Annotated in this window: 42 protein-coding genes and 8 pseudogenes (2 of these 50 cut by a window edge); 44 read left to right on the forward strand and 6 right to left on the reverse strand. The window is 37.1% G+C overall.

Features of this window, described 5'->3' with window-relative positions; translation table 11 throughout:
- The 3 genes from HMPREF9182_RS00325 to sdbB form a co-directional block, all read left to right on the forward strand.
- Positions 1 to 701, forward strand: the final stretch of a protein-coding gene (locus HMPREF9182_RS00325) for a cache domain-containing sensor histidine kinase (RefSeq protein WP_009443578.1). Its footprint begins 1,003 nt before the window's first position; the window shows 701 of its 1,704 coding nt (coding positions 1,004-1,704); its start codon lies beyond the left edge, outside the window; it ends in the stop codon at positions 699 to 701.
- Positions 702 to 965: 264 nt separating this feature from the next.
- Complete coding sequence (gene ccdA2 / locus HMPREF9182_RS00330) at positions 966 to 1,676, forward strand: thiol-disulfide oxidoreductase-associated membrane protein CcdA2 (protein WP_037602409.1); 711 nt, start codon at positions 966 to 968, stop codon at positions 1,674 to 1,676.
- A gap of 65 nt (positions 1,677 to 1,741) precedes the next feature.
- On the forward strand, positions 1,742 to 2,299 hold the full coding sequence (gene sdbB / locus HMPREF9182_RS00335) for a thiol-disulfide oxidoreductase-associated lipoprotein SdbB (protein ID WP_009754479.1): 558 nt from the start codon (positions 1,742 to 1,744) through the stop codon (positions 2,297 to 2,299).
- A gap of 111 nt (positions 2,300 to 2,410) precedes the next feature.
- Here sdbB and HMPREF9182_RS00340 read toward each other — a convergent pair whose 3' ends face one another.
- From HMPREF9182_RS00340 to HMPREF9182_RS00350, 3 genes are read right to left on the reverse strand one after another with little or no spacing between them, the layout of a single operon-like run.
- Positions 2,411 to 3,658, reverse strand: coding sequence for an NAD(P)H-dependent oxidoreductase (locus HMPREF9182_RS00340; RefSeq protein WP_009754712.1), 1,248 nt, complete (start codon positions 3,656 to 3,658; stop codon positions 2,411 to 2,413).
- Between the two features lie 17 nt (positions 3,659 to 3,675).
- Entirely contained in the window at positions 3,676 to 4,281 is a 606-nt protein-coding gene (locus tag HMPREF9182_RS00345; protein WP_009443594.1) for an NADPH-dependent FMN reductase, read from the reverse strand.
- A gap of 19 nt (positions 4,282 to 4,300) precedes the next feature.
- Positions 4,301 to 5,230 (reverse strand): FAD:protein FMN transferase, encoded by a 930-nt coding sequence (locus HMPREF9182_RS00350; RefSeq protein WP_218015420.1) that lies wholly within the window; start codon positions 5,228 to 5,230, stop codon positions 4,301 to 4,303.
- A gap of 253 nt (positions 5,231 to 5,483) precedes the next feature.
- On the opposite strand from HMPREF9182_RS00350, the pseudogene nox reads away from it, so the two are divergent.
- Positions 5,484 to 6,859: pseudogene (gene nox / locus HMPREF9182_RS00355) on the forward strand (H2O-forming NADH oxidase).
- A 50-nt stretch (positions 6,860 to 6,909) separates the two neighbouring features.
- On the opposite strand, the pseudogene HMPREF9182_RS10190 reads toward nox, so the two are convergent.
- A pseudogene (locus tag HMPREF9182_RS10190) lies at positions 6,910 to 8,256 on the reverse strand (IS3 family transposase).
- Positions 8,257 to 8,403: 147 nt separating this feature from the next.
- Here HMPREF9182_RS10190 and HMPREF9182_RS00370 point away from each other — a divergent pair.
- The 19 genes and pseudogenes from HMPREF9182_RS00370 to HMPREF9182_RS00460 all read left to right on the forward strand — a co-directional run bounded on the left by HMPREF9182_RS00370 (position 8,404) and on the right by HMPREF9182_RS00460 (position 33,003).
- Positions 8,404 to 9,330 carry a glycosyltransferase family 2 protein gene (locus HMPREF9182_RS00370; RefSeq protein WP_009443487.1) on the forward strand — a complete coding sequence of 309 codons (927 nt, stop codon included), beginning with the start codon at positions 8,404 to 8,406 and terminating at the stop codon, positions 9,328 to 9,330.
- 311 nt (positions 9,331 to 9,641) lie between these two features.
- Positions 9,642 to 10,634, forward strand: coding sequence for a DUF2142 domain-containing protein (locus tag HMPREF9182_RS00375; RefSeq protein WP_255263254.1), 993 nt, complete (start codon positions 9,642 to 9,644; stop codon positions 10,632 to 10,634).
- A 67-nt stretch (positions 10,635 to 10,701) separates the two neighbouring features.
- Positions 10,702 to 11,556: a dTDP-4-dehydrorhamnose reductase gene (rfbD, locus tag HMPREF9182_RS00380; RefSeq protein WP_009754397.1), complete on the forward strand. Its 855-nt coding sequence runs from the start codon at positions 10,702 to 10,704 to the stop codon at positions 11,554 to 11,556.
- A 114-nt stretch (positions 11,557 to 11,670) separates the two neighbouring features.
- Positions 11,671 to 12,948, forward strand: coding sequence for a lipopolysaccharide biosynthesis protein (locus HMPREF9182_RS11050; protein WP_009754377.1), 1,278 nt, complete (start codon positions 11,671 to 11,673; stop codon positions 12,946 to 12,948).
- 6 nt (positions 12,949 to 12,954) lie between these two features.
- Positions 12,955 to 13,983 (forward strand): glycosyltransferase family 8 protein, encoded by a 1,029-nt coding sequence (locus tag HMPREF9182_RS00390; RefSeq protein ID WP_009443150.1) that lies wholly within the window; start codon positions 12,955 to 12,957, stop codon positions 13,981 to 13,983.
- Positions 13,983 to 14,699: a glycosyltransferase family 2 protein gene (locus HMPREF9182_RS00395; protein WP_009754655.1), complete on the forward strand. Its 717-nt coding sequence runs from the start codon at positions 13,983 to 13,985 to the stop codon at positions 14,697 to 14,699. The genes HMPREF9182_RS00390 and HMPREF9182_RS00395 overlap by 1 nt, the downstream gene beginning before the upstream one ends.
- On the forward strand, positions 14,699 to 15,058 hold the full coding sequence (locus HMPREF9182_RS00400) for a DUF2304 domain-containing protein (protein ID WP_009754839.1): 360 nt from the start codon (positions 14,699 to 14,701) through the stop codon (positions 15,056 to 15,058). Before HMPREF9182_RS00395 ends, HMPREF9182_RS00400 begins: the two co-directional genes overlap by 1 nt.
- On the forward strand, positions 15,048 to 15,827 hold the full coding sequence (locus HMPREF9182_RS00405; protein ID WP_037602416.1) for a glycosyltransferase family 2 protein: 780 nt from the start codon (positions 15,048 to 15,050) through the stop codon (positions 15,825 to 15,827). Before HMPREF9182_RS00400 ends, HMPREF9182_RS00405 begins: the two co-directional genes overlap by 11 nt.
- A 25-nt stretch (positions 15,828 to 15,852) precedes the next feature.
- A pseudogene (locus HMPREF9182_RS00410) lies at positions 15,853 to 18,816 on the forward strand (rhamnan synthesis F family protein).
- 50 nt (positions 18,817 to 18,866) lie between these two features.
- Entirely contained in the window at positions 18,867 to 20,102 is a 1,236-nt protein-coding gene (locus HMPREF9182_RS00415; protein WP_083819063.1) for a DUF2142 domain-containing protein, read from the forward strand.
- Between the two features lie 3 nt (positions 20,103 to 20,105).
- A pseudogene (locus tag HMPREF9182_RS00420) lies at positions 20,106 to 21,340 on the forward strand (glycosyltransferase family 4 protein).
- A 112-nt stretch (positions 21,341 to 21,452) separates the two neighbouring features.
- The gene (gene cps2T, locus HMPREF9182_RS00425) at positions 21,453 to 22,601 is read left to right on the forward strand and encodes a beta 1-4 rhamnosyltransferase Cps2T (protein ID WP_009754603.1); all 1,149 of its coding nucleotides are present in this window, start codon (positions 21,453 to 21,455) and stop codon (positions 22,599 to 22,601) included.
- On the forward strand, positions 22,598 to 23,539 hold the full coding sequence (locus HMPREF9182_RS00430) for a glycosyltransferase family 2 protein (protein ID WP_009755114.1): 942 nt from the start codon (positions 22,598 to 22,600) through the stop codon (positions 23,537 to 23,539). Before cps2T ends, HMPREF9182_RS00430 begins: the two co-directional genes overlap by 4 nt.
- On the forward strand, positions 23,539 to 24,345 hold the full coding sequence (locus tag HMPREF9182_RS00435; RefSeq protein WP_009443926.1) for an ABC transporter permease: 807 nt from the start codon (positions 23,539 to 23,541) through the stop codon (positions 24,343 to 24,345). The genes HMPREF9182_RS00430 and HMPREF9182_RS00435 overlap by 1 nt, the downstream gene beginning before the upstream one ends.
- On the forward strand, positions 24,345 to 25,547 hold the full coding sequence (locus tag HMPREF9182_RS00440) for an ABC transporter ATP-binding protein (protein ID WP_009443533.1): 1,203 nt from the start codon (positions 24,345 to 24,347) through the stop codon (positions 25,545 to 25,547). Before HMPREF9182_RS00435 ends, HMPREF9182_RS00440 begins: the two co-directional genes overlap by 1 nt.
- 17 nt (positions 25,548 to 25,564) lie before the next feature.
- Positions 25,565 to 27,223, forward strand: a complete 1,659-nt coding sequence (locus HMPREF9182_RS00445; protein WP_009754441.1) for a glycosyltransferase family 4 protein — start codon at positions 25,565 to 25,567, stop codon at positions 27,221 to 27,223.
- A gap of 1 nt (position 27,224) precedes the next feature.
- Positions 27,225 to 28,970 (forward strand): rhamnan synthesis F family protein, encoded by a 1,746-nt coding sequence (locus HMPREF9182_RS00450; protein ID WP_009443873.1) that lies wholly within the window; start codon positions 27,225 to 27,227, stop codon positions 28,968 to 28,970.
- A 10-nt stretch (positions 28,971 to 28,980) separates the two neighbouring features.
- The gene (locus HMPREF9182_RS00455; protein WP_009754648.1) at positions 28,981 to 30,468 is read left to right on the forward strand and encodes a DUF2142 domain-containing protein; all 1,488 of its coding nucleotides are present in this window, start codon (positions 28,981 to 28,983) and stop codon (positions 30,466 to 30,468) included.
- Positions 30,469 to 30,490: 22 nt separating this feature from the next.
- Positions 30,491 to 33,003 (forward strand): annotated as a pseudogene (locus tag HMPREF9182_RS00460) (LTA synthase family protein).
- Between the two features lie 66 nt (positions 33,004 to 33,069).
- Here HMPREF9182_RS00460 and HMPREF9182_RS10840 read toward each other — a convergent pair.
- A pseudogene (locus HMPREF9182_RS10840) lies at positions 33,070 to 33,275 on the reverse strand (transposase); the annotation flags it as partial.
- Between the two features lie 244 nt (positions 33,276 to 33,519).
- On the opposite strand from HMPREF9182_RS10840, the gene HMPREF9182_RS00465 reads away from it, so the two are divergent.
- The 13 genes and pseudogenes from HMPREF9182_RS00465 to HMPREF9182_RS00535 all read left to right on the forward strand — a co-directional run bounded on the left by HMPREF9182_RS00465 (position 33,520) and on the right by HMPREF9182_RS00535 (position 46,955).
- Positions 33,520 to 35,076, forward strand: coding sequence for a ClC family H(+)/Cl(-) exchange transporter (locus HMPREF9182_RS00465; protein WP_009755091.1), 1,557 nt, complete (start codon positions 33,520 to 33,522; stop codon positions 35,074 to 35,076).
- 143 nt (positions 35,077 to 35,219) lie between these two features.
- Positions 35,220 to 36,095 (forward strand): iron uptake system protein EfeO, encoded by an 876-nt coding sequence (gene efeO / locus HMPREF9182_RS00470; RefSeq protein ID WP_009754284.1) that lies wholly within the window; start codon positions 35,220 to 35,222, stop codon positions 36,093 to 36,095.
- Between the two features lie 4 nt (positions 36,096 to 36,099).
- Complete coding sequence (gene efeB, locus HMPREF9182_RS00475; protein ID WP_009754901.1) at positions 36,100 to 37,308, forward strand: iron uptake transporter deferrochelatase/peroxidase subunit; 1,209 nt, start codon at positions 36,100 to 36,102, stop codon at positions 37,306 to 37,308.
- A complete protein-coding gene (locus tag HMPREF9182_RS00480) occupies positions 37,286 to 38,980 on the forward strand; it encodes an FTR1 family iron permease (RefSeq protein ID WP_037602428.1) in 1,695 nt (564 codons plus the stop codon). The genes efeB and HMPREF9182_RS00480 overlap by 23 nt, the downstream gene beginning before the upstream one ends.
- Positions 38,970 to 39,686, forward strand: a complete 717-nt coding sequence (gene tatC / locus HMPREF9182_RS00485; protein WP_009443406.1) for a twin-arginine translocase subunit TatC — start codon at positions 38,970 to 38,972, stop codon at positions 39,684 to 39,686. Before HMPREF9182_RS00480 ends, tatC begins: the two co-directional genes overlap by 11 nt.
- Entirely contained in the window at positions 39,686 to 39,883 is a 198-nt protein-coding gene (locus tag HMPREF9182_RS00490; protein ID WP_009754866.1) for a twin-arginine translocase TatA/TatE family subunit, read from the forward strand. Before tatC ends, HMPREF9182_RS00490 begins: the two co-directional genes overlap by 1 nt.
- Positions 39,884 to 39,941: 58 nt before the next feature.
- A complete protein-coding gene (locus tag HMPREF9182_RS00495; RefSeq protein WP_009443053.1) occupies positions 39,942 to 41,282 on the forward strand; it encodes an MATE family efflux transporter in 1,341 nt (446 codons plus the stop codon).
- Positions 41,283 to 41,657: 375 nt separating this feature from the next.
- A pseudogene (locus HMPREF9182_RS09765) lies at positions 41,658 to 41,726 on the forward strand (argininosuccinate lyase); the annotation flags it as partial.
- An 815-nt stretch (positions 41,727 to 42,541) separates the two neighbouring features.
- Positions 42,542 to 43,201, forward strand: a complete 660-nt coding sequence (locus HMPREF9182_RS00515) for a hypothetical protein (RefSeq protein ID WP_009754247.1) — start codon at positions 42,542 to 42,544, stop codon at positions 43,199 to 43,201.
- Between the two features lie 58 nt (positions 43,202 to 43,259).
- A complete protein-coding gene (locus tag HMPREF9182_RS00520; RefSeq protein WP_009754436.1) occupies positions 43,260 to 43,472 on the forward strand; it encodes a hypothetical protein in 213 nt (70 codons plus the stop codon).
- A gap of 461 nt (positions 43,473 to 43,933) precedes the next feature.
- Complete coding sequence (gene guaC, locus HMPREF9182_RS00525) at positions 43,934 to 44,917, forward strand: GMP reductase (RefSeq protein WP_009443640.1); 984 nt, start codon at positions 43,934 to 43,936, stop codon at positions 44,915 to 44,917.
- 189 nt (positions 44,918 to 45,106) lie between these two features.
- Positions 45,107 to 45,688, forward strand: coding sequence for a xanthine phosphoribosyltransferase (locus tag HMPREF9182_RS00530; protein ID WP_009754231.1), 582 nt, complete (start codon positions 45,107 to 45,109; stop codon positions 45,686 to 45,688).
- Position 45,689: 1 nt separating this feature from the next.
- Complete coding sequence (locus HMPREF9182_RS00535) at positions 45,690 to 46,955, forward strand: nucleobase:cation symporter-2 family protein (RefSeq protein ID WP_037602906.1); 1,266 nt, start codon at positions 45,690 to 45,692, stop codon at positions 46,953 to 46,955.
- Between the two features lie 128 nt (positions 46,956 to 47,083).
- On the opposite strand, the gene HMPREF9182_RS00540 is transcribed toward HMPREF9182_RS00535, so the two are convergent.
- The gene (locus HMPREF9182_RS00540) at positions 47,084 to 47,308 is read right to left on the reverse strand and encodes a 4-oxalocrotonate tautomerase (RefSeq protein ID WP_303659934.1); all 225 of its coding nucleotides are present in this window, start codon (positions 47,306 to 47,308) and stop codon (positions 47,084 to 47,086) included.
- Between the two features lie 77 nt (positions 47,309 to 47,385).
- Between HMPREF9182_RS00540 and HMPREF9182_RS00545 the strand changes: the two genes are divergently transcribed.
- From HMPREF9182_RS00545 to HMPREF9182_RS00585, 8 genes and pseudogenes are all read left to right on the forward strand, one after another.
- Entirely contained in the window at positions 47,386 to 47,958 is a 573-nt protein-coding gene (locus HMPREF9182_RS00545) for a thymidine kinase (RefSeq protein ID WP_009443215.1), read from the forward strand.
- Positions 47,959 to 47,987: 29 nt separating this feature from the next.
- Complete coding sequence (prfA, locus tag HMPREF9182_RS00550; protein WP_009443651.1) at positions 47,988 to 49,067, forward strand: peptide chain release factor 1; 1,080 nt, start codon at positions 47,988 to 47,990, stop codon at positions 49,065 to 49,067.
- Positions 49,067 to 49,897, forward strand: coding sequence for a peptide chain release factor N(5)-glutamine methyltransferase (prmC, locus tag HMPREF9182_RS00555; RefSeq protein ID WP_009754471.1), 831 nt, complete (start codon positions 49,067 to 49,069; stop codon positions 49,895 to 49,897). Before prfA ends, prmC begins: the two co-directional genes overlap by 1 nt.
- On the forward strand, positions 49,890 to 50,480 hold the full coding sequence (locus HMPREF9182_RS00560) for an L-threonylcarbamoyladenylate synthase (RefSeq protein WP_009443179.1): 591 nt from the start codon (positions 49,890 to 49,892) through the stop codon (positions 50,478 to 50,480). The genes prmC and HMPREF9182_RS00560 overlap by 8 nt, the downstream gene beginning before the upstream one ends.
- Positions 50,481 to 50,528: 48 nt before the next feature.
- On the forward strand, positions 50,529 to 51,791 hold the full coding sequence (glyA, locus tag HMPREF9182_RS00565; protein WP_009443921.1) for a serine hydroxymethyltransferase: 1,263 nt from the start codon (positions 50,529 to 50,531) through the stop codon (positions 51,789 to 51,791).
- A 1-nt stretch (position 51,792) separates the two neighbouring features.
- The gene (locus tag HMPREF9182_RS00570) at positions 51,793 to 52,767 is read left to right on the forward strand and encodes a nucleoid-associated protein (RefSeq protein ID WP_009443915.1); all 975 of its coding nucleotides are present in this window, start codon (positions 51,793 to 51,795) and stop codon (positions 52,765 to 52,767) included.
- A complete protein-coding gene (locus tag HMPREF9182_RS00575) occupies positions 52,767 to 53,369 on the forward strand; it encodes a lysozyme family protein (protein WP_009754894.1) in 603 nt (200 codons plus the stop codon). The genes HMPREF9182_RS00570 and HMPREF9182_RS00575 overlap by 1 nt, the downstream gene beginning before the upstream one ends.
- A 190-nt stretch (positions 53,370 to 53,559) precedes the next feature.
- Positions 53,560 to 57,671 (forward strand): annotated as a pseudogene (locus tag HMPREF9182_RS00585) (CshA/CshB family fibrillar adhesin-related protein) (its annotated part continues 2,184 nt past the right edge of the window); the annotation flags it as partial.

Consider the following 57,671-nt stretch of genomic DNA (forward strand, 5'->3'; position numbering starts at 1 on the left):
CAGAGTTAGTTGATTTAGCTCAGCAGTTCAATAAAATGCTGGAGCAAATCAAACAACTAATGGAAGCTGTCAAGACAGAAGAACAAAACGTTCGTCGTTATGAGCTCCGAGCTCTCTCAGCTCAAATTAATCCCCATTTCCTTTATAATACCTTAGATACGATTGTCTGGATGGCTGAGTTTAATGATAGCAAGCGTGTTGTTGAGGTAACAAAATCACTCGCCCAGTATTTCCGCTTGGCGCTCAATCAAGGACATGAACAAATTTCTCTTAGAGATGAGATTGATCACGTTCGTCAGTATCTTTTTATCCAGAAGCAACGCTATGGTGACAAGCTCCAGTATGCGATTGAAGAGGATGAATCTCTAGCTGATTATAAATTGCCTAAGCTGGTGCTACAGCCTTTGGTTGAAAATGCCATCTACCATGGTATCAAGGAAATTGACCGACAAGGCATGATTCGAGTGACATCGGCAGTAGAAGAGGGGCAGCTGATATTATCTATCTATGATAACGGCCGTGGCATTGAACTTCAAAAATCAGTGGATAAGACTCTCCTTCGCTTAGGTGGTGTTGGTCTGAAAAATGTCAATCAACGTTTGAAACTGCAGTTTGGAGAAGACTATCATATGGAAATCCAGTCGAAGCAAGATATCTTTACTCTGATCAAAATATATTTGCCACTATCCTATGATAAATAGTAGTTAATTGAATAAAATAACTTATAGCCGGAGAGAGTTTTTCCGGCTTTTTCTGTTTAATACTTTCTAATTAAAATTCATCATTTTGTTAGTACGAAAATGATAACAAAAAATACCGTAGCAAATTTGTGAAAAATAATCCGCTTTCATTTATAATGGTTTATAGGATTAGTAGAACTCCGTTCAGAAGAAAACGAATAGAGTTATTGTGAAAACCATTTTTCACCTCTGATATGTATGATAAATAAAAAAGAAGGATTGAATATGCAAACATTTCTTTTCTCAGTTTCAGTATTTTTAGCAGGAGTACTTTCATTTTTCTCTCCCTGTATTTTTCCCCTACTTCCGGTTTACATCGGAATCTTATTAGATTCAGAGGATAAACCCAGAACAGTTCGATTTTTGGGTAGAGAAATTGCCTGGTATGGACTTGTTAAGACTCTCTGTTTTATTGCGGGAATATCATGTGTTTTCTTCATTTTAGGATTTGGGGCGGGTTTTTTAGGAGCAATTATTCATTCATCTTGGTTCCGCTATGTTATGGGAATCATCATTATCCTACTTGGTGTCCACCAAATGGAACTAATCAATATTAAACCCTTGCAAATGCAAAAAAATGTCGCTTTTAAAAAAGATAGTAAACGCAACGAGTTTCTCTCGGCATTTGTATTGGGAATTACTTTTAGTTTTGGTTGGACTCCATGTATTGGTCCTATTCTAAGTTCTGTCTTAGCACTGGCTGCTTCAGGAGGGAATGGTGCTTTTCAAGGCGCAATTCTGACCTTGGTTTACACTTTAGGAATGGCCCTACCTTTTCTAATTTTAGCATTGGCATCTAGCTTTGTGATGCAGTATTTTAATAAAATTAAACCTTATATGGGGCTTCTGAAAAAAATCGGTGGTGCTATTATTATTCTGATGGGGATCTTGCTCATGCTTGGACAGTTGAACGCCTTGTCTGGTTTATTTGGATAAGTGGAAATATCCTAAATGTTTTAGATGTTTTTAGGAATGATAGTTTCTAATAAAAGGAGAAAGTGATGAAAAAATATTTAACTTTTGGTGTTGGTTTGTTAGCTGCAGTGTTTTTAACTGCTTGTTCTGATCAGATGGGAATGGACACAAAAAGCGGTAGTAATCAAGCTACTCAGAATACTGTTGGTCAGATAGCAGTTGGACAGGAAGCTCCTGACTTTACATTGAAATCAATGGATGGAAAAACAGTCAAATTGTCTGATTATAAAGGGAAAAAAGTTTATTTGAAATTCTGGGCATCTTGGTGTGGACCGTGTAAGAAAAGTATGCCCGAACTGATAGAATTGGCTGGGAAAAAAGATCGTGATTTCGAAATTTTAAGTGTCATTGCCCCAGGAATCCAGGGTGAAAAGTCCGAAACAGACTTCCCAAAATGGTACGAACAACAAGGCTATAAAGATGTCCCGGTATTATATGATAGCCAAGCAACTACCTTCCAGGCCTATCAAATCAGAAGTATTCCAACAGAAATTCTCATTGATAGTCAAGGAAAAATTGGTAAAATTCAATTTGGAGCTATCAGCAATGAAGATGCTGAAGCAGCCTTTAAGGAAATGAGGTAAATAAATATAAAAGTATTGATAAAATGCCTATAAGATGTCAAAAGACATCATAGGGGGCGACTCTTTTGTAAAAAAAATCGAGCCTGAGATAAAATCTCAAACTCGTTTTTTTTATGCACTTGCACCTGATGATGCGTCAGCATCTCCACTGTGACCAGCATCTCCATGACCTCCAGCATCTGAAGCGCCAGAAGTAGCATCTGCGTCTCCATGACCTCCAGCAGGAGCAAATGGTCCGCTGCCTCCAACCAAACGTTGACCAGTTTCTTTTAAGTACCAGTCGAGCCATGGTTGGAAGTTAAAGACGATTTCGTTGATACCTGCGTATGATCCGTCAGGATAGTACATAGCTTGGTAGTTGTGAGTGTTGATGACACCAGCAGGAGAACCTGGAACAATGGTACGTACATATTCTTGGTTTCCATTGCGTAGCGTTCCGATAACCCACTCTACATTCTTCATACGTGCTGGTGGAAGAGAACCATGAACAGTTGACATACGGTTACCTGATTGAGGTGGCACACGTTTAGCAAACATAGTATCTGGATCTTGATGAGCATTGTTATAGTAGAGGAATTGGTTGTTGTCGTCAGCGTATGTCAATTCAAATGGCATAGCCTTCAAGAACATATCAATCTGGTTAACAGTTAGTATACCATGGTCAAGTTTGACATAGGTATCACCAGAAACAGCGCCAGTGATTTCAGCAACTTTTTCTACCCATTCTGGATCATCCGGATCAACTTCTGTAATGGTTGTAGCGATTGGTTTTCCGCAATCTAAGTCTTCAGGTTCAATTGGTTTTGGTTTTTTCAATTTTGAAACCACCTCTACATATTTGATAAAGTTATCTAAGCATGATTCAAGGAATTTAACAGTACCTTCGTTAGTGATATTACCATTGTTGTCAAAGGCTTCTTTTGCTTTTCCAAGAAGGAATTCATTACCAGGCAATGTATAGGCATTGACACCTGGAGCGTCTAAGATTTTACGCAAGTGAACTTGAGCACGGGAAGTTCCTTGGTCGTAGTATGATGCACCCACAATCATGACAGGCTTGTTTTCAAATGGATGAACCTCGTAAGAGAGCCATTCTAAGACACTCTTCAAAGGAGCGCTGATAGTATGGTTATGCTCAGGTGTTGCGATGATGACTCCGTCTGCACGTGTGATTTTGTTATACAAATAACGCAATTGGAAGCTTTCATCCCATTTTTCATCCTGGTTAAACATTGGGACTTCATCGATTTCTAAGACTTCCAATTCAAATTTAAGTTTGAACTGGCGACGGATGAATTCCAATAATTTTCGGTTATATGATTGTTCGTAGTTTGATCCTACAATTCCAACAAATTTCATTCTTTCAGTCTCCTATCTTACAATTTTTCCCAGTCAAATTCTTCAGCATCTTTGCGAAGCAATTCTTGAGCGTTGCGCAATTTGTCAGTGATTTTGACAAAGATACGGAAGTCATCAAAGATAGCATCCAATTTTTTGACAACATCAAGATCCACCAAATCTCCGCTTGGGTCAAAAGCTTGAAGAGAATGTGAAAGCAGGAACTCGTCTGGAAGTACATTTGCCTTTATTTCTGGAGCGTTCAAAATTTGACGGAGCTGCAACTGGGCGCGAGAGGAACCAAGCGTACCATAAGAAGCACCAGTAATCATGACCGGCTTGTTCAGCAAGGGATAGATGCCATAAGAAAGCCAAGCTAGAGCATTCATGAGTACAGCTGGAATAGAGTGGTCGTACTCAGGTGTTCCAATGAGTACACCGTCTGCTGCATCGATTTTCTCGGCAATTTCTGATACTAACTCAGGCACGCTTCTATCTGCAGGTTTATTAAACATTGGGATATCTTTAATCTCTATCAGCTCGATTTCAGCCTTGTCAGCAAAGTGCTTAGACATATATTGAAGAAGTTGCCGGTTTGTGGAACGTTTAGAATTTGTTCCAACAATTGCGATAAGTTTTAACATAGTAGGTTCCTTTCTGGATTTAAGGTAAGATTTCTGGCGTGAGACCAGATGAATAAAAAAATTGATTATCTTCTGTAATAATGAAGGCTTCAATGTCATTTTCCTTTTCGACTTTTTCTAAGATAGAAGCTGGAGTCATCCCAAATAAACGAGTTGTCCATATCTCTCCATCGACTGATTTATCAGATACAATAGTTAGACTAGCTAGCTGATTATCGATTGGATAGCCTGTGTGTTGATCGAAAATATGGTGATAAACTCTGTCTTTAGTTTGAAGTTTTCTTTCATATATTCCTGATGTAACAACGGACTTATCCTGTAATGATAGTAAAGCCAGATTGTTTTCCCGAGGCAACTTCGGATTTTGGATACCGATGCGCCAGAATCGGTTGTTTACTTCATTCAAACCAATTGTTAGGATGTTTCCACCGAGATTAATGAGTGCAGAAGTCACTCCATGCTCTTTCAAAAATGTAGAAATTTTATCAGCGATGTAGCCTTTTGCAAGAGCACCTAAATCTATTTTCATGCCTGTCTGTTTCAAAAAGACACTAGATTTCTTTTTGTTTAATTCAATAAAATTAGGATTTGTTTTTGCTAAAGCTTGTTTAATCTCTTCAGATGTAGGTACTTTGGCATCTTCAAATCCGATTCGCCATGTTTGGACTAATGGGCCCAAGGCGATATTGAGATAACTATTTGGCGCGAGGCTATGTTTTTTTCCCAATTCAATCAATTCAAATAAATCAGGATGGACAATAACTGGCTGGATTCCAGCAGCGTGGTTAACTTTCATCAACTCGGAGTGTTCATCATTAGCACTAAAACGTTTCTCATATAATCTCAGAAGAGAAAAGGCTTGGTCTAAAAGATAATCAGCTTGTTTATGTAGAATCGAAATAGTGATAGTTGCTCCCATTAAGCGAATGGACCTAGAAGTGAGATCCACTTTTATCACAACCTTTCATATTTAATCTTTTATTCTTCTTTATTAGTATAACAAAAAGACAACGTTTTCACAAATGAAATTTTATATATTTTCAGAAAAAATGAACAATTTCGTTTTTATTCTATTTTCACAGTGGAACAAATTTGAAAAGCTTTTCAAATTTTTTTTAAATTTTGAGCATAATTCTTGTAAACGCTAACAGATGAATGTTATAATACACAAGTAAATTAAAAATAAAAGGTGGATTTATTCTATGAGTAAAATCGTTGTAGTTGGTGCAAACCATGCTGGTACTGCTTGTATCAATACTATGTTAGATAACTATGGTTCAGAAAATGAAATTGTTGTTTTTGACCAAAACTCAAATATCTCTTTCCTTGGCTGTGGTATGGCTCTTTGGATTGGAAAGCAAATTGATGGACCAGAAGGTTTATTCTACTCAGATAAGGAAAAACTAGAAGCAAAAGGTGCTAAAGTTTATATGAATGCTCCTGTTCTTTCTATTGATTATGATAAAAAGAAGTAACCGCTTTAGTAGATGGAAAAGAGCATGTAGAATCATACGAAAAGTTAATTTTTGCGACTGGATCTACTCCAATTATTCCGCCAATCAAAGGCGTTGAGCTTGTTGAGGGAAATAGAGAATTCAAGGCAACACTTGAAAATCTTCAGTTTGTAAAATTGTATCAAAATGCTGAAGAAGTTATCGAAAAACTACAAGATAAGAGCAAACACATTGAACGTGTAGCTGTTGTCGGTGGTGGCTATATTGGTGTTGAATTAGCTGAAGCTTTTGAACGTCTTGGAAAAGAAGTTGTATTAGTAGATATTGTAGATACTGTTTTAAATGGATACTACGATAAAGATTTTACAGAGATGATGGCTAAAAACCTTGAAGAGCACAATATCCGTCTTGCTCTTGAACAAACTGTTCAAGCGGTTGAAGGCGATGGCAAGGTTGAACGTTTGGTAACTGATAAAGAAACATTTGACGTTGATATGGTTGTACTTGCAGTTGGCTTCCGTCCAAACACATCTTTAGGAGCTGGCAAGATTGAATTATTCCGCAACGGTGCTTTCTTAGTAGATAAGAAGCAAGAAACTTCAATTCCTGGAGTCTTTGCGGTTGGTGATTGTGCAACTATCTATGATAATGCTCGTCAAGACACAAGCTACATCGCACTCGCTTCAAATGCTGTTCGTTCTGGTATTGTAGGTGCACATAATGCTTGTGGGCATGAATTAGAAGGAATCGGTGTACAAGGTTCTAATGGTATTTCAATCTATGGCCTTCATATGGTATCAACTGGTTTAACCCTCGAAAAAGCAAAGCAAGCTGGTTATAATGCTGTAGAAACAGGATTTAATGACCTTCAAAAACCAGAATTTATCAAACATGATAATCAAGAAGTTGCTATAAAAATTGTTTTTGATAAAGATACACGTGTGATTCTTGGTGCCCAAATGGTATCTCGCGATATTTCTATTTCTATGGGAATCCATATGTTCTCTTTAGCTATTCAAGAGCATGTAACGATCGATAAATTGGCATTGACAGATCTATTCTTCTTGCCACACTTTAACAAGCCATATAACTACATTACAATGGCAGCTCTATCAGCTGAATAAAATACAATATCAAAAGCTTATACTGCACGCCAAAAAGTTAGACAAATAATTTAAGTAAAGGATTTAGTTCTGTATTGCACAGGACTAAGTCCTTTTAGTTTGACCATAATTCGTTTATTGTTGTAATAGTCAATATAGTCTACAATAGTTTGTTTCAATTAATCAAGCGATTTAAACTTCTTCTCATAGCATAAAACATTTCGGATTTCAAAATACCAAAGAAGGACTCCATCATGCCATTATCTGGACTATTCCCCTTGCGTGACATGGATGGTTGAATTTATTTATCCTCTAAAAAATGATGATAAAAACCGTGTTGGTATTGCCATCCTTGATCGTTATGGAGAATTGCATTCTCGCAGTGTTTCTCTGTGAAGGCTTGTTTCAACATCATTTTTACTTGTGATAAGTTCGGTGATGTAGAAAGATTATAGGCGATAATTTCGCTATTATAGCCATCTAAAATTGGCAATAAATAGAGTTTTTGACTGCTTGCTGGGATGGCAAATTCTGTCACATCGGTGTAGCACTTTTCCATTTGCTTTGATGCTTCGAACTGGCGTTAAATGATGTTATTAGCTTTCTTGCCAATCTATCCTTGGTACAAAGAATACTTCCGTTTACGACGAATTCTAGCCGTTAAACCAAGGACTTTCATTAGACATTGAACCCTTTTATGATTGACCAAATAACCACGATTCCTTAATTCTAAAGGGATTTGACGATAGCCGTAATTCCCTTTATGCTCAGTAAAAATAGCTTGAATTTCAGATTTAATGTCATGATTTTTATCGCTTTTCTCTAGCTACTTCGGGTGGTAATAATAGGTTGAACGAGCTAGCTTAATAATCTTTAGAAGAATATCTAAAGCAAACTCTGTTACCAATCCTCAGACAATTTCCGTTTTTCTTCTTGCTCCTTTTCGTCCCTCAATCGGAGTTCTCTCAACTTTTTAGGATAGCATTCTCCGCTCTCAAGTACTCATTTTCTGCTTAAAGACGCTCTAGTTCTGCCATTTCTTCCCAAGTTTTCTTCCGTTTACGTCCCATTTTAGCTGGTCTCCCTCTTGTTTTCTCAACAGTAGTATAGCCGTTTTTCTTGTATAGTGCTAGCCAATTAGGAAGAATCTCACAATTTGGGAGAGCATATTCGAGAGAAACTCTATCTTAAGAACGACCTTCAATCGAGGCCTTATTAATGATTTCTTGTTTTAATTCTGGAGAGTAATAATGGTTTATCTCTTTTTTGACACTTTCTATTCCGTAGCGATCAATCAATCGGATTAAGTACTTAAGATTTGAAAGGTTAATCCCATATTTATCAGAAAGACGCTTGAAGCTGATTCCTTGTTTTCTTAGTCCATAGATTCGAACTTTATCCTCATAAGTTAATTTCATAATAAAACACCCCAAAAGTTAGATTTTTTCTGTCTAACTTTTGGGGCAGTACAATCGCTTATGAAAATTTTGTATTCGTTTTGAAACTAGATTTTTAGATAGTTGTCTGATATAATGTAAAATATAGAAAGGTGGTAGACAATCTAAATGATTATCTCGGTAATTGTTCCATGTTTCAATGAAGAAGAGTCTATCCCTTTGTTCTTTGAGGCAATGGAAGCAGTGAGGGATCAAATCTGTGACCGATTTGAATATATTTTTATAAATGATGGATCTACAGATCATACTTTGCCCATATTACGTAAATTTAGTAATAACTATACGAATGTACATTATATATCTTTTTCTCGTAATTTTGGAAAAGAAGCAGCTTTATATGCTGGCCTACAATGGGCAAGTGGGGATTTTGTGACTGTTATGGATGCTGACTTACAAGATCCACCAAAGCTACTAATTGAGATGAAAGCCATGCTGGACATGAATCCTGAATTGGACTGTATAGGTACCCGACGTACGACTCGTGAGGGCGAACCACCTATTCGGAGTTTTTTTGCTAATTTATTTTATAAACTGATTAATAAAATTAGTCAGGTGGAAATGGTAGATGGCGCACGTGATTTTCGCCTTATGCGTCGTCAAATGGTAGAAGCTGTTTTGGAAATATCAGAGTATAATCGTTTTTCCAAGGGTATTTTTGCTTGGGTAGGTTTTAACACGGAATATTTGGAATACAAAAATGTCGAGCGGGTGGCTGGCAAAACATCTTGGAATTTTTGGACTCTCTTCAACTATTCTTTAGAAGGGATTGTTAATTTCTCTGATGCACCACTCAATATTGCTTTTTTAGGTGGTATTCTGTCTTGGTGTTTAGCTTTTATCCTGATGGCTGTAATTATAGCTCGAACCTTGGTATTTGGTGATCCAACCTCTGGTTGGCCGTCACTCATGACTATCATTCTTCTTATTGGTGGTTTCCAACTGTTGACTATCGGCATCCTTGGTAAGTATATAGGTAAGATTTTTATGGAAACTAAGCATCGGCCTATTTATATTATAAAAGAGAAGAGTAAATAGATAATGAAAAAAACAACTTGGTTTTTACTTTTGGACTATTTTCATTTTTGGTATAATGTCTTTATTCTGTGTATATCCTCTAGCCAACGGTGATGAAGGATACCATTTATCAAAAAGTTACTTGATGTTTTCTTCAAGCAAACCAGTAACAATGTCGGAATCTCATCTTCGAGAAATAGAACTTACGGCTATTACTAGACTTAAGGATATATCGGTTCTTCAGTTTTACAAGGAGAAATTGGTGGATGTTGAAAAGGATGGAATTAGATTTCGTTTATTAACTGATCAAAATTTTACTCTATGGGATTGATTTGGGACATATAGTACCTGCTTTAGGTGCTTTATTGGGTCGTTTTATTTATCCAAGCTATGGAATTATGTTGATTTTTGCAAGGTTATTCAATTTACTTTTTTTTATATGTGGAATGACTTGGATTTTGAAACGTAGTAAAAATAATTTTTATACTTATTTTATGATTTTTGCTGTTCCTTTTATGCAAAAAATCGCCAGTCCGTCCTATGATGTTTTTGCATTTTTAACAATTGCAGCATTCGGGACTAATTTTTTATACTTAAGCCAATTTAGGAGGTTTTCTGAACTAAGCAAAAAAGACTATAGTTATAGTATTTTTACAATTTTATTACTATTTTTGACTAAACGGAACTATATTTTTGCTATGCCTGCATTACTGGGTTTACCTATGATTTATGGTTGTTTGCTAAATTTTTTCAGAAGAAGAAGTGTACAAAGTAAGCGAATCATGTTAATCAGTTCCTTTTTAGTAATATTTTTTTGTTTATTTATTGTTCATAGATTCTTTAACCTAAAGATTTTGTTACATGTTTTCTTTGATAATTACTTTAATGTAGCTACTATGGGTGGAAGAGGATTAACTTCATTTTCAGTCGTTCAAGATAATTTGCCAGATCTAGTAAATATTTTCTGGATTGTTTGTTTATGCCTATTGATGTTGGCAGAGGATAGTACTACTTATGAATTAGGAACTGTTTTAGGAGGGGTTATTGCCTATTTTCTTAATTGGTTCGGAATTTTTCTAGGTTTTTACATTGGTTATCCAGAGCATCTTCCTTTTGATGATTTAACAGGCCGTTATCTTCATGCATTTCTTGTTTTACTTGTTCCTTTCATGGCTTGGTTAGGGCAAAAGATAAAGGTTAAAATTTCTGAAAAATCTTTTTCCCAAATTGCTTTATCTGCTACAATAAGTGTGCTTATTCTTTACCTGTTGATAACTGTTTACAGAGGGTTTGTTTTGGGAGTGACTCCTGCTTGGAAAAATTAAAAATATAAATTATAAAAATTCTGTTTAATATGATATAATAGTTTATGAAGGAGAAAAGGAGAACGTGATGATTTTGATTACTGGTTCAAATGGCCAACTTGGGACAGAACTGCGCCACCTTTTAGATGAACGAAACGAAGACTATGTAGCGGTTGATGTAGCTGAAATGGATATCACCAATGCTGAGATGGTAAATAAAGTCTTTGCTGAAGCTAAGCCTACCCTAGTTTATCACTGTGCGGCTTATACAGCAGTTGATGCAGCAGAGGATGAAGGGAAAGAACTAAACTATGCCATCAACGTAACTGGTACAGAAAATGTAGCCAAAGCGGCTGAAGCACACGGGGCGACATTAGTTTATATTTCTACTGATTATGTCTTTAATGGTCAAAAACCTGTCGGTGAAGAATGGGAAGTAGATGATCGTCCAGATCCTCAAACAGAATACGGTCGTACAAAACGTATGGGAGAGGAATTAGTCGAAAAATATTCTAGTCAATATTATATTATTCGTACGGCTTGGGTATTTGGTAACTATGGCAAAAATTTTGTCTTTACCATGCAAAATCTAGCTAAGAACCATCCTACTCTGACTGTTGTTAATGACCAACACGGTCGTCCAACTTGGACTCGTACTTTGGCTGAATTTATGACTTATCTGGCTGAAAATCAAAAGGAATTTGGTTATTACCATCTGTCTAATGATGCATCAGAGGACACAACTTGGTATGACTTTGCAGTGGAAATTCTCAAAGATACGGATGTGGAAGTCCAGCCAGTGGATTCTAGCAAGTTCCCAGCTAAGGCTAAACGGCCTTTCAACTCAACTATGAGTCTGGCCAAGGCTAAGGCTACAGGCTTTGTCATTCCAACTTGGCAGGATGCTTTGAAAGAGTTTTACAAGCAGGATAAAAAATGCTGATATCTATCAAAAAGGACCTTTAAGTCCTTTTTTGATGGCTACTTAACAGTGGCTTTTCACATTTCATGGAAAGTATAGTATAATAAGAACTAGAACATAATTGGAGAAGATAGAATGTCCCAGAAATCAAAAATTTCACTACCGTCAGTTAAGAGTAATTATATATGGAACATGCTGGGGACAGCCTCATCCTCATTGATATCAGTTGTCTTGCTTCTACTAGCTTCTAGATTTCTAGATTCAAGAGATTCTGATATTTTTAGTATTGCTTATGCTCTTGGTCAGCAGTTCTTTGTTCTAGGTTATTTTCAAGTTAGAAATCTGCAATCTACGGATATAAAAGAAAGATACCAATTTGCTTCTTATCATAACACGAGACTTTTTACGGTCTTTTTGATGATTTTTACATCGTTTATCTATACTCTATGGCAAGGGTATGATGTTTACAAATCTAGTATTATTTTATTGCTTGTTCTTTATCGGGCTATAGATGCGTATTCAGATGTTTTTCAAGGATTATTTCAGCAAAAAAATAGATCAGACTTAGCCGGAAAGGTGCAATTCTATAGGAGCTGGATTTGCATGTTAATATTTGCAATAGTCCTGTTGCTTACAAAATCATTGATGGCAGCTAGTCTTGTTATTTGCTGTGCGAATTTCATTCTGACCTTCCCCTTAGATTTCAGAAACTGTAGATTACATTTTTCTCAGGAAATGTTTTCTCCTAAACTCTATGACGACAGAAAAAATGTGTATTCTATTTTGAAAAATAGTTTTCCCTTGTTTTTAAATGGATTTTTGATAACGTATATCTATAACGAGCCAAAAATTGATATTGATTACCTTTTGACAAGTGGCTATTTTTCATCTGGGGTTCAAAGAGACTTTAATGTTCTATTCATGCCTGTCTTTGTCTTATCCCTTTTATTCTTCGTCTTGAGACCGTTGACTACACAGCTTTCTATTTATTGGACTGAGAAGAAATTTACACTATTTTTCAAACAGGTCAGTACCCTAAATCTAGTAATGACTGTTTTAGGACTTGTTATTGTTATTTTGGGCTATCTGATTGGTACAGAAGTACTTAGTGCTGTCTATGGTATCCAATTACAGGAGTATAAGCTTCCTTTTACTATATTACTTATAGGCGGTATTTTGAATGTTTTTGCTCTAGTAGTTGATATCATTATGACTATCTTTAGAAAACAGCATTATCTGATGATAGCCTATTTATTGACATTTGCTGTTTCAAAATTTATTACGTTACCATTTATCCGCAATCAAAAATTGCTAGGAGCTGCTAATTCCTTTTTAATCTCTATGTGCGTTTTTTATGCAACAAGTCTGATTATTTATGGCGTTGCTAAAAATCAGGAAAAAAGAAAGAAGTAGGATTCTATGAATATCTTATTTACATTAAATGATTCGTTTGTACCTCAAGTTGCAACCTGTATGTGTTCTATATTTGAGAATAATAAATCTGCTAAGAATATTACAGTATATTTAATTGGCGAGAGGATAAGCCAAGAGAATCAAAATAAATTAAAAGGATTCGCTAAAAGTTACGATAGAAAAGTTTGTATTATTTCTATAAATAATATCGAAGACTATATTGACTTTGATTTTGATACAAACGGTTGGTCTTCAATTATTTTGGCACGTCTTTTTTTAGATAAGCTTCTTCCACAAGAAGTTGATAGGATCTTATATCTCGATGGAGATACACTAGTTCTAGAAGATTTAGGTTCATTGTTTTATATCGACTTAGGAGATAAGGTAATAGGTATGTGTCCCGAACCAACTGTGGATAAGTCAAGAAAGGAATTTCTAGCTTTGAAAGAGTACCCCTATCATAATTCGGGTGTCCTATTGATCGATCTAAAAAAATGGCGTAGTGAAGAGATTGGTAAACAGGTCATAGAATTTTATCAGTTTCATGAAGGAAAGCTATTCGCACCAGACCAAGATGCCTTAAATGGAGCTTTGAAAGAGCAAATTTTCACCTTGCCAATTTCCTTTAATTATTTTAATATTTATGATGTCTATCCTTATAAAACGTTGAGTGAATTAAGCCAGCCAACTAAGTTTATATCACAGGAAGATTTTAATCATTTTCGGAAAGCACCTACAATTATTCACTATCTTGGTGAAGAGAGACCTTGGCGGAAGGGGAATACACATAGGTTTAAAAAGGAGTACCTCTATTATCTCCACAAAACTCCATGGAAGGATACACCAATGGAAGAAGGTTGGCAGCTGTATTTTGTTTGTTTTAGAATCTTTAATATTGTTATGAAGCCTTTTCCAATGCTAAGATATAAGATTATCAATTCCCTAATACCGAGCTTTATGAAATATAGAAAAAAACAGTTACAGAAAAACAAAAATAATGTGATGACATGTTATAGAAAGAATAGATTAAATTAATGAAAGTTTTAATGATAATTCCTGCTTATAATGAGGAAGAAAGTATTTTAAATACGGTTATGAGCATTGTAGAATATCGGAAGAAAGTTGATTTTGACTTAGACTACGTAGTTATCAATGATGGGTCAGTTGACAGAACTAAGGAGATTTTGGACAGCCATCATCTGAATGCGATCCATTTGGTGATGAATCTGGGGATTGGTGGAGCTGTTCAGACGGGCTATAAGTATGCTCTTGAGAAGAATTATGATGTGGCCGTACAGTTTGATGGAGATGGCCAGCATGATATTGAGTCGCTGGATGCTTTGCTGGAGCCTATTCGTCGTCAGCAGGCTGATTTGGTTGTTGGTTCTCGTTTTATCGGTGACAAGTCTTCGGAATTTCAGACGACTTTTATGCGGCGTTTTGGCATTACCATTATTTCAGCTTTTATTAAATTAACAACAGGCAAAAGGATTCTGGATACCACATCAGGCTATCGTTTGGCTAATCGAGACATTATTCGACAATTCGCTGCGCGCTATCCTATAAAATATCCTGAGCCAGAATCAATCGTCCATATCTTGAAGCGGAAATATAAAGTGGTGGAAGCACCAGCCAATATGTTTGAACGTGCAGGAGGAGTCTCTTCGATTACTCCTATTAAGTCCATTCGCTATATGATTGAAGTTTGCTCTTCGATCTTGATTGCTACTTTTATGAAAGAGAGTGAATAATGTCCATTTTGTCTATTGTTATGCTAGTGGCTTCAGTTTTATTCCTGTATTTTGTCTTTCGGAATATCAATCAAAACAATATTTTATTTGAGCAAGCCTTTATGTGGATTATTATTGGCTTTGTACTCATTGTTATTTCTGTTTTTGATTGGATTCCCGTTTCGATTGCCAAATTGCTGGGCTTTGAGCTGACATCAAACTTTTTAATGTCTTTAGCTATTTTCTTCTTGCTTATTATCGCGTTTTTGCATACCATTGTTATCTCTAAGCAAAAGGAACAAACCAAACTGCTGGTGCAAGAATTGTCCATGATGAAGAAAAAAATTTCCAAGTTAGAGAGTGAAAAAGATGAAAAATAACCATACCTGGGTGATTTGTGCCTATGGCAAAAGTGAATTTTTAGAAGCTTGTATCCTGTCTTTGCAAGCTCAAACCTTGCAATCAAAGATAATCTGCTATAGCTCAACACCGCTGGATTCAATCAAGCAGCTGTGCCAGATGTATAGTGTTCCTTTTTACACGAAAGAAGGAGGAGGTATTGGTAAGGACTGGAACAATGCCCTTTCCTTTGTTGAGACTTCTTATGCTACCATTGCTCATCAAGATGACTACTATGAGCCAGCTTATCTAGAAGCAGTGATGCAGAAGATAGAGCAGTCTAAAGACATTCTCATTGTCTATACAGATTATTTTGAAGAGAAAAATGGAGTCAAAATTCTGGCTAATACTAATCTGAAAATCAAGACTCTCATGCTAAAAACCATGAATCTGATGCCGGCCAGCCGTTTTTGGAGAAATCGGGTCCTAGCTTTTGGCAATCCCATTTCCTGTCCGGCGGTGACTTACAACTTAGAGGCATTAAGGGATTTTCGATTTGATGAGAAAATGCGTGTGAGTCTGGATTGGTATGCTTGGTACACGATTAGCGCCTATAAGGGTCGCTTTGCTTATATTTCTGAGAAGCTTATGTGCCACCGGATTCATGGAGAGTCCGAAACAACCAAGACTATTTCTGATAATACGCGAACCAAAGAGGACTTGTTCATGTATCAGCTTTTCTGGCCCAAGTGGATGGCTAATCTGATAAATAAAGCATATATGAAGAGTCAGAATTCTAACTCGAATTAATATAGGAATTTTACAAGGAAAGCATATGAATGATTTAATATCTGTGGTTGTAACTTGTTACAACCATGAAGACTATATAGAACAATGTCTGCGCAGTATTTTTGGACAGACTTATCGGAATATTGAGTTGATAGTCATAGACGATGGTTCTTCTGACCATTCTGCTGGGATCATAAAGACACTGTCTTAACAGACTCACCTTTTCCAACGCATTTTGAAAGACATGAAAATATGGGATTAGTAAAAAGCAGAAACAAAGGGCTATCTTTGATAAAAGGCGAGTTTTTTTTATTTGTTGATAGCGATAATTTTTTAGATATAGATTTTATTGAAAAATGTTATCAAAAGCTCCAATTATGCCAAGCAGATATTGCTTACAGTGATTTATATGATCCAGATCATAATACAATGTTTTTGAAATCTAAGACATACCAACTCTCCACTTTTTTAGAAAGAAGCTATATAGATAGTTGCTCATTAGTTCGAAACTCTGTTCGTAAAAATGCGTTATATGATATAAACTTGAATAATAAGAAGATGGAAGATTATGATTTTTGGTTAAATTTGATTATCAACAATAATGCGAAACCAGTTTATGTAGAGAATACAAAATTGAACTATCGCGTGATCGAAAATTCTATGTCTAAGAGAGATTCCACCAAATATTACTTTGAGATTTATTTACAGATTTTATCTAAATACCAAATAAGCTTCCTAATGAAATTTATCATGCCCTGAGTAAGAATATATTTACACTAGAAAGACGCTTGGATGAGCTGATAAAGCATATGGATGGGGTGACAGACTATGTACTTGAGTTACAGGAGGAGCAGGAGCAATCACAGAAAAGTTTGGCTTCCATGAAGGAACGCTTAAGAACTATGAAAGATAAGCGAGATGAGGCGATTCAAGAGCAGTTCCATATTCGTCGCTCAATTTCCTATCGGGTCTGGTTACACCGCTGAAATATCTGGGGCAGATTGTCAAAAATCCTTGTCGTATCAAGAGTGTTCTGATTCAGATTAAGCACCAGTTGATTAGCTTAAAACGGAAAGCAAAATCTCCCAAAGTATATTATTATCAATGGCTACGTGATTTTCAGCGGAAAAAGGCCATGAATGCAAATGGCGAAAAGGTCTTGGTTTATGTTATTTTTGAATCTGAACCACGCTTGCAGCAGTATAAGATTATTTTCTTAGAAAAATTAGCAACTTTAGCTGACAAAACTCTCATTATCGTAAACGGTGGTTTAGTTGCAGAAGATTTAGAAATCTTGGAGTCGTTTGGGCAAGTTTTGGTACGAGAGAACACTGGATATGATACAGCGGCTTTTCGCAAAGGCATACTTACTCTTGGAAAGGAAAAACTGCGACATTGTAGCCAGCTCATACTTGTTAATGATACCAATATTGGCCCTATGAGAGATTTAGCAGGCGTCTTTCAGACTATGGCTGTTAAAAATATTGATTTTTGGGGAATCTCCTACGGTGAGATTCAGGAGGATATCATAGGTTTTAATCGTTATGGCTATATTCCAAATCATCTACAGTCTTATTTTTTGGTGATTGAACCTTTGCTGCTTCAGTCCGAAGAATTCTACGACTATTGGCAAATGCTGACTGACACGGATTCACGGGAAGAAGCAATCGGAAAGCATGAAACGACTTTTACTAAGTACTTTGCTGACTTGGGCTATCGTTACGATGCCTTGGTTCATGAAAATCGGGATTCGGCTATGTATATTCATCCGTTGAAGATGCTAAAAGCAGGCAGTCCTCTGATTAAATATAGTTCTTTGAAGAATTACGATGATCAACAGTTTTTATGGCAAGGTCTGGAAAGAGAGTCAGAGGTTCCTGATGTATTGGGCTATGTTCGGGAGAGGACAGATTATCCAGTAGAAATTCTTGAGAATATCGTTCAAAAATTTAAAGCGGTGCCTCGTGATCAATATATTCTCATCATTGACGGTGTAGAGAACATCATTCCGCAGTGTACGCGCTACCGTGTGTTCAATAAGGCAGAGCAGCTTAGAAAGAATGGCTTTGCTGTGAAAGTGGTTAATGCGTCTGAGTTTAGTCTGGCTCAGGCTCAGTATGCCAGCCACATTATCATCTATCAAGCACCTTGGTCTGTTCATCTCCAACTTTTGTGTGATTTAGCACATAAAGAACAGAAGCCGGTTTATTATGATATTGATGATCTGGTCTTTGATACCTTTTATACAAATCAACTTAGCTATACACAAAGTTTAACCGAAAAAGAGAAAGAAAACTATGATGCTATGGTGCAGAATTATGGGGAAATGCTGGCATCTTGTGATGGTGCTATTACCTCCACAAATCAGCTAAAAGAGGAATTGCTCAAATACAAGGACTCCGTCCTGCTGAATCGTAATCTGGCGTCCAGCGAATTGATTGCGGTTAGCTCGCAGTTCTTGAAGGAAGACTTTGGTGTAGACGATAGAATCAAAATCGGTTATTTCTCTGGTTCCATCAGCCACAATGAAAACTTTGAACTAATCAAGCCGACTATCAAAGAAGTGCTAGACAACTACCCATCCGTGGAGCTTCATATTGTAGGGCACTTGGATATCCCGCAGGATATGAAACAATATTCGCAGCGTATTATCGTCCATGAGTATGTGGACTGGAAGTTCTTGCCTCAGTTGATTAGTCAAGTTGATATTAATCTAGCCCCGCTTGTTGACTCAGTCTTTAATCGAGCCAAATCAGAAATCAAGTGGTTAGAAGCAGCATTAGTCAAGGTTCCGACAGTGTCTAGTCATATTGGTGCCTTTACAGATATGGTAATTGATGGTCAGACAGGCTTGCTGGCTAGAGATGATGAGTGGAAAGAAAAGTTGGAAAGTTTGATTCTTTCTGTAGAACTTCGCAGAGAATTGGCAGAAAATGCTTATGCTTTTGTGTTAGAAAATTGCAGTATAGATAAAAAAGATGAAATGGTGACTTATTTTGAAAAGAAATAAAAGTCGAGAACATTTTCTTGTTACTAGCAAGCGTGTTTGTCCTAGCTTTTATGATTGTGCAACCGATTAATAGGGTGCCTGATGAGAGCAACCATGCTCGTATGACATGGGAAATTTTCCATAAGTCAACTAATCGAAGTTTTAAATGGATGGATGAGCTGCCATCCGCACCAGATGTGACATTTAAAGAGTATCAGAGACTCTTTTCGGAGAAGATTGATCTGTCGCAGGAAGAGTTTGCCTTTGGATTTAATCTCAAGACCATCTTTTTCCTGCCACAGTTGATAGGAATGTCTTTAGGGAGCTTCATTTATCCGTCTGTTGGTTTGATTGTGATGATGGGACGACTTTTTAATACCTTAGCTTACATTTTCGGTGTTTACTTCCTGATAAAATACTTCAAGTATGGCAAAAAAGCCCTGCTTTTCCTGTCTCTCCTACCCATTATGGTACAGCAGGCGGCCTCTCTGTCTTATGATGTCATGAACTATCTAGAGATTATGCTGGCGATTGGCTTTCTGACTAACATTGCCTACTCTAAACAATTCAGCAACAGGAATGTGCTGGAACTCTTGGTGATTTCTATCGGTCTTTTTGTTACCAAACCAAACAATGTTCTTTTGCTGGGTTTGCTGCCTTTCGTTGAGTTTGAGTTTGAAGGATTTCTTGCGGTCCTGAATAAGCCGTTTGTTGCAACCAAAGCTTTTGTAGCTTGTTATCTCCCTATCTTCTATGTACTTGGCTTTGCGACTTTCTTTCTTGTCTTGCATTTGGCTTTTCGTAATCAGGGCGGGCTCGTGCACTATGGACAAGTTTTGTTGAATACGCTCTTTAAGCAAAGTGTTAATGGCGACTTGAATACGATTTTGACAATTGGTATGTTTGGCTTTTTGGGGAATTTTACTATCCAGCTGCTACTTTGGTTGATTTTTATTGATGTAGCTGTTTTGGCACTCCTCTTTTTGCAGTCGCAAAAAGATTTTATGACCAAGGGGTATACAGTCACGTCATGTTACCTATTTGTTGTTCAGGTGATTGCTATCATATCTATTATGTATTTGCAGTGGACACCGATTGTTCTTGGGAAGGGTGCAATGATCTCGGTTGGTGCTCAAGGGCGTTACTTTACACCTTTTCTAATCCTGTTCTTGCCAGCTGTGGCCAATCTAGGAATATTGGAGATTAAAGAAAAAGTAGTAAATCGGATGATGATTGGAACACTAGTAGCCAACTTCTTGATTGCACTCTACTTGATGTTGCCTTTTTATTGGAATTTATTAGGATAAGCTATGAAAAAAACGATATTATTCATTTCACCGACTGGAACGCTTGATAATGGAGCTGAAATATCCATTGTCAATTTGATGGAATACTTGGACCAGACAGGCCATCAGGTTATCAATGCGATTCCGGATTATCATGTAGCTACTCAGCAGAACTATATTTCTCATTTGACAGCAATTGGCATTGAAACTCTATCCCTGTCTTCTATCAATGGTGGTGGGAGGATGCGCCGGGTGGTTTGCCAGGCAGTCCGACATCTATAGTGTACTCTTATCAAGAGAACACCTCTGTACTCAGAAAAATTCTGATAGAGCGGAAGATTGATCTAGTGATAACCAATACGGTCAATATGTTTCAAGGAGCAGTAGCTGCGGCTTGTGAGAATATTCCGAATTATTGGCTGATTCATGAATTTCCTGACGGGGAATTTGGCTACTATAAGGAGAAACTGGACTTTATCAGCGATTATTCCCAAGAGATATTCGCGGTGAGAGGAGCTTTGCAGAGACAACTGCAAGAACTATTATCAGAAAGAAAGGTATTACCTTTTGTTCCCTATACGAAAATAAGTCCTACTGAGACTGGAGATAAGGATCAAGCAGAGAGACGTATAGTATCTGTCGGTCGTCTGACAGAGCGGAAAAATCAATTAGAATTGATAAAAGCCTACGCCAAATTGCCTCAGCCAAGGCCAGCACTGGTCTTTATCGGTGCTTGGGATGAGGACTACAAGAAAAAATGTGATGCCTGCATCTCAGAATATCAGTTGGGTAATATCAGTTTTTTAGGCTACAAGGACAGTCCTTGGGCAGAGGTGACAGCAGCAGATTTGGTAGTCTTTCCATCTGCGATGGAGACCTTCGGTTTGGTCTATATTGAGGCGATAGTGAATGGCTTGCCAACCATTCTCTCCGATAACCCAGAACATCTGTCTGCTTATGAGATTCTTGAAGAAGGCTGGCTTTATAATTCTGGTGATATTGAGCAGTTGGCAGAGAAGATTAGCAAGGCCTTGGTAGACTTTGAGTCCTTCAAAGATCAACTGGTAGCTAATTTAGGTAAGATTCAGGAGCATTATACGCTTCAGAACGCCTATCAAGAATTATTGGAAAAAGAGCAAGTCAGAGCTAATTCCATACGCCATATCAGTTGCTTATTGGATACTGATATACTGCCTCAACGACCCAACTCTTTTCTTAAAGGAGTAAAGAGGAAGCTTCTTTCTATAATAAGGGGTTAATTAAGAAGGACGAGTATAGTTGCGGCTATTCTCCGTCTTTTTTGTATTATACAAATGCATTAGAAAATGGTATAATAATCTAGATTGCAATAAATTTGAATCGGAGAAGAATATGCAACATATCTTTATCATTGGAAGTCGTGGTCTTCCTGCAAAATACGGAGGCTTTGAAACCTTTGTAGAAAAATTAGTTGAACATCAAGTATCTTCTCAGTTGCAATATCATGTTGCCTGTTTGTCAGACCAAGAAACAGGACAGCATACCATGAATAAAGGTGTGGATTGTTTTAGTATTAAAGCGCCTAAACTAGGGCCAGCTAGAGTGATTGCCTATGATATGCTGGCTATTCGCTATGCTTTAAAAATGGTCAAAGAACAAAACATTGAATCACCTATTTTCTACATTTTAGGAAATACGATTGGTGCCTTTATTGCACCTTTTGCCAAAAGGATTCATCAAGCAGGCGGGACATTTTTTATCAATCCAGATGGTCTTGAATGGAAGCGGGCTAAGTGGCCTAAACCCGTTCAGTCTTATCTTAAGTACTCAGAAAAGCTGATGACCAAGCATGCTGATTTGGTTATATGCGATAATCAAGGTATTGAATCCTATATCCAGAATGCCTATCCTTGGTCTAAAACGACTTTTATTGCTTATGGTACAGATCTTAAACTTTCTAGCTTGACTGATCAAGATGAGAAAGTTCGGAATTTCTTCGGAAAATGGCAGAGCAAAGAGAAGGAGTATTATCTGATTGTTGGTCGTTTTGTGCCGGAGAATAACTATGAGACCATAATCCGAGAGTTTATGATTTCAAATACCAAGCGGGATTTACTAATCATCTGCAATCATGAAGGAAATGCCTATTTTGAAGAATTGCGACAGAAAACGAACTTTGATCGAGATAAGAGGATCAAATTTGTAGGGACGGTCTATGACCAAGATTTATTGAAATATGTGCGCAATCATGCTTTTGCTTATCTTCATGGCCATGAAGTTGGAGGGACCAATCCAGGTTTACTTGAGGCTCTGGCTCAAACTGATCTCAACTTAGTTTTAGGTGTGGATTTTAACCGAAAAGTAGCAAAAGAAACGGCTCTCTACTGGAAAAAAGAGCAGAATAGTTTAACTGACTTGATAGACCAAGTGGACAGTCAAAAAGACTTTTCTAATCTAGGCCAAATAGCCAAGCAAAATATGAAAGATAATTATACTTGGGAAAAGATTGTCGGCGAATATGAGGAGTTATTCTTATCATGAAAGTAAATATCTTGTTGTCCACCTACAATGGTGAGCAATACCTGAAAGAGCAGGTTGAAAGTATCCAGCAACAAACCTATCAAAATTGGCAACTTTTTATCCGAGACGATGGCTCATCGGATGGAACTGTTGCAGTTATTCAAGGATTGGTAGCTCAGGATCCACGTATTCACTTTATCAATGAAAATCAGATTGAAAATTTTGGAGTCATAAAGAGTTTTCACACTCTCTTAAAATATGAGAAAGCAGACCTTTACTGCTTTAGTGACCAAGATGATGTCTGGCTCCCTGATAAGATTGCGCTTCAAGTGGCAGAAGCAGAGAAATATCTTCAAGATAAGCCGTTACTGCTTTATACGGATTTAAAAGTAGTGGATGAAAACCTGACTGTTCAGCACGAAAGTATGATTCGTACTCAGTCAGATCATGCAAATACAGAACTGGTACAAGAGTTGACAGAAAACACTGTAACAGGTGGAGTAGCCATGATCAATCACGCCTTGGCTGAATTATGGACAGGGCAAGAAGCCCATGACCTTATTATGCATGACTGGTATTTAGCCTTGCTGGCTTCTGCCTTTGGAAAACTTGTCTATATTGATAAGCCAACTGAGCTTTATCGTCAGCATAGCAGTAACGTTTTGGGGGCACGTACTCTTAGAAAAAGGGTGAAAAACTGGGTTCGGCCCCATGTGCTTTTTGCTAAGTATTGGCAACTTATCAAGGCTAGTCAAGAGCAAGCAAAAAATTTATTAGATCTGTCTTTGAGCCCTGAAAATAAAGAATTAATTGAAAACTTTGTGACTATCATGGACGTGTCGTTTAGGGAACGATTAGCACGTATACGCAAATATGGCTACCGTAAGAATCGTGCTTTTCACACTTGTGTTTTTACAACCTTGATATTGACAAAGTTTGCATATAGAGGTAAAAAATAATGTTTGACGTTTTTAGTCAGAAAAATCGAATTTTATTACGAGAGTTAATTAAAACGGACTTTAAATTACGCTATCAAGGATCAGCAATAGGCTATCTTTGGTCTATTTTGAAGCCCTTGATGACCTTTAGTATTATGTATATCGTCTTCATCCGTTTCTTGCGCTTAGGTGGAGACGTTCCTCATTTCCCAGTTGCTTTGTTATTAGCCAATGTTATTTGGGGATTTTTCTCAGAAGCAACTTCTATGGGGATGGTATCGGTTGTTAGTCGTGGTGATCTTTTGCGTAAGCTAAACTTTTCAAAGCATATTATTGTCTTGTCAGCTATTTCAGGTGCAGCCATTAATTTCGCTATCAATTTAGTCGTGGTCTTGATTTTCTCGCTCTTTAATGGAGTGACCTTCAGCTGGTCGGCTTTGATGGTAATCCCTCTCTTTTTTGAATTGTTTTTGATGGCAACAGGGTGTGCTCTGATCTTATCAACTTTCTTTGTCCGCTTCCGTGATTTATCTCAAATATGGGAAGTAGTGCTACAAGCCGGCTTATATGCGACACCAATTATTTATCCCATTACATTTATTGCGGACCGAAATCTATGGGCTGCCAAATTAGTTATGATGAATCCTCTGGCTCAGATTATCCAAGACATGCGTTATTTCTTGATTGATAAGGCCAATACACCTGTCTGGCTTTTGGTTGAAAATAAGCTTTTGGTTCTTGTTCCTTATGTATTGCCAATTCTTATTTTCCTAGCTGGCTTTGCTTACTTTAACAAACATGCTAAGAAATTTGCGGAGATTCTCTAATGACAGATAAACAAATTGCAGTAAAAGTAGACCATGTCAGCAAGTTCTTTAAGTTACCTACGGAGGCAACCAACAGTCTTCGTACTGCTATGGTCAATCGCTTTAAAGGAATTAAAGGTTATAAAGAACAGCACGTCCTTAATGATATTTCCTTTGAAGTGGAAAAAGGAGACTTTTTCGGAATCTTGGGTAGAAATGGTTCTGGGAAATCGACCCTCTTAAAAATCATTTCTGAAATTTACGTACCTGAAAAAGGTTCCGTCACAATCGATGGAAAGTTAGTTTCTTTCATTGAGCTTGGAGTCGGTTTTAATCCTGAACTAACAGGTCGTGAAAATATTTATATGAATGGTGCAATGCTGGGCTTCTCAACAGCTGAAATTAACGCCATGTATGATGATATTGTGGACTTTGCTGAGTTGCATGATTTTATGAACCAAAAGCTCAAGAATTATTCTTCTGGAATGCAGGTTCGTCTTGCTTTCTCAGTTGCCATTAAAGCGCAAGGTGATATCTTGATTTTGGATGAGGTTCTTGCAGTTGGAGATGAGGCTTTTCAGCGTAAATGTAATGATTACTTCCAAGAACGGAAGAAATCAGGGAAAACGACCATTCTTGTTACCCATGATATGGGAGCTGTCAAGAAGTATTGCAATAAGGCTGTTTTGATTGAAAATGGTTTGGTTAAGGCAATTGGTGATCCCTTTGACGTTTCTGATCAATATAGTTTTGATAATTTGGAATCGAGCTCCCATCATAATGGAAATGAAGATGAGGGCTTGGTCACAACGGAAGTTGAAGATTTTACAGCTAGATTGCTTTCTCCTAAGAAAGTAACTCCTGATGATGAGGTTGTTATTGAGTTTTCATTTAATTTATTAGATGATTCTGTTAATCCACATATAGCCTTTTCACTTGTTGATATTTCTAATGGGAATGGGCTTTATAACGATAATTCCATGGATGTTCCATTATCTGGCATTGGTCCAAAAAAAATCACCTATAAATGTAAGCTCCCATATTTTAATCATGTAAAGTTAAGATTAGTAGCGTTTTTAAGAGACGAAAATCAAGAAAACTTAGCGATATTATCGACAACGAACCCTCCAGTCTTTTCAATTGATCGGGTAGTAGATCGAACTAATCGTTCAGAATTGGATTCTTCAACTGGTTTGTTGATCCGTCAAGGCAAGTGGGAATAATTCCTTTGGTGTAGACTATGAAAATTTTATTTGTTTCTCCTGTTGGAGCAATGTTTAGTGGAGCAGAAGTATCGATTGTGAACCTGATGAAATTGTTGGTTCAGCAAGGTCACGAAGTTTATAATGTGATATCGGATAATGCTCCACATATCGATAAAGACTACCTCCGCCATATGGATACAACTGGAATTAAACTATTTCAGTTAAAAACGAATCAGTGGTGGTGGCCTGAGTCTAAAACGCTGAACATTTCAGATTTAGAAATCCAAGCTTCTCAACAAAAAAATATTGATGAAGTAAGAGAAATCATTCAGAACGAACAGATCGAACTGGTTATTTCGAATACAGTAAATGTGTTTCAAGGAGCTATGGCAGCTGCATGTGAAAAAGTGAGACATATTTATATTATTCATGAATTTCCTTTTGGTGAGTTTGGCTATTATAAGAAATTAATTCCCTTAATTGATGATTTATCTGATAAAATTTTTGTAGTCGAAGGGGAATTGTACCACACTCTAACGAATTATTTTCAGACTGATAAATTGATTCCGTTCATCCCTTATACAGAGGTTCAAGAACGTTCTCTCAAGAATTCTACTATTTCTCGTTTTGTATCAATCGGTGGGATTAACGAACGGAAAAATCAGTTAGAGTTGCTCGGGGCTTATAATCAATTAAATCGTAAAGAGATTGAACTAGTTTTCATTGGGGGATGGGATGAACATTATAAAAAGTTGATGGATGACTATATTGAGGAACATCATCTAGATCATGTATCCTTTATTGGTTTTCATTCTGATCCATGGTCCTTGGTGACAGATAAGGATATTCTCGTCTTACCTGCTAAATTAGAGACATTTTCTCTCGTATTTGTGGAATCAGTCTTAAATGGTGTTCCCGCAATCATTTCCGATAATTTAGGTCATTTATCTTCGAGTAAATTTTTAGAATCTGGAAATTTGTATTCACTAGGTGATAGAGATGTGCTGAGTAAAAAAATGGCTACTTTGATTGAGAATTTTGATACCTATAAAGAAAAACAATTACTTGATCAGCAATTCGCTCGAAAGAAGTATACTCTCGAGACAATCTATGCTGTTTTTAAAGACTACATTGAATTAAAATTCCCAATTGTTAACCAAAAGCTATCCTACAAGTATGATCGTTTTTTGGGAATGAAATTCAAAAATCGTGATATTGAGGTGATTAGTAAATCTCAAGTAGTGATCTCGGGATCTAACGATGGCCTATACTCAGCATACCATGAAATAACAAAAGAAAGAATGGAAAATGAGAGCTCCATTATTTTTCGGCTTGAAAATGAAAAGAGTCTAAAAATATTACTTTCAGAATTTCCAGGTTCCTATAAAAAATTATCATTAGTTTCATTGGAGGATCAGAGAGAAATTTCCCTTGCGACTTCAAATGGAATTGCATTAGATGAAGTGATGGTTTTCTTGAATACGCACCCACATATTCTTTTTGATCTTTCAAATGTTTCTGGTAATCACTTTTTTTTCTCCTATGAAAAAGAAAGTGACGAAGAATTTAGCAGACACCTATTCAACTTATATGAGAATCATAAAAAATTATCCCATGACTACAATACAATCATCCATTCTCGCCGTTGGACCATTCCAACAAAAATCTTGAAATTCTTAAAAATAAGGAAATAATATGCAACGTTTACTTTTATATGTTCACTTCAATAAGTTAAACTTTATCAGTGGACATGTACTCTACCAATTAGAAAAAATTCGTCCCTTGTATTCATGGGTGGTTTTCATCTCTAATAGTCAGTTACCAGAAGATGTGAAGGTTCATTTATCTTCGCAACATTTGGTTGATGATATTTTAGAACGTCAAAATAGTGGCTTTGACTTCGCTGCTTGGCGGGATGGAATGAAGACAGTAGGGTTTGATCAACTAGCTCACTTTGATTCTGTTACCCTCATGAATGATACTTGCTTTGGACCTCTTTGGGAATTAGAACCAATCTATCAGCAGTTTGAAAATGACCAAGAGGTAGACTTCTGGGGAATGACCAATTACCGGAAAGACAAGGATTTTAACGAGCATATTCAGAGTTATTATCTTAGTTTTAAAAAACAGGTACTGTCATCAAGCGTTTTCCAGGATTTTTGGCAAGGCGTTCAAGATTTTACCAATGTTCAAGATGTCATCGATAACTACGAGACCAAGGTGACAACGAATTTCTTGGATGCTGGTTTCCACTATAAAACCGTCTTTGATACCATCCATGAAGACACGGCAGGAATGCTCTATCCAGACTTTTCTTACTACAATCCCACAGCGATTCTCAATCATAAGGTTCCTTTCATCAAAGTCAAAACGATTGCTAACAACGAAGGAATCATGCCTTATATTTTTGATGAATTGGAGAGTGTATCGGATTATCCATTAGATTTGATTCTCAATCACATGTCTATGATTGATCGTCCGGACTATCCTTATCTCCTATCCCGTAAGTATTTGAAGGATCAGGAGCTAGAGGGAACTTTTGATAAAAAGGTTGCAGTTCATCTCCATGTCTTTTATGTGGACCTATTGGAAGAATTTCTAGATGCTTTCCAAGCTTTTCATTTTGCTTATGACTTATGGATCACGACAGATGTAGAAGAGAAAAAGCAGGATATTGAACAATTTCTTTCTAATCGTGCCCAAGATGCTACGGTTGTGGTGACTGGGAACATTGGACGAGATGTGTTGCCAATGTTGCTCTTAAAAGAGCAACTCGCTCACTATGATTATGTCGGTCATTTCCATACCAAAAAATCCAAAGAAGCAGATTTCTGGGCGGGTGAATCCTGGCGAAAAGAATTGATCGAGATGATGGTCAAGCCGGCAGATCAAATCCTGGCAAATATGGAGACCAATCCAAAAGTCGGAATCACCATCGCAGATATTCCAACCTTCTTCCGTTACAATCGAATAGTGGTTGCCTGGAATGAGACCCTCATTTCACCAGAGATGAACAAGCTCTGGGAACGGATGGAAGCGACTAAAAGTATTGATTTTAAGAATCTCAATACTTTTGTCATGAGTTATGGGACCTTTGTTTGGTTTAAATATGATGCTTTGAAACTACTCTTTGATTTAAATTTGACAGCAGCAGATGTTCCAGCTGAACCTCTTCCTCAGAATTCGATATTGCATGCGATCGAACGTTTGTTGGTCTATATTGCTTGGGATCAAAAGTATGACTTTAGAATCTCTCAAAACCCACATGTTCTCACACCATTTATAGATAATAAGCAGTTGAACAATCGAGAAGATCTCCAACCCCATACCTTTGTGGACTTTAATCAAATTGGTGGGATTAAAGGGGCCTTAAAGTATATTGTAATTGGTCCTGCAAGAGCCGTGAAATATATACTAAAAAGAATGATAAACAGAAAGTAGGGAAATTAATATGGGAGTTATTGATAAAACTAAGATTAGAAATATTTTAATCGCTATATTTTTAGTATTATTTTCAAGAGTGTTTTTGGTCAGTTTATTTCAGTTCACCATCAATTTTAAAATTGTACTATTAATTATTAGTGTTATAATTTATTTTATTCTTTTTGATCCAAAAGACCAAAACAAATTGCCGATTAATGCCTTTTTTTTGATAATTCTTTTTGGTAGTGTAATTTCACTAGTAAAACCAGTCCAATATGGACTAGACGAAGAGTCTCATTTACCAAATGTAATTAGTATTTCTGATAGTCCGATTTTTAAATATTCTAATGAGGAGTTAGAAGATTATAATTCAGTTTTTAAATATGATGCACTAAGGAATCCTAGTAAAAAAGATAAAAATTATTGGTTCAATGTTGAACATAAAAATAGTAAAATTAAAGGAGTAAGAGTTGGATTTGATAATCCAGCCTTCATTCCTAGTGCAATTGGATGGAATATTGGTAGATTAATTTCTAAAAAAATGTATGTTTCCTATTACTTGGGAAGAATTTTCGAAGTAATAGCATTTGCTATTCTAGTATTTATTGCATTAAAAATCAGCAAAGTTTATAGAGAAGCGATATATTTATTCGCTACGTTCCCTGCAGTATTATACATCATAGCAGGTTATCATTATGATTATTTATATTTTGGAGCAACTTTAATTTGTCTTGCTATACTTACAAATATACTATCTGGTGAACACAAAGTTAATAAAAAGTATACCATTGCATTTCAATTTTCCACATTCCTATTTTCATTTGCAAAATTTCCGTTTGTGTTAATTGGAAGTCTGTTTTCAATATTACCGAATAAGTATTATCAGGATAAAACAGTAAGAATATTTAGTTCAGTCCTATTTTGTTTAAATTTATTAATTTCTTTTACATATGTTGGAATTATTAGATTGTTTTCTTCGGGTAATGCTTTGTCAGGTAAAGGACCTGGAGTATTATATTTTGTAACACATCCATTACCATTAATTAGAACTTTATTTTTAGCACCATACAGTATTATTCATGACTTTGTTTCTGAACCATTGAAATATGTATCAGAATCCTCACCGTTTTTAATTGCAGTTTCAATAGTTATTTTCTTTTTCGTTATGTTTGTAATTGGATTAAAAAATAAAATTGAAATGCCAACATTTTTTAAATATTACTGTCTTCTTTTACTTGTAGGGATTGCTTCATTAATTGTAATTGCTATTTCAGGAGATCCGAGGGTATACCATAAAGGTGACATTACTGTAGGTGGTGTACAAGGTCGTTATTATTATTTTATTCTGATGTTTTTGCCACTCTTCTTTGGATCATGGTTTAGAAAACTTTTTGGCTTTTTGGATATGACAATTCAGAATGAAAATTCTGATTTTGAATGTAGCTTGCAATATATGTTAGTGTATTTAAATATTTTAACAATTAGTATCGGAATCTACACTCAATTACAAGGATAAAAAATTTTAGGAAGGATAAAAAATGAAGAGAAAGAGAAAATTAGATTTTAGAGATTTTCTTTTTAAAATTTATAAAAAAATAACAAGAACACAAAAGTACTGTACAGCTCTTTTTCTTTTATTTTTTATAAGCAACACTTTCTTAACACAAAATTTGATTTCTAAAGAGATCAAATCGACAGGATCTGTATTATTCTTAGTTAATCAGTGTGGTATTTGGTTTGGAATTGCATTCTTTATTCTAGTTTTACTAATTTCACAATACACTTTAAAATGGATTTTTTCCTTAAGATTTTAGTTTCATACGTAATATATACAATACTATCATATTCGATTGATGTCTCACTGAATATTAATAATCCTAGTTATAAGATTGATCATTTCCAAAAAAATAATTTTTGGCAATTTAATTCTTTATCATTTATTTTATCATTGCTAGTGATTTCTTATGTTTTGGGAAAAATCAGAAGATTATATGATAATAAAGCAAATAGGAAAAAGCCGAAATCTGTTGGAAAATTATTCGAATATGTCTTGCATTCTAGCATAGTTTGTTCATTTATTTTTACTGATTCTAAAATTCCTTCTTTATTGTATCGTACATCATGGTATGTATCTGGAAATTTTGAGAAATCAGGAGCGGGAAAGTATTCTTTGAGCCAATTTTGGTTTTTAGAATTTCATTTGCTACTCTTAAGTATTTTCTTAACTTTAGTGGGTCTACTTTTTGTAAAAGGGCAAGTTGATGTAGTAAAAAATAGATCCAGTTTTTCGCTTGCTATATTTACGAGTATTAGTCTTGCAATATTATTTAATACAGGAATTCAATTGGGTCTTGGCCATGGGGAACCTTTGGTTGGATACTCAATATTTCCAGGAGGTGTAATATTTCAGATATTATGTTTATGTTATCTGTTTATTTTTCTATATATAATCTTTAATAGATATTTGTTTACGACAATATTGATTTTATTTGGTGGTGTTCTATTTGTTGTTGCTAATGCTATAAAATTTAGTATGCGGATGGAGCCTATTTTACCAAGTGATTTGGTTTGGGTATTTCAACCTTCTGTTTTATTTAGTTTTGTAGATATCTCAGTTTTAATGACTGTGAATGTTTCCTTAGTCATTTTTATGTTTATTTATATAATAGGAAGGAGATATATTTATCCGGGTAGAATCATTCGCGCAACAATTTTAAGATTTGTTTTGTTAGGATTTATGTTCTTAATGTCCATTAATGTTTATTCTATTTTTAAAAGAAAAGATAACGGTAAAATTATAGATGATATTCCGATTATTACCTTGCTAAATAATTTTCAAGATACAAAGTGGCTAGGAAATTCCATAAACGCTAGATATCGTTCGTTGTTATACGTATGGTTAAATCAGATAACAACTGATCCAATGATGCAACCAAAGGGATATAATAAGGATAAAATTAAGGAAATTGAGAAGAAATATGATCAAGTGGCTTTAGAAATCAATAAAAATAGGAATGAGTCAATTGAGGATCAAACGATTATTTATGTTTTAAGTGAAAGTTTTGCTGACCCATCTAGAATTGAAGGGGTAAATTTATCTAGAAATCCTATACCAAAGATTCAAGAAATTAAGTCAAAAGTTACAAGTGGATTAATGCAATCAGATGGTTATGGTGGTGGGACTGCAAATATGGAGTTTCAAACTTTGACAGGATTGCCCTTTTACAATATAAATCCTACAGTTTCTGTACTATACTCAGAAGTTGCTCCTAAAATGAGAAAATTAATTTCAGTTAGTGACTCTTTTATTAATAAGAAAGTTGTACATTTTGAATCTCCAATCAATTATTCCAGAAATGTGATTTACAATAGATTAAAATTTAATAAATTTATCAGTATTGATGACAAGGATGAATTTGATTTAGGTTATCAAGAAGTGCATATAAGTGACGAGTCTACGTATAAAGCAGTATTAAAAGAGATGGATACTCAAAATAATCAATTCTTTTCTGTAATTACGATTCAAAACCACTCTCCATTTATATCAGGAGAACCTTCAGACTTAACAGCAACAGCTTACGGTTTTTCGGATGATGAAAATTCCAAGTTAACGAATTATTCGCGTCTTTTAACCTTCACTGACACTGCCACGCAATCCTTCCTTGAAAGTCTCTCGAAAATAGATAAGAAGATTACCGTGGTATTTTATGGCGACCACTTGCCAGGTCTCTATCCTGAGTCGGCCTTTAAGAATAATCCAGAGGGTCAGTACCAGACAGACTACTTCATTTGGAGTAATTTTGATGCACCGAAATTGAATTATCCTTTGGTCAATTCAAGTGATTTCTCTGCTATGGTCTTTGAACAGACCAATTCAAAAGTTTCACCTTACTATGCTTTATTGACAGAAGTATTGAAAAAAGCAAGTGTCGACAAAAAGGCCTTAGAAGGGGAAGCACAAGAGATTGCAGAGGATTTGAAATTGGTTGAATACGACTTGATCAGTGGTAAAGGTTATTTATCAAAAGACTTTTTTAAAGTTTATCAATAGTTTATTTATTTGGAGAAGGAATTGTATTTTTCGGATCATTGTTAACTGCAGTATATTGATGAAAAGTTACAACTCGGAGAGGACTAAATTTGCCCTCTCTATTTTGATATTTAAAGCAAAGATAAGATGATTTTAGTTTTAAAGTTATCAAAGTTTTGGAAGCTAAAAACATTTTGTTCAATGAGTTTGATGATGTTGTTAGTGGCTTCAACAAGTTTTGCATTTTAGTAAGAAAATTTCAATGTGTTAATAACCTTTTTCTTAGTCTTTATAAGCTGTGTTAATGGGTAACAAATGAGACAGCTAATGAGTTATTAAGGGAGTATTTTCCTCAAAAGGGTGATAACATTAGTTGATGAGCATGGATTCGGCAATAGAAAAATGTTAAATCACAGACTGCAAAAGTATCTAAACTGGAAGGATACATACATTTAAAGGGGCTTTTTAGTTGATTTTTTCTGACTCTCTCTACTTCAAAATATTATACAATATGTTTAAAAAATATTAGGTGTGAATATGAAAAGCAAAATTGAGCGCTCCATTCCTGAAAAAGAGTTTCATTTGGTGAATAGCTCCCTTATCTCTCAAGTTTTTCGAGGGATTCTTGTTGGTTTATTTGTGGGTGGAATTGTAGGACTTTTTCGTTGGTTAATTGAAAAGGGATTTCATTTTATTCAAAACCTTTATGAAATACTTCATCAAGATCTAAATATGCTATGGTTCATTTTAGTTCTTTATTTAGGGATCATCTTAATCGCGGCGTATCTAATGCAATCAGAAAAAGATATAAAAGGTTCAGGTATTCCCCAAGTTGAGGCTGAGCTAAAAGGCTTGATGTCATTAAATTGGTGGAGTATTTTATGGAAAAAATTCTTTGTAGGTTTTTTAGCTATCTCAAGTGGTCTCATGCTTGGACGAGAGGGCCCCAGTATCCAATTAGGTGCAGCTGGTGGGAAAGGTTTGGCAAAATGGTTAAAGCTAAGTCCGGTTGAAGAGAGAGTCTTGATTGCAAGTGGCGCAGCTGCAGGATTAGCAGCAGCTTTTAATGCTCCGATTGCAGGCCTCTTATTTGTCGTCGAAGAGGTTTATCGACATTTTTCTCGTCTTTTTTGGGTTTCTACCTTAGTGGCGAGTTTAGTATCCAATTTTGTATCTTTGGCTATTTTCGGTTTAACTCCAGTCTTAGATATGCCTGATAATATACTTCAGATGGAGCTACATCAATATTGGATTTACTTGGTAATGGGAATTATGTTGGGTGTTGCTGGATTTATGTATGAAAAAGTAGTGTCAGCGATGCCAGTCATCTATAAAAGAGTTGGTCAATTTTTTAAAATACCATCAAGTTACTATCCTATCCTTGCTTTCTTATTTATTATACCGATTGGCTATTTTCTTCCACCTATATTAGGCGGGGGAAATCAATTGATTTTATCTCTTAATTCTCAGCATTATCTACTAAGTACTCTTGTTGTATTTTTTGTTATCCGTTTTATCTGGAGTATGATTTCTTATGGTAGTGGCCTTCCAGGCGGGATCTTTTTGCCGATATTGGCATTGGGATCTGTTTTAGGAGCTATTATTGGAAATATCTGTGTATATCTTGGCTTAGTCAATGAGCAACAATTTCCAATTTTTATTATATTAGGGATGAGTGGTTATTTCGGTGCTATATCAAAAGCTCCTCTTACAGCCATGATTTTGGTAACAGAAATGGTAGGAGATATCCGTAATTTAATGCCTTTAGGCTTGGTTACTTTGTCGGCTTATATTTTAATGGATCTATTGGGTGGTGCCCCTGTTTATGAAGCTATGCTGGAAAAAATGCTTCCAGAGACGATTGATGATGGAGATGGCGGAGAGACAACTATGATAGAAATTCCTGTTTCTGAGAAAATTGCAAACCATCAAGTACGTGACTTAAATCTACCTCCAGATGTTTTGATTGTCATGAATGTACATAAAGGAAAGAAAAAAACGGTAAATGGTAGTAGTAAACTCTGCCTAGGAGATACAATTTATCTTGTGGTTAGAAATCATGAAATCGGAAAAATAAAAGATTTGCTGCTGTAGTACCTAATACGATCAACACCTTTCTGACATATGTGTTAGTGAGGTGTTTTTCATTAAATTAAATTATCTGACAATTTATTGAAAAATTAAAAATTTTTTGGTATAATTTTTTAGAAAATTTGTAATTATGAAGGAGATTCATCATGAAAAAAATGGGTTTAATCCTATTTTCTGCTACTTTACTTTTGACTGCTTGCTCAGCAAACAACAATACACAGAAAACATCCTCTTCTAGTAGCCAGGCGAAGATTACCCTGTCATCTGCAGAACAAAAGAGTTTAGACAAGGCGACTGCTGATTATAAAAGCTTTGTTCAAGGACAAATTGATCAATTATTGACTGATACAGAAAAATTTGCAGGCGTCCTAAAAGAGGGCAAACTTGATGAAGCAAAAAAAATGTACCCTCTCATTCGTATGAGTTATGAGCGATCAGAACCGATTGCTGAAAGCTTTGGTGAATCTGACGTGAAGATTGATTTCCGATTGGCAGATTATTTGGATGAAAATAAGACGGAAGAAGGATGGTCTGGTTTTCACCGTATTGAAAAGATTATGTGGGAACAAAATACAACTGTTGGAACTGAGTCCTACGCTGATCAATTAGTGAACGATATTAAAGAGTTAAAAGCTAAAGTTGCGACAGTAAAAGTAACCCCAGATATTATGTTGACTGGAGCGGTAGACCTTTTAAACGAAGTTGCAACGAGCAAAATTACCGGTGAGGAAGAGATTTATTCGCATACAGACTTATATGATTTTCGTGCTAATATAGAAGGTGCTGAAAAGATTTTTGAGCTCTTTAAACCATTAATTGAGGCTAAAGACAAAAAATTAGTTTCTTCATTGGAAAAGGAATTTAAAAATGTGAATAGTCTTTTAGATAAACACATGACAGATGCTCAACATTACAAGCTTTATACTGACTTGAGTAAAGAAGATACAAAAGAATTGGCAGAAGCTGTAACAAAACTTGGTGAACCTCTTTCACAAATGGGTGTAATCTTAAACGGGAAGTAATAAAATGACAAACGACGAAAAATGGTTTGAGAAAAAAATTGATCGTCGCGAATTTCTTAAAAAAGCAGGGATTGGAGGCGCTGGTTTAGCACTTGGTGTTTCTGGTGCATCTGCTTTTTTCACTAATAAGGTGAAAGAAGAAAAGAATTTCGCTGATGGTGATGAGGAAATCAGCTTTTATGGTTCGCACCAAGCGGGCATCACAACCCCGATGCAGAAAAATGTGTATTTTGTTGTTCTTGATTTGCATAGCACTGATCGAGCTGAAGTGATTCAAATGTTCAAGAATTGGACGGATTATAGTAGCAAATTGGTTGATGGTGAATTAGTAAAAAAAGATGGTTCTAATGCACTGTTGCCACCTAGCGATACTGGGGAGACAGTTGGTCTAAATCCTTATCGATTGACACTAACTTTTGGCGTATCTATTTCGTTCTTGAAAAAGATGGGATTAGAAAAGAAACGTCCCCAAGCCTTTCGTGAGTTTCCACCTTTTCCTAAGGAGCAATTACAGGATAAATATACCGGAGGAGACATTGTTATCCAAGCCTGTGCAGATGATGAGCAGGTAGCTTTTCATGCAGTTAGAAACTTGGTTCGTAAGGCACGAAATACAGTAACGATGAAGTGGAGCCAGTCTGGTTTTGCTGCTATTGGTGATCGTTTAGCGACACCTAGAAATCTTTTTGGCTTTAAAGATGGGACCGCAAATGTGACAAAGGAGAAGGACTTTGAACAGGTCGTTTGGTGCGATTCGAATGACTGGATGAGAGATGGTTCATACATGGCAGTGCGTCGCATTCAGATGTTTCTTGAGACTTGGGATCGAACAAATTTACAGGAGCAGGAAAATACTTTTGGTCGTTACAAGGATAGCGGAGCACCTTTTGGTAAGAAACATGAGTTTGATGAGGTGGAGTTAGAGTTGCTTCCTGTCGACTCTCATGTCCGCTTAGCTAAAGAAGTCAACAAACCTATTTATCGTAGATCTTATTCTTATTCTGATGGTATCGACGAGAGGACAGGGCAATTTGATTCTGGGCTTCTTTTCTTGTCCTTCCAGAAAGATCCAGACAGCTTTGTCAAGGTGCTGACTAATCTTGGTGCGCAAGATAAAATGAATGAATATGTCACGCATATAGGTAGTGGACTTTTTGCTTGTTTTGCTGGCATAAAAAAAGGAGAGTATATTGGCCAAAAACTATTTGAATAAGATACTGATCGTATTTCTTCTCTGCCTGTTCTGTATAGTGAATCCTGTTTTTGCTGATGATTCCTTGAGTCAGCTATTTGTTAAAATCACGGATGCAACGGTAGCTGTTCAAAAAGGTGATCAAAACAAGGCAAATCAGTTGGTTGGCGAGATTAAGAAAGAATTTGAACAAATAGAAAATCATGATTCTAAAGCAGGCAAAGAAGTCAGTAAGGCTTTAAATATGACTGAAGTCACTGAAGAAAAATTAACGAAAGTTTCTTCTGCACTGCTAACCTTTGACAAGGAACAGCATCCAGTCGATCTGGATGCCGAAAAGAAAAAGCTAGTAGGTAAGTTAGAATCAAAATTTTCTGATTTACAGACGGCCATTATAGATCGAAATCTTGAGAAAATACGAGAAGCCTACAAAAAGATGAACTCAACCTGGACAGTGAATGAAGGTGTAGTTCGTGATCATAGTACAGCTCATTATGGCAAAATTGAAACAACTATTTCATTTTTACGTAGTGCGATTGAGAGTGAACCAGTTGATTTTACTGCTATTCAGTCTTCGTTTGATGATTTGAAAATAGCGATTGATAATTTTGTGACAGGAAAAGAAGTTGCAAACAGCTCCTCCAATTTAAACTTAAATGACGGAATTCATCTCTTAAAAGAGGCTCTCGATGGTTTTATACAAGGAAATACCAAGCAAGCAAGTGCTACGATGAAGAAGTTCATTAGCATTTGGCCAACCATAGAAGGAGATGTAAGCACGCGCAATGCTTCGCTTTATACACGTGTTGAGAGTGAAACACCTGTTATCATGGTAAAAGGAAGCGAGAAGAAGTACCAAGAGCAACTACAAGCATTGATTAATGATTTATCGCAGATTGATACGAGTGCCTCTTATCACTTCGTTGATGCCATGCTTATCCTGTTGAGAGAAGGTATTGAAGCACTTTTAATTATTATGGCGCTCATCACGACACTTAAGACATCTAAGATGAAAAAAGGGCTCAAATGGGTTTATATGGGGGCATTTACTGGTATTTTTGCTAGTGTAGCGATTGCTATTTTACTACAATATCTTTTCCCAGCAGTGGCTTCTGGCTCTAATCGGGAAATGATAGAGGGAGTAGTTGGGATCTTTGCAGTAGTCATGATGATCTTGGTAGGTATTTGGCTCCATAGTAAATCATCCGTCAAAAAGTGGAATACTTTTATGCAAAGCAAGATGGCAACAGTTACAGCGACAGGAAGCTTCGTTTCAATGTTTGTACTGAGCTTTCTGGCTGTATTTCGTGAAGGTGCTGAAACGATTCTCTTTTATGCAGGAATCTATCCTCGTATAGATAAAACAGCCTTTTTTATCGGTATTGGGCTCGCAGTTTTTTGTCTAATATTACTTGCTTTTGTCATGGATAAGGTATCAGCCTATTTTAAACCCCATCATATTTTCTTGGTGTTGACTTGGCTCATTTATATTCTGGCTTTTAAAATGTTGGGAGTCAGCATACACGCTCTCCAACTAACAAATATGCTATCAATCCATCTAATCAATGGTTTTCCAACTATTGATTGGGCTGGTCTTTATCCAAGTCTAGAAGGGCTCATCTGTCAACTTCTATTTATAGTTGTTATACTGTATATTACCTGGAGAAATAGAGAGAGTAAAAATGGAGCGTAAAAAACAGACAATTATAGAACATTTGACTGAGTTTCGGAACCGTTTTATATGGACCTTGATTTGTTTTTTCTTGGTCTTTTTGGTTAGTTTTCTTTTTTCAAGTGATATTTACAGATGGCTTACAAGTGGATTTGAGCAGAAGTTGCTGGTTCTCGGTCCAGATGATATTTTGTGGATTTATGTAAGTTTATCTAGCTTAGTAGCTTTTAGCTTGACCTTGCCTTTTATGATTTATCAAATTTGGCAATTTATCAGACCTGCTCTGAATACTCATGACTCTGTGGCTATTTTTGCATATATACCTGCTACATTTTTGTGCTTTGTAGTAGGTTTAGCTTTTGGCTTTTATTTTGTTAGCCCTGCAATTTTACATATTTTACTTTCACTTGGAGAGGGGCTGTTTGTAACTCAGTTGACTGCACAAAGTTATCTGGCTTTTCTTTTTCATACAACAATTCCATTGGGGCTTTTATTTGAATTGCCAGTTCTTGTATCTTTTTTCACTTCGATTGGTTTTCTCAAACCAAAATTTTTGGTACAATATAGAAGACATGCTTACTTTGTTTTATTAGTGTTAGCAGTTGTACTAACACCTGCTGACTTTATTAGCGATTTGGCCATGACAGTGCCTTTGATTTTGCTTTATGAAGTTAGCCTGCTGTTAAGCCATACGATTTATAAAAAGAAAGAAAAAAGGAGTTCATAATGGGATTTTTGAGAGATATTGGAGCGCCAGGAATTATCATCATCATTTTTGGAGCTTTGCTAATTTTTGGCCCTAAGCGTCTACCAGAGTTAGGTCAGTCTATCGGTAAGATGCTTTCTGAGTTTAAGTCTGCAATGAATGGAAGTGACAAAGAAGCTGACTCAGACTCCAAAAAAAATGATGAAAAGGGCGAATAGCCCTTTTGTTTTTGGCAATCCTTATAGCTTTTAATATGCTTCAATAGAGGAGATTTATATGTATCAAACTTATCATTTTGGTCAAAGGTTGAAATTATTTCTTTCGATTTTTATCCCTGTTTTGATTTATCAATTAGCAAACTACTCAGCTTCTTTTGTTGATACAACGATGGCTGGGCAATATGATACTCTTCATCTGGCTGGCGTTTCCATGGCCACGAGTTTATGGAGTCCTTTTTTCTCGTTATTAACAGGAATAGTATCAGCTTTAGTTCCAATCGTTGGTCATCATCTAGGAAAGGGAGATGAAAAAAAGATTGCGTCTGATTTTTATCAGTTTATCTATTTGTCGCTACTTTTATCTTTATTTCTGTTTTTATTGGTTTGCTTAGGAATGCCATTTATCTTAGATAGGCTAGGATTAGAAGTTCTAGTTAGAGAAATTGCGAAACAGTACCTATGGTACTTATCACTTGGAATTGTTCCTCTTTTACTTTTTAGTGTGGTCCGATCTTTCTTAGATGCTTTGGGAATGACTCGTTTGTCTATGTATTTGATGTTGTTACTTTTACCATTAAATGGATGTTTTAATTATATGCTGATTTATGGTGCTTTTGGACTTCCAGAAATGGGAGGTGCAGGAGCTGGTTTAGGAACTTCAGTGGCTTATTGGATTCTCTTGTTTATCTCGCTTGTAATTCTATTCAAGCATCCCAAGGTGAAGGGTTACAGACTTTGGGAAGTGCAAGCTATTAACAGAAAAGGAATGAAAGAGGGATTGCGTCTGGGCTTGCCGATTGGGGGAACTGTATTTGCGGAAGTAGTTGTGTTTTCAGCTGTAGGGTTACTGATGGCTAAATTTCCATCTTTAGTAATTGCTAGCCATCAGTCAGCTATGAATTTCTCGACACTGATGTACGCTTTTCCTGCAGGAATTTCAACTAGCATGGCCATTGTGGTCTCTTATGAGGTTGGGGCGAAAAGATACATGGATGTTCGTAAATATTGTAGCCTAGGACGGCTGACTGCTTTAGCTTTTTCAATTTTTACCTTACTGTTTCTTTATTTCTTTAGAGATAAGGTTTCTTCACTTTATGGAACAGATCCAGAATTTATCAAATTAACCTCTATATTTCTAACTTACAGTTTATTTTTCCAATTAGCAGATACTTTTGCAGCGCCCTTACAGGGGATTCTCCGAGGTTATAAAGATACCACAGCACCGTTTTATCTTGGCTTAATCGGTTATTGGGGTGTGGCTTTACCAGTTGGTTTCATTTTTGATAATGTTTTTAAGATGGGACCTTACGCATATTGGATTGGACTGATTGCTAGCTTGCTTACAAGTGGCATTCTCTATCAACTACGTTTAAAATACATCGAAAAAACGACCTGTTAAACTATATTGGTCCCAAAAAGTTAATAGTAATCAAAATAGTCTGCATCAGCTTTTCAAGTTTTTCTAAAGAGTTAAAAGTCTGTTCATATTCATGAAACATTTCAGACTGAATGATGCCAAATAGATAAGCATATTTTTCTTGATGATAAAGGTATCCCAGGTGTTTATAATTTCTATCTTCAAGCAATTCAGTAATTAAATTCTTGAAATGAGTAAGGTTAGAGGAGGCTTCAAATTACTCATTGAAGAAATAATCCATCAGGATAGAATTAAAAAAATATTTTAAATTCTAATACGATTTTTTGGTTGACAACAGTAAGAATATCTGATAACGTGAATGTGAAAAGGCTTTCGTTTTTAGAGGTTAAAAAACTTATGGAACTTGTATTACCAAATAATTATGTTGCCCTTGATGAAGAAGAGATGATGTATCTTGATGGGGGTTGGTCCAAATATACGGCGATTTCAAATATAAAAGCTTTATTAGGGGTACCTGCGGTTGCATTTGCAGCAAGAGCATTGTGGAATTTTATGACAAGTAACAATGCAGCTACTTGGGATTACATTCAAACAACCGCTAGAATGGCATGGGCAGGAGTAAAAATGTTTTGGATGCTTCCTGCTTATGCAAAATTGGCAGGCGTAGCTGCTGGAGCAGCATTTATCTATGCGATAGGAACTTGGAGTTTATTTGGATAATGGATGAGATAAAAAAGAGTTTAAAGAACTGAAATTATATCAAAAGATAATAATCATTGTGATTACTTTAGGCTTAGGATATGCTTTAGGAGTTTTGGAGCTCTATAAATGATAGGATTATGTTACACAGCTTTCATTATTTTATTTACCTATTTTTGGCATCTGAACTATTATTTTAGTTTTTTAATGCTAGCTACTGGATTATTAATCTATAGAAATAGCCTTGGTTTAAAATCGAGAGTTTTCGGTTATGTGTTTTTATTTCAAAGGAAAATAGAAAGAATCGATATCATAAATTTACTGTCATGCTTTCTTTTTCTCGTTTTCTATTTTGGAAAGGAATTAGAAAATTTATCTCTTGAAGTTGTAATTAGTCTCATACCTATCTATATCTTTCTTTATTACTGGTTATTTGAGGGATTGCCAATTAAAATAAAAAAATCTTAATGATAACCCTCAAATTAAACATTAGAAGGTATAGTAGATAATGTGATAGAGATAATGTTGTGCCTAGAGTAACCTTGGCAAATAAAGAACACCACAAATTCTGGAGATCAATTATGTTTGTTCCAAGTGAGATGAATATCCCCATGTTATCGCTTCTTTTATTGCTGTTTGTAGTAGTTGGTCTACTCTTTCTTCTAAATAAATGGATGATTGTTAGATATAAAAATCAAAAAATAACGATAGGTCATGATTTAAATATCGTCTTTCAAGTATTTGGTGAAAGAGAAAATGCAGATGAAGTTCAGCTAGTGATTTCTAAAACATTTTGGTACCGTCCGTTAACAAATACAATAGGGGTGATAAATTTAAAAAGCAAGATGCTGCTTGATGCACTGGCTTTTCTACATGAGCTTTATCATCATAAAGATCGAAATAGGGTAATAAAGATACAGACTTTAGTCTCGCTCTATACTTATGTTGTTTCAAGCATTTTGAAATTCATTGCACTCTTTTATATCTGGTCTGGTAAAACAAGTATCATTCTATCAAACGTATTAATACTAGATATGCTGATGTTATTTGTCTGCTTATTACTAACACTGGTGATAGAAAGTTATGCTTCGCGTGAGGCGGTTTTATTTCTGGAAAAGAACCAGTATGTAAAAAACAATCAATTCATCAAACGGGTTTCAAATCGTGCATTATTCTCTTATTTCTTTCAGTTTGTTTTATATATCATTATATCTGCCTTGCTCTTTTACATGATTGTATGACAGGAAACCCTATTGTAGTATTTGACAATTCACATGAATAATAGATAGGAGAAGTAGTATGAAAGACTTTATGAAAGGAGTAGGGAGCATTTCCTTGCTACATTACATCATTTATTCACTTGTCTGTTTTTCACCTGTCATTCATGTTTTATTTATACACCATCCGCTAGATTTAAAAACGATGATTATGATAGGTTTAGGTATCTTGGGATTTTCTTTCTTAACCTTTGGAAAAATAGTCAAGATTATCTCTAATAAAAACAACAGATAGTCTGTCACCTCTGCAATAAACCGTGGCTCGTTTCATTGCAGAGGTGCTTTTTGTCATATAGGAGTGGATTATGGAATCTGGCAGTCACGTCGCGAAGGTTTTTACTAGGAGATGTATACTGTTGACTGCAATAGGCATGATAGATGAATGAAAAGTTTAGGAAAATTTTTTGTAGCTATTTTAAGCGAATATTGAACGATATAGATATATAACTGTCAAGCGATAATTCTAAAAAGAATTAGAAAGTTTATCTTTTGCGGTTGTAATTAGTCTCATATCTATTTATGCCTTTCTTTATCATCGATTTTTCCCTTAATTTCCGAACATTATTTTGAAAAAGTGAGTATTTTTTAAAATAAAAGCAATCATTGTGTTATAATTTCATTGGAAACGTCAAGAAAGACGTAGCGATGCTGATAGGCATAGGTAGGTCAAATGATATAAATGATGAGGAAAAAACTATGCTTAATGATTTTCAAGTTTTTGATTATGAAGATATTCAATTGATTCCAGCAAAGTGTATCGTTCAAAGCCGTTCAGAGGCAGATACAAGGGTGACTTTTGGTAAACATACCTTTCGTATGCCGGTTGTACCATCTAATATGCAGACGATTATCGACGAAGATGTAGCAGAAGAATTGGCTAAAGGTGGTTATTTCTATATTATGCATCGCTTTGATGAAGCAGGACGAAAGCCATTTATTAAACGGATGCACGATAAAGGTTTGATCGCTTCTATATCGGTAGGGGTAAAGGAATACGAATATGACTTTATCACTAGTTTGAAGGATGATGCGCCTGAGTATATTACAATTGATATAGCGCATGGACATTCCGATAGTGTTATTCGGATGATCCGACATATCAAGAAAGAGCTACATGACACTTTTGTCATTGCTGGGAATGTTGGTACACCTGAAGCGGTTCGTGAGCTGGAAAATGCTGGGGCAGATGCGACAAAAGTGGGGATTGGACCAGGTAAGGTTTGTATCACTAAAGTGAAGACTGGTTTTGGTACAGGTGGCTGGCAATTATCAGCACTTCGCTGGTGTTCAAAAGTTGCCCGCAAACCGATTATTGCTGACGGTGGTATTCGAACACATGGTGACATTGCGAAATCTATCCGTTTTGGAGCTAGCATGGTAATGATTGGATCGCTGTTCGCAGGTCATATAGAAAGTCCGGGAGAAACCATTGAAATAGATGGAGATAAATTCAAGGAGTATTACGGTTCTGCATCTGAATACCAGAAAGGAGCCTACAAAAATGTAGAAGGTAAGAAAATTCTATTGCCAGCTAAAGGTCATTTACAAGATACTTTAACTGAGATGGAGCAGGATTTACAAAGTTCGATTTCCTATGCTGGTGGTCGCGACTTGCACAGTCTGACACGAGTAGACTATGTTATTGTTAAAAATTCTATTTGGAACGGCGATGCGCATTAATGATTCATAAATATAGAACGTGTAATAATCTTGCTAATAGGCGGTGCAAGATTTCTACAAAATACCAAACACCTAGCAATAAGTGTGTCTAATAGTTACTTGTTACTATTGAGTAGTAGCTTGCTTGTCTAAAATCAAAGGACTTGTTTAGTGAGAGCAAGTTCTTTGATTTATTAAAAAGGAGTTATAATGAAAAAATTAGAAGAACGAATCCTTCGAGATGGCAATGTTTTAGGAGAGAATATTCTGAAAGTAGATTCTTTCTTAACCCATCAAGTTGATTTTTCTCTGATGAAAGAGATTGGCCAAGTGTTTGCAGAAAAGTTTTGCAACGCTGGCATTACTAAGGTTGTAACAATTGAGGCTTCTGGTATTGCGCCTGCTATCTATGTCGCAGATTCTTTGAATGTCCCCATGATATTTGCTAAAAAATCAAAAAATATCACGATGACCGAGGGAATTTTAACAGCAGAAGTGTATTCCTTTACAAAGCAAGTGACCTCCACCGTTTCGATTGCTGAAAAGTTTCTTGATGCTAGTGATAAAGTTTTGATTATTGATGATTTCTTAGCTAATGGTCAAGCTGCCAAAGGATTAGTTGAGATTATTCAACAAGCAGGAGCGCAGGTTGAGGCGATTGGGATTGTCATAGAGAAGTCTTTCCAAGACGGCCGTAACCTACTGGAAGAAGCAGGCCAAAAAGTTGTCTCCTTAGCACGAATTGAAAAATTTGTGGATGGGAAAGTTGTGTTTGGAAAGGCAGATGCTTAAGATGGATTATAAAGAAGAAAAACACTCGCAAGCCGCTATTTTAGGCTTACAGCACTTACTGGCTATGTATTCAGGTTCGATTTTAGTGCCGATTATGATTGCTAGTGCATTGGGGTATTCTGCTGAACAGTTGACCTATCTGATTTCGACAGATATTTTTATGTGCGGGATTGCTACTTTTTTACAGTTACAATTGAATAAATATTTTGGTATAGGATTACCAATAGTTTTAGGTGTGGCTTTCCAATCAGTTGCTCCCCTTATTATGATTGGGCAAAATCATGGAAGTGGAGCTATGTTTGGCGCATTGATTGTTTCTGGGATCTATGTGATTCTCATTTCTGGAATTTTCTCAAAGATTGCGAACCTTTTTCCAGCAGTTGTGACCGGATCGGTGATTACGACGATCGGCTTGACTTTAATACCAGTAGCCATCGGTAATATGGGAAATAACGTTGAAAAACCAACTGCACAAAGTTTGCTTTTAGCTACTGTGACAGTTTTAATCATTCTAATGATTAATATTTTTACCAAGGGCTTTATCAAATCGATAGCCATCTTGATTGGCTTAGTTGTTGGTACTATTATTGCTGGAGCTATGGGATTGGTTGATTTGACTCCAGTTTTTCAAGCTCCGATTGTTCATATTCCGACACCTTTTTACTTTGGTATACCAAAATTTGAACTATCCTCCATTGTTATGATGTGTATTATTGCGACTGTTTCAATGGTTGAGTCAACAGGTGTTTATCTTGCTTTATCCGATATTACAAAAGATAAAATTGATCAAATACGTCTGCGAAATGGCTATCGTGCGGAAGGGCTGGCTGTATTGCTTGGTGGATTTTTTAATACATTTCCTTATACTGGATTTTCTCAGAATGTTGGTTTGGTCAAATTATCCGGTATCAAAACACGCTTACCCATATATTATGCAGCAGGTTTTCTAATTCTCTTAGGACTATTACCTAAGTTTGGCGCATTAGCACAGATTATCCCTGCACCAGTTCTTGGTGGTGCAATGCTTGTCATGTTTGGATTTGTATCACTTCAGGGCATGCAGATATTAGCACGTGTGGATTTTGAACACCATGAGCATAATTTCTTAATCGCAGCAGTCTCTATTTCCGCAGGAGTAGGTCTGAATGGAAGTACTCTTTTTAACAGCCTTCCAACCAGCTTACAAATGTTCTTCTCAAATGGTATTGTTATGGCTAGTATGATTGCGATTATCTTAAACATTATTTTAAATCGAAAAAATAAATAAAAAAAGCTGGCTTTAACTGTCTCAAATAATTAGATTTCTTGTCTAATATTTGGGATCAGTATAGCCAAGCTCTTTTTACTATTTCCAAAAATGCAACAAGCAGTTTGACAAGGAAATAATGACGCACACTATTTGGTACGCATTTCACCTTGAGGATAATATGTTCCTTCTGGCATGTCGTTGATGATAACATGAACAGCTGACAAAGGAGCACCAGTATTTCTGACAACAGCCTCTGTCACTTCTTTTGCTAGAGCTTTCTTTTGCTCTAAAGTACGCCCTTCAAATAAATCAATTCGAACAAATGGCATATTATATCTCCTTTCTTTTGTTAATAGTATTTTATCACAAATAAGGTTTTATTGCTTGGTCAATTATGGTACAATGGAGTATAGTAATTTTGAGATATGAAAGAAGAAATAGATAAAATATGGCTCAATTATATTATAAATATGGCACTATGAATTCGGGTAAAACAATTGAGATTTTAAAAGTAGCTCATAACTACGAGGAGCAAGGAAAAAGTGTAGTCATTATGACTAGTGCGATTGACACTCGAGATGGTGTGGGGTATGTATCAAGTCGGATTGGTATGAGACGCCAGGCGATGGCAATTGAAGAAGATACAGATATTTTGGGTTATATTAAAAATTTACCAGAAAAACCTTTTTGCATTTTAATTGATGAGGCCCAATTTTTGAAACGCCATCATGTTTATGACTTAGCGAGAGTTGTAGATGAGCTGGATGTTCCAGTTATGGCTTTTGGACTTAAAAATGATTTTCGCAACGAGCTTTTTGAAGGATCTAAACACCTTCTTCTTTTGGCAGATAAACTTGACGAAATCAAAACGATTTGTCAATTTTGCTCTAAAAAGGCTACTATGGTTTTGCGAACGGATCATGGACACCCCATATATGACGGAGAACAGATTCAAATCGGTGGCAATGAAACATATATTCCAGTTTGCCGGAAGCATTATTTCAATCCCCCTATTCATTAAAAGGAAAGTACAAGGAGAAGTTAAGAAAAATGAATATTTATGATCAACTACAAGCGGTAGAAGATCGCTATGAAGAACTTGGTGAGCTTTTGAGTGACCCAGATGTAGTTAGTGATACTAAGCGCTTTATGGAGCTTTCTAAGGAAGAAGCCAGCACCCGTGATACGGTGACGGCTTATCGGGAATATAAAAAAGTCCTTCAAAATATCATAGACGCTGAAGAAATGATTAAGGATGCTTCTGGTGATGCTGACTTGGAAGAAATGGCTAAGCAAGAGTTGAAAGATGCCAAGGCTGAAAAAGAAGAATATGAGGAAAAACTGAAAATCCTTCTTTTACCGAAAGATCCAAATGATGACAAGAATATTATCCTTGAAATCCGTGGTGCAGCGGGAGGAGATGAGGCTCAGTTGTTTGCTGGAGATCTCTTACAGATGTATCAAAAATATGCCGAAAGCCAAGGATGGCGTTTTGAAGTTATGGAAGCTTCTTATAATGGTGTAGGTGGCATCAAAGAAGTGGTCGCAATGGTATCTGGCCAGTCGGTCTACTCAAAGCTTAAGTATGAATCTGGTGCTCATCGTGTACAACGGGTTCCTGTAACCGAAAGTCAAGGTCGTGTTCATACCTCAACAGCAACAGTCTTGGTTATGCCAGAAATCGAAGAAGTGGAATACGATATTGATCCTAAAGATCTTCGTGTTGACATCTACCACGCCTCAGGAGCTGGTGGACAGAACGTCAATAAGGTTGCGACTGCTGTTCGTATCGTTCACTTACCAACCAATATCAAAGTTGAGATGCAGGAAGAACGTACTCAACAGAAAAACCGCGAAAAAGCAATGAAAATCATCCGAGCTCGTGTAGCAGATCATTTTGCTCAAATCGCTCAAGATGAGCAGGATGCGGAGCGCAAATCTACTATTGGTACTGGTGATCGATCTGAGCGGATTCGCACCTATAATTTTCCGCAAAACAGGGTAACCGATCACCGCATCGGATTGACCTTGCAAAAGCTGGACACGATCTTATCTGGTAAGCTGGATGAAGTTGTTGATGCTTTGGTTCTCTATGACCAAACGCAAAAACTAGAAGAGCTCAATAAATAATGATATTTGCTCAATATTTGAATCAGTTAGAGCAAGAGTTAGAAGCAGTCGGTGAAGAAGCAGAAAGCCTGTCTTTCGTTTATCGGGCTCTCCATAAGCTTTCCTTCACAGACTTTGTTCTTAAGCTTCGGACAGAAGTTAGCCAGGAAGACCGTGAGGAGCTAAAAGCAATTCAAGAGCAGCTGCTTGCTCACAAGCCTGCCCAGTATATCATTGGGAGCAGTGACTTTCACGGTCTGAATCTCAAAGTTGATGAGCGAGTGTTGATTCCAAGACCTGAGACGGAAGAGCTGGTGGAGCTGATTTTGTCAGAAAATCCCGAAAGTTCTATGTCTGTCTTGGATATTGGGACTGGTAGCGGAGCCATTGCTCTTGCTCTGGCAAACAGCCGTCCAGACTGGCAGATTACTGCTTCTGATCTGTCAAGTGATGCTCTTGCTTTGGCAAGAGAAAATGCTCAGTCATGCGGACTTAGCCTCACTTTTGTCCAATCTGATTGTTTGGAAGCAATTAGCGGGAGATTTGACATCATCGTCTCCAACCCGCCCTATATTTCAGAAGCAGATAAGGTCGAAGTTGGACTTAACGTCTTAACCTCAGAACCTCATATGGCTCTCTTTGCGGAGGAAGATGGCTATGCCGTCTATCGGAAAATAGCAGAGCAGGCAGGGGATTATCTCACAGAAAAAGGAAAAATCTATCTGGAAATTGGTTACAAGCAAGGAGATGGCATTAGGGAGTTGCTGAAAAAAAACTTTCCTAAAAAACGAATCCGAGTCTTGAAAGATCAATTTGGCAAAGATAGAATGGTGGTAGTGGATAATGGATAAGATAGAGAAGACTCTTGAAGCAGGAGGAGCAGTTGTCTTGCCGACAGAAACAGTATATGGGCTTTTTGCTCAGGCTTTGAATCAAGAGGCGGTTGAGCGAGTCTACGAATTAAAACGAAGACCCCGTGACAAGGCTCTTAATCTCAATGTGGCTAGTTTAGAAGAGATTTATGCTTTTTCCAAGAACCAACCCAGTTATCTTGAGCAACTCTATCAAGCCTTTTTGCCTGGGCCACTAACTATTATCCTCCAGGGCAATGATCGAGTGCCTGCCTGGATAAACTCAGGTATGGAAACCGTGGGCTTTCGGATTCCTAATCATCCAGTTACCCTGGACTTGATTCAAAAGTATGGCCCCTTGATTGGTCCATCCGCCAATCTTTCTGGAAAAGCCAGTGGAACTTCTTTCCAGCAGATTATGATGGATTTTCAAGAGCATGTCTCGGGAGTAGAAGATGACGCCGCTTTGACAGGTCAGGATTCAACTATCCTGGACTTATCTGGAAAAAAGGCTCTTATTTTACGCCAAGGGGCAATCACTCGCGAGGATATTCTCGCCCAAGTAAATGATATAAAATTTTAACTTTTAGGACCTAAGGTCCTATTTTCGCAAAAAGAAGGGAGACACCTTATGATTTTTGACCAAGAAGACTACAAAGCATTTGACCCAGAGATTTGGGAAGCAGTTGCTAAAGAAGAAGAACGTCAGCAACATAATATTGAGCTGATTGCTTCAGAAAATGTCGTTTCTAAAGCTGTTATGGCTGCTCAAGGTTCTATTTTGACTAATAAATATGCTGAAGGTTACCCAGGTCGCCGTTACTATGGTGGGACTAATGTAGTGGATGTGATTGAGAGTCTAGCGATTGAGCGCGCCAAGGAAATCTTTGGTGCTAAATTTGCCAATGTGCAACCTCACTCAGGTAGTCAGGCTAATTGCGCAGCTTATATGGCTTTGATTGAGCCAGGTGATACAGTTATGGGCATGGATTTGTCTGCGGGCGGCCACTTGACTCATGGTGCTTCAGTCAGCTTCTCTGGTCAAACCTATAATTTTGTATCCTATAGTGTTGATCCAGAAACAGAATTGCTGGACTTTGATGCCATTCTCAAACAAGCCAAAGAGGTTCAGCCTAAGCTGATTGTGGCGGGAGCTTCAGCTTACTCTCATATCATTGACTTCTCAAAATTCCGTGAAATCGCTGATGCGGTAGGGGCTAAGCTCATGGTTGATATGGCTCACATCGCTGGCTTGGTCGCTGCAGGTCTCCATCCAAGCCCTGTGCCTTATGCGGATATCACAACTACGACGACCCACAAGACCTTGCGCGGACCTCGCGGCGGTTTGATTTTGACCAATGATGAAGACTTGGCTAAGAAGATCAACTCAGCTATCTTCCCAGGCATTCAGGGTGGACCGTTGGAGCATGTTATTGCAGCCAAAGCGGTTGCCTTTAAAGAAGTGCTTGACCCAGCTTTCAAGGTTTATGCACAGCAGATTTTGGATAATGCTCAAGCTATGGCCCAAGTCTTCCGTCAACATGACAAGTTCCGTGTGATTTCTGACGGCACCGAAAATCACCTTTTCTTAGTGGATGTCACTAAGGTTGTAGAAAATGGAAAAGTCGCTCAAAATCTCTTGGATGAAGTCAATATTACCCTTAATAAAAACTCCATCCCTTACGAGGCTTTGTCACCGTTTAAGACTAGTGGAATTCGTATCGGTACAGCAGCTATTGCAGCTAGAGGCTTTGGTGTAACAGAAAGTATCAAGGTAGCAGAGCTTATTATCAAGGCGCTGGAAAACGCTGAAAACGAAGCGGTGCTGAATCAGGTGCGGGCTGAAGTTCGGGAACTGACGGATGCTTTTCCACTCTATGAGGGCTTGAACTAAGATGGATATTTACGTAAAAAAAGCGATTATTCATCAATTCAGTCCAGCTGACACCGAACTGCTGTTGGCGGATAAATTACTCAACATCACTCCCAAGATTGAAGAATACCTGCGCAAGAAAATCGAGCGAGTCTATTCTGACGATGCTAAAACAGGTGTTTTCGATCCTGAAAACGTCTTTTTAGCCCAGCTTTCAGACGACCTACTGGAAACGTCAGTGACAATTGCCAAGCTCTGGCAGGAGGAGTTTTCAGTCAGTGAAAATCAGAAAACCAATGATCTGATTTTTGTTCAGTTTGACAAAGAAGGTGTGGAGCACTTTGCTTTTCTGCGGATTGCTCTGCGGGAAACTCTTACCCACTTGGGCGGCGAGGTGGACAATCCTATCAAGCTGACCCAGAACAATCTACCTGGCTTTGGTACAGGCGCAGACGAGGCTTTGGTCATCAATCTCAAATCTCGCAAGTACCATCTGATTGAAAAACGCATCAAGTACAATGGCACATTTCTCAATTATATGTCTGACAATCTCTTGCAAGTAAACCCGACAATCTCAGCTAAGAAATCAATCAAAGCGCTTGAGAAGACTGCTCAAAAAGTTGCCGAAAGCTTTAATAAAGACGATTTTCAGTTCCAGTCCAAGGTCAAATCCAGTATTTTCAAAAATCTGGAAGAAAATGATGAATTATCTCCTGAGAAGTTAGCTGATGATCTTTTTGACAACAATCTAACTGCCCGACTTACCTTTATCGACCAAGTCAAGGAGACTATTCCTGAGCCAGTCAAGTTTGATGAGATTGATAGTAGCCGTCAGAAGAAAAAGTTTGAAAATCAGAAACTCTCCCTTTCAAACGGAATTGAGCTCATCGTTCCTAATAATATCTATCAGGACGCAGAGTCGGTAGAATTTATCCAGAACGACAACGGGACCTATTCTATTTTGATTAAGAACATCGAGGATATCCAAAATAAATAATGTTTAAATTTCTAAGAAGACTGATTTTAGTCCTTTTCGTGCTCTTTGCTGGCTATAAGATTTATCAGGTTCATCATGATGTCAAGCAGGTCATGAAGTATCAGACTTTGGTCAGAGAAGTGCTGGACGAGCAGGACACTGCGGCCAATGAAGAATTAGTACTGGCCATGATTTATACAGAAACCAAGGGAAAAAATTCTGATGTCATGCAGTCTAGTGAAAGTGCAACCGGTCAGACCGATGTCATCACGGACAATAAAGAAAGTATTCGCCAGGGCGTCCAGACCTTATCTGATAACCTAGAGTTAGCCAGCGAGAAAAAAGTGGATGTTTGGACAGCAGTACAAGCCTATAATTTTGGACAAGCCTATATCGACTACGTAGCTAAAAACGGCGGTGAAAATACGCTGGAGCTGGCTAAGAAATATTCAAAAGATGTGGTAGCGCCAAGTTTAGGAAATGTAACTGGCAAGACCTATGTCTATCTCAGTCCTATTTCTCTCTTTCGTGGCAGTAAATTATACATTAACGGAGGTAATTTTTACTATTCAAGATTGGTCAGACTAAACATGTATATTATGAGAGTTATGAATTGGTTTTAATTTTTTGATACTAGCTTAAAAATTTGATGATCTAATTTTTAAGCTTTTTATTTATAATTTTCTTGTCCTTAATAACTAGCCGATTATAAATTGTCAAGCTATATATAGCCATTTAAAGCAGAATATTGTATAATAAGAATGTTATATATAAAAATATTGTAATTAAATGATTATCTAGGAGAATTTTTAAATGGGAAAAGATTTATTTAATCCTCACCTGCGTAAGTTTTCGATAAGAAAATTAAGCATTGGCGTATGTTCTGTGCTTTTGTCTACTTTGCTTCTTTTAGGAGCAACTTCACAAGTTAATGCTGATGAAACTACTGCAGTTAGTATTCAAAACACATCTAATCAAACAAATTCAACAGAAACATCAGTAAGTTCTAATGAAGCTGTAACTTCAACTTCTGAACAGGCACCGAAAACAGAAAGTGCAGTCCCTGCTACAGAGACAGAAAAATCTCAAACTGCTGAAAATTCTGTTCAAAAAGCCTCAGAATCAGAGAAAGTTGAGAAAACTACCGATCCTACAGAAACGAAGACTGCTGAGGAGTCACAAGCAACGACTGTTTCAAAAGAGAGTACTAGTCCAGCTGTAGTTGTAGCGAATTCAGTAGCAACCAAAGAATCAGTCCAGCCTAGTCGTTCGCGCCGTGTGAGACGTGATGCTACATCAGGTGGACAAACGAATAACGGAATCGGTATTGGTTCTGCAGGGGCTGATGATGCAACTTCTACACCACGTGTGCCTAAGCCAAGTTTGGATGAGTCTATTAAGAAAGACAGCGTCCAGTTAGCTCGACAAATTTCTTGGTTGGATTTCTCAGATAGAGCAGGTTGGGAAAACTTGGATCGAAATGGTGGGCTTAAGGTAGGGACTACCTTCAAAAAAGAAATTTCACCAGGCTATGAAGTGACTCTGACAGTCACAGAACTTAAACCTTTTAACTCAACTGAAATTTATAAAAAGCGGGTTGAAGGTACGCCGTCAGAAAATACCTATAACCCAAATGCAGAGAATGGCTATCTCAAGTCAGCTGCAAAATATGGGAAAACACCTCCTGCGGTGATAGGTTCTGCTCAGAATCAATGGACAAGTATCCGTGATCAAGGTTTTGATACTCAGAATCGAAAAACTCAGCTTGTTTACCCAGAAAATTCAACTAACTGGGGAGTTAAATTCAAGATTGAAGCTACCTATCTTGGTAAGCGTGTAGCACCAACTGTAGTTATGGCTGATGGTGAAGATGCAAACCCAGGTGAATTTGCCATGTTTACCACAAATGGAACAGGATGGGAATACCTTGGTGAATGGAAAAAAATAGCGCCGCCAAAGAAGCCTATACCGTAATCACTAAAAAGATGCTGGATGAGGAGAATAAAAAAACTCCCGGCGGTCTTGTCATTTTAAGAGATAAAAGTGTCGATTGGGAAAAGTATCTGAGTCCAGATACAGTAACAGGTGGTCTAGGTAGTCAAGTCTTTGGACCTAACCTGTCTCACTTACGTACAGTGCCTGTAGTAATGACACGTGGAGCTTCTGAAGTCGGTTTCTATGTAGCATCATCAGGTCAACAAGCAATGATGATGGGATTTTTGGTAGTAGATGGTAGTGATGCACCTGAAAGTTATGGCAAAGCTTTCCATACTATTTCTGCTCGTGATTCAGTGACCAATGCAACTATTAAACAACCTTATTTAGGAACAACTGCAGCGGATATTGATGTTGAATCAGCAAATGATTGGGTAACCGATGATCGCAAAGAAATCGCGGACGAAGGTGCGACTCAATTATTGGCTGACGACCAATTAACTAACTCCAACGATCTTTTGAACTTGGATAAGGCTAAGGACGGAAGCTATACGATCAAAGTTAAGGCTAGTCCAAACGGGAATCCGAAAGCACATATTAAGGCTTGGGTTGATTTCAACCAGAATGGTATTTTCGAAGAGAACGAAGCTAGTGATGTCAAGACCATTACTGCTGCAGGCGACCACACTCTGACTTTTAAGGCCAACCCGACGATTAGTGGAGGACAGGTTGATAAGTTGGGCATGCGTTTTCGTATTGCTACTAATGAAGGAGATATTGAGAAACCGACAGGAATAGCCTTTAGTGGTGAAGTAGAAGATATGCGTTTGCTACGCATTCATCCTCCAAAAGGAGAAAAGAAAACCACAGATGGTTTTACTGGAGAGACTCAAACTGCTAATCTTCACTTCACACCGAAGGGAACTGACCGATCTGATCATACCTCTAATACAACCATGAGCTCCCAAGCTCCTCAAGTTCTGGATAATCAAGGAAATGTTCTTCCATCAGCCGATGGAACAAGCTATATTCGCCCTGAAGGTGTCTATGTGGTGACAACTAATGGTAATGATGTCAAAGTATCCTTTACACCAAATACCGCTTTTTCTGGAACTGCAGAGGGAATTAACATCCGCTGGAAGGATAGTAATGGAAGCTCTACTAATTGGCAATCAACTAATGCTCAAGATCCAAATAAGAATGATGTTTTGAGCAATATGGATGGCCGTTATATTCCAACTGTTCGTAAGATACCTAGCTATGATTCTAATGGTCTTCAAGGTCTGGAACAAAGCAAAAATCTCATTTTCAACGATGATGATTCAAATGTGACTCCTGTATCTCCGGATGCAACTCGTCCAGCGACCTTTGTGGATGCAAGCGGTCAACCAGTAACAAATAACACAGTTCCTGCTCGGTCCAACGGTCAGCAAGTCGGAACATATGAACTAGAACCTAATACTGGGAAAGTAATCTTCAAACCTAACAAAAACTTCTATGGGACACCAGATCCAATTGTAGTTCAAGTTAGTGATACTGATGGAAAAGCACACCGTGCTCGTTACCAACCAACAGTAACAAAAGTCACTCCAACCAGCACAAACGCCGAGTCAACAGGTCTTCAAGGACAGCCACAGAGTGGTAAACCAACCTTCACCCCAGGTGATCAGGCTGTTCCAATTGATTTGGATACACCAATGACCTTTGAAAATGGACAAGCTACGAAGACAGTCCAAGGAGTAGGTGAATATAAGATCAATTCTGATGGAACTATTACCTTTACCCCTGAGAAACAATTTGTAGGTACACCAGATCCAGTAACGGTGAAACGTGTTGATAAGAACGGTACAGAAGTAACAGCAACTTATAAACCTACGGTAACTAAGGTAACACCGACAGGAACAGGAAACAAAACATCAGGCCTTCAAGGTCAAGTCCAAACAGGTAAAGTAAACTTTACTCCAGGACATGCATCTGTTCCATTCCCAGCAGGTTCGACTCCATTGTTCGATAATGGTACTACTGTTAAAGAAGTACCAAATGTTGGTAAATTTGAAGTGGATGCCGATGGCAATGTAACCTTCACACCAAACAAACAGTTCAAAGGCGAAACACCAGAACTTGAATTAACTCGCGTGGATGCCAACGGTACACCAGTTACAGTTAAGTACCAAGCAGTCGTTAGAGAAGTAGTTCCGACAGGAACAGATACATCGACAACTGGTAAGCAAGGTCAAGTTCAAACAGGAACTCCAACCTTTACAGAGGGTCATTCAGCAGTACCAATGGATAATGATACTCCAGCTACTTTTGATGATGGTACAAGAAGAAAAGTAGTTCCCCAAGTAGGAACCTTTGAAGTGGCATCAGACGGTACAGTGACTTTCACTCCTGAGAAACAATTTGTAGGTACACCTGATGCAGTCACTGTTAAACGCTACGATAAGAACGGAACCCCAGTTACAGCGAAGTACACAGTGAAGGTTGAGAAAGTCACTCCAACTAGCACAAACGCTGAGTCGACAGGCCTTCAAGGACAGCCACAGAGTGGTAAACCAACCTTCACTCCAGGTGATCAGGCAGTTCCAATTGATTTGGATGTACCAATGACCTTTGAAAATGGACAAGCTACGAAGACAGTCCAAGGAGTAGGTGAATATAAGATCAATTCTGATGGAACTATTACCTTTACCCCTGAGAAACAATTTGTAGGTACACCAGATCCAGTAACGGTGAAACGTGTAGATAAGAATGGTACAGAAGTAACAGCAACTTATAAACCAACAGTAACCAAGGTAACACCGACAGGAACAGGTGTGACAAGTACTGGACCACAAGGTGTTGCACAAACAGGCAAACCAAGCTTTGAGGGTGGAGATGCTCTTGTGCCAATCGATGAAAGTATTGATCCGGTCTTTGATGATGGTACTAAAACGAAGATTATACCAAATCAAGGTACATATACGATTTCTTCAGATGGTACTGTAACC

The organism is Streptococcus sp. oral taxon 056 str. F0418 (assembly GCF_000220065.1).
GTDB lineage: Bacteria > Bacillota > Bacilli > Lactobacillales > Streptococcaceae > Streptococcus.

What these genes read in the sequence shown, in the direction of transcription:
- ccdA2 (WP_037602409.1), top strand. Translation starts at nt 966, where the DNA reads ATGCAAACATTTCTTTTCTCAGTTTCAGTATTTTTAGCAGGAGTACTT.
- sdbB (WP_009754479.1), top strand. Translation starts at nt 1,742, where the DNA reads ATGAAAAAATATTTAACTTTTGGTGTTGGTTTGTTAGCTGCAGTGTTT.
- HMPREF9182_RS00340 (WP_009754712.1), bottom strand. Translation starts at nt 3,658, where the DNA reads ATGAAATTTGTTGGAATTGTAGGATCAAACTACGAACAATCATATAAC.
- HMPREF9182_RS00345 (WP_009443594.1), bottom strand. Translation starts at nt 4,281, where the DNA reads ATGTTAAAACTTATCGCAATTGTTGGAACAAATTCTAAACGTTCCACA.
- HMPREF9182_RS00370 (WP_009443487.1), top strand. Translation starts at nt 8,404, where the DNA reads ATGATTATCTCGGTAATTGTTCCATGTTTCAATGAAGAAGAGTCTATC.
- rfbD (WP_009754397.1), top strand. Translation starts at nt 10,702, where the DNA reads ATGATTTTGATTACTGGTTCAAATGGCCAACTTGGGACAGAACTGCGC.
- HMPREF9182_RS11050 (WP_009754377.1), top strand. Translation starts at nt 11,671, where the DNA reads ATGTCCCAGAAATCAAAAATTTCACTACCGTCAGTTAAGAGTAATTAT.
- HMPREF9182_RS00390 (WP_009443150.1), top strand. Translation starts at nt 12,955, where the DNA reads ATGAATATCTTATTTACATTAAATGATTCGTTTGTACCTCAAGTTGCA.
- HMPREF9182_RS00395 (WP_009754655.1), top strand. Translation starts at nt 13,983, where the DNA reads ATGAAAGTTTTAATGATAATTCCTGCTTATAATGAGGAAGAAAGTATT.
- HMPREF9182_RS00400 (WP_009754839.1), top strand. Translation starts at nt 14,699, where the DNA reads ATGTCCATTTTGTCTATTGTTATGCTAGTGGCTTCAGTTTTATTCCTG.
- HMPREF9182_RS00405 (WP_037602416.1), top strand. Translation starts at nt 15,048, where the DNA reads ATGAAAAATAACCATACCTGGGTGATTTGTGCCTATGGCAAAAGTGAA.
- HMPREF9182_RS00415 (WP_083819063.1), top strand. Translation starts at nt 18,867, where the DNA reads ATGATTGTGCAACCGATTAATAGGGTGCCTGATGAGAGCAACCATGCT.
- cps2T (WP_009754603.1), top strand. Translation starts at nt 21,453, where the DNA reads ATGCAACATATCTTTATCATTGGAAGTCGTGGTCTTCCTGCAAAATAC.
- HMPREF9182_RS00430 (WP_009755114.1), top strand. Translation starts at nt 22,598, where the DNA reads ATGAAAGTAAATATCTTGTTGTCCACCTACAATGGTGAGCAATACCTG.
- HMPREF9182_RS00435 (WP_009443926.1), top strand. Translation starts at nt 23,539, where the DNA reads ATGTTTGACGTTTTTAGTCAGAAAAATCGAATTTTATTACGAGAGTTA.
- HMPREF9182_RS00440 (WP_009443533.1), top strand. Translation starts at nt 24,345, where the DNA reads ATGACAGATAAACAAATTGCAGTAAAAGTAGACCATGTCAGCAAGTTC.
- HMPREF9182_RS00445 (WP_009754441.1), top strand. Translation starts at nt 25,565, where the DNA reads ATGAAAATTTTATTTGTTTCTCCTGTTGGAGCAATGTTTAGTGGAGCA.
- HMPREF9182_RS00450 (WP_009443873.1), top strand. Translation starts at nt 27,225, where the DNA reads ATGCAACGTTTACTTTTATATGTTCACTTCAATAAGTTAAACTTTATC.
- HMPREF9182_RS00455 (WP_009754648.1), top strand. Translation starts at nt 28,981, where the DNA reads ATGGGAGTTATTGATAAAACTAAGATTAGAAATATTTTAATCGCTATA.
- HMPREF9182_RS00465 (WP_009755091.1), top strand. Translation starts at nt 33,520, where the DNA reads ATGAAAAGCAAAATTGAGCGCTCCATTCCTGAAAAAGAGTTTCATTTG.
- efeO (WP_009754284.1), top strand. Translation starts at nt 35,220, where the DNA reads ATGAAAAAAATGGGTTTAATCCTATTTTCTGCTACTTTACTTTTGACT.
- efeB (WP_009754901.1), top strand. Translation starts at nt 36,100, where the DNA reads ATGACAAACGACGAAAAATGGTTTGAGAAAAAAATTGATCGTCGCGAA.
- tatC (WP_009443406.1), top strand. Translation starts at nt 38,970, where the DNA reads ATGGAGCGTAAAAAACAGACAATTATAGAACATTTGACTGAGTTTCGG.
- HMPREF9182_RS00490 (WP_009754866.1), top strand. Translation starts at nt 39,686, where the DNA reads ATGGGATTTTTGAGAGATATTGGAGCGCCAGGAATTATCATCATCATT.
- HMPREF9182_RS00495 (WP_009443053.1), top strand. Translation starts at nt 39,942, where the DNA reads ATGTATCAAACTTATCATTTTGGTCAAAGGTTGAAATTATTTCTTTCG.
- HMPREF9182_RS00515 (WP_009754247.1), top strand. Translation starts at nt 42,542, where the DNA reads ATGTTTGTTCCAAGTGAGATGAATATCCCCATGTTATCGCTTCTTTTA.
- HMPREF9182_RS00520 (WP_009754436.1), top strand. Translation starts at nt 43,260, where the DNA reads ATGAAAGACTTTATGAAAGGAGTAGGGAGCATTTCCTTGCTACATTAC.
- guaC (WP_009443640.1), top strand. Translation starts at nt 43,934, where the DNA reads ATGCTTAATGATTTTCAAGTTTTTGATTATGAAGATATTCAATTGATT.
- HMPREF9182_RS00530 (WP_009754231.1), top strand. Translation starts at nt 45,107, where the DNA reads ATGAAAAAATTAGAAGAACGAATCCTTCGAGATGGCAATGTTTTAGGA.
- HMPREF9182_RS00535 (WP_037602906.1), top strand. Translation starts at nt 45,690, where the DNA reads ATGGATTATAAAGAAGAAAAACACTCGCAAGCCGCTATTTTAGGCTTA.
- HMPREF9182_RS00545 (WP_009443215.1), top strand. Translation starts at nt 47,386, where the DNA reads ATGGCTCAATTATATTATAAATATGGCACTATGAATTCGGGTAAAACA.
- prfA (WP_009443651.1), top strand. Translation starts at nt 47,988, where the DNA reads ATGAATATTTATGATCAACTACAAGCGGTAGAAGATCGCTATGAAGAA.
- prmC (WP_009754471.1), top strand. Translation starts at nt 49,067, where the DNA reads ATGATATTTGCTCAATATTTGAATCAGTTAGAGCAAGAGTTAGAAGCA.
- HMPREF9182_RS00560 (WP_009443179.1), top strand. Translation starts at nt 49,890, where the DNA reads ATGGATAAGATAGAGAAGACTCTTGAAGCAGGAGGAGCAGTTGTCTTG.
- glyA (WP_009443921.1), top strand. Translation starts at nt 50,529, where the DNA reads ATGATTTTTGACCAAGAAGACTACAAAGCATTTGACCCAGAGATTTGG.
- HMPREF9182_RS00570 (WP_009443915.1), top strand. Translation starts at nt 51,793, where the DNA reads ATGGATATTTACGTAAAAAAAGCGATTATTCATCAATTCAGTCCAGCT.
- HMPREF9182_RS00575 (WP_009754894.1), top strand. Translation starts at nt 52,767, where the DNA reads ATGTTTAAATTTCTAAGAAGACTGATTTTAGTCCTTTTCGTGCTCTTT.